The organism is Massilia endophytica, from assembly GCF_021165955.1.
GTDB lineage: Bacteria > Pseudomonadota > Gammaproteobacteria > Burkholderiales > Burkholderiaceae_D > Rugamonas > Rugamonas endophytica.
Map to the genome: position 1 here is coordinate 2,492,890 of NZ_CP088952.1, position 56,938 is coordinate 2,549,827.

Below are 56,938 nucleotides of genomic sequence, written 5' to 3' on the forward strand. Positions count from 1 at the left end.
TGCCAGCGCAGGGCCTGGCCGGCGGCGGTGCGGAAGGCCCAGTCGCCGATGGCCTGCAGCAGCCCCGCCGTGGCCGCCCCGCCCAGGAAGGCGCCGGGCGCCAGCAGGCCCCGCTCGGGATGGCGCCAGCGCAGCAGGGCTTCGGCCCGCGCCACCTCTCCCCCCGCCAGCTGCACGATGGGCTGGTAGTGCAGCTCGAACTCTCCCTGGGCCAGGGCGCGCCGCAGGGCGGCGGCCAGGCGGCCGCGCTGCTGGGCCTGCGCCTGCAGTTCGGCCGTGAAGTAGCGGTAGCGGCGCCCGCCCTCCTCCTTGGCCGCGTGCATGGCCTGTTCGGCATGGTGCAGCAGGTCCTCCGGCTCGGCCGCGTCGGAGGGATAGAGGGCGATGCCGATGCTGGCCGTGAGCTGGGCCTGGCCGCCTGCCAGGACGAAGGGCCGGGCCAGGGTGTCGAGGATCTGGGCCGCCGCGCGCTCGGCGCTGGCGGCCTCGTCCAGCCCGCCCACCACGACGGCGAACTCGTCGCCGCCCGTGCGCGCCAGGGTGTCCGCCAGGCGCAGCGCGCCGCCGATGCGTTCGGCCACCTGGGCCAGCAGGCTGTCGCCCTGCGCCCGGCCCAGCTGGGCGTTGATGCGCCGGAACTGGTCGAGGTCGATGGCCAGCAGGGCCAGGGACTGCTCTTCCCGGCGGCACTTCTTCATCTCCTGGCCCAGGCGGTCGTGCAGGATATGGCGGTTGGGCAGGCCGGTCAGGGCGTCGAAGCTGCTCTGCTGCCAGGCCACGCCCGCCGGGGCCAGTTGGCTGTCCAGTTCGCTGAGCAGGGCCAGGGCGCCCAGGTAGCGCCCCTGGTCGTCGAAGACGGGGCTGGCGGCCAGGCTGGCCCACAGCTCGCTGCCGTCCTTGCGCAGGAACTTGAACTCGTGGCGCTCGGCCAGGCCCTGCTGGCGGCGCGCGATATTGCGCTCCAGGATCGAGCGCCCTTCCCGGTCCATGAAGTGCACCAGGGGCTGGTCCAGCATCTCCTCGATGTCGTAGCCCAGCATCTCGGCCATGCGCGGATTGACGAAGCTGGTACGCGCCCGGGTATCGATCTCCCAGATGCCTTCGCGCGCCATGTGCACGATGCGGCGGAAGCGCTCTTCGCTGCGCTCCAGGGCGGGCAGGCGTCCCTCGGCCGTTTCCAGCACGATGCGCACCGCCTGGCCGCCCGCCACGGCGCAGCCCGTCAGGCTGACGGGCAGTTCGGGCACCCCGGGCCGGCCTTGCAGCTTGAGCTTGGTGTGCCGGGGCTCCTCGCTGTTGATGGCCTCGCGCAGGAAGCGGTCGAAATCGGCGCGGAAGCGGGGCAGCACGGCGTCGCGGAAATGGCGGCGCTCCGTGCCGCCGCGGCGCAGGCCCAGCAGGCTCGCACCCAGCACATTGCTTTGCAGGATGACGCTGTCCAGCGCCAGCAGGAAGTAGCCGACCGGGGCCAGCAGGTGAAGTTCGTGCACCAGGTCCTGCTCGCGCTCCTGGCGCAGGCGGCCCGGGCTCAGGGGCAGCTCGTCGGGGCGGGCCAGGCTGCGGCTGCCGCCCATGGCGGCCAGCATGGCCTCATGCGGCAGCAGGCCGGCGATGCCGGCCATGCCGGGCGCCAGTCCGTGCAGCAGTCCCGGCTGTTGCAGGTCCTTCTCCATACGCGCTCCGCAAGAGACTCACGGCGCGAGCCTACCATGCAGGCCCAATGCCGGGCGCACGGCTCTGGCGGCTTCAGCTGCCGCGGTGGGCCCGGTTCAGGTGCCGCTCCGCGCGCCGCTGCAAGGCCTCGAACAGCAGGCTCAGCACCCAGTAGATGGCGGCTGCGGCAATGTAGAGGGGCAGCGGGCGGAAGGTCACGGCGATCACTTCCTTGGTGGCCAGCATGAGTTCGGCCATGGTGATGACGGAGACCAGGGAGGTGTCCTTGATCAGGCTGATGAGGGTATTGCTCATCGACGGCACGGCTACCCGCAGGGCCTGGGGCAGGATGACCCAGCGCAGCGTCTGGCCGTAGCCCATGCCCAGGCTGTAGCTGGCCGACCACTGTCCCCTGGCGATGCTGGCGATGGCGCCGCGCAGGCTCTCGGAGAGGTAGGCGCCGGAATTGAGGCTGAGGGCCAGGATGCCCGCCGTAACGGGCGTAAACTCGATGCCCACGCTGGGCAGGCCGTAGTAGATGACGAAGAGCTGCACCAGCAGCGGCGTGCCGCGGAACAGGCTCACATAGAAGGCCGCAGGCAAGCGCGCCAGCTTCCAGGGCACGGTGCGCAGCACGGCAGTGGGAAAGCCGATGATCAGGCCGCCCACCATGGCGGCCACGGCGTACAGGAGGGTATAGCCCGCGCCCGCCAGCATGACGGGCGCCGCTTCGCGCAGCAGCTCGACCCAGTCCATCAGGGCGCCTTGCTGACGTCGGTGCCGAACCACTGCACGGCGATGGCGCTCAGGCTGCCATCCGCCGCCGCCTCGGCCAGCGCCTTGTTCAGGGCCGCCTTGAATTCAGGATTGCCCTTGCGCAGGGCAATGGCCACGCGCTCCACCTGGCCCACTTTCGCGCCGGGGCGGATCGGCAGCTTCGTCGTCTTCAGCAGGTAGGCGGCGATCAGGCTGTCGTTCAGGGCGGCGTCGATGCGGCCCGCGGCCAGGTCGGCCAGGTTTTCCGGCGCGGCCGGGTAGCTGCGCACATCGATGCCGCCGGCCGCCTTGGCCTGCTGCTCGAAGATGCTGCCCTGGCCCACGCCCACGCGCTTGCCCTTCAGCTCCGCCAGGCTCTTGTACTGGGCCGTGTCGTTCTGGCGCAGGATCAGCATGGGCGCCGAGTAGGTATAGGGGATGGTGAAATCGAAGGCCAGCTCGCGCTTGGGCTGGATGGTGACCTGGGAAACGATGACGTCGTACTTGTTGCTGGCCAGCCCGGCGAGGATGGCAGACCATTCCGTGGCCACGAACTCCGCCTTCACGCCCAGCTTCTTCGCCACCAGGTGGGCCACGTCCACGTCGTAGCCCGCCAGCTGGCCCGTCTTCTGGTCCTTGAAGTTGAACGGCGGGTAGGTGCCCTCCATGGCCACTTTCAGCGTGCCGCGCGCCTTGACGGTGGCCAGCAGGTCGGCGGCCGAGGCGGAAACGGTTGCGGCGGCCAGCACAAGGGTGGCTGCCAGGCTCAGGAGGGGTTTGCGCATGAGGGGGAATCCTTCCGGGTTCAGAAATGGCGGCGGCCGAAACGGTGGCCGACCACGAGGGTAGTGCTGGCGACCAGGCTCGACAGGCCCAGGATCAGCTGCACCAGCTTGTCGTCCGGCAGCGTCCAGAACGAGCCCCTGGGAGGCTCGGCCTGGGCCACGGCCGTGATCAGGGGCGACACCCATTCCGCATCGGGCGTAACATCGAGCAGGATGGCGCCGTCGGCCGTCTGCATGAAGATGTCGCCGCCATCGGCGAGGGTGAAGCAGACGCCGTAACCGGTCTCATGCTTGGCGACGTGTTCCTGCAGGGCCAGGTTATGTTCGGCGATCCACAGCTCGGCGTCGGCGGGCGTTTCCAGCGCCGTCCAGGGCACGGGGCGAAAACGCGGCGGGGCCGCATCGTCTTGGTCAGTAGGCTGCATAGCCCAGCAGTGTAACCGAAGAAGGAGGGAAGATGAAACTGAAGCGCTATGTCTCGGAATTCGAGGAATTTTTGGACCGCTACAAGCAGGATCACCCCGGCACGGAGGAAGACCAGTGGCGCGGCTGGAAGATCTGGTGGGACCACCGGCTCGACCTGGACGCGGTCGACCGCGCCCGCAAGGACAGCGTGCCCACCGAACCGTATTACTACGGCTGATCAGCCCTTCCAGCTGCGCTTGAGGCCCGTGTCCGCATGGATCCAGCCGCCGCGCGGCCCTTCCCGGTAATAGAAGCCCACCCCGCCCTGGCGGAAGCTCTTGACCAGCTCGCCCAGCACCTCGGCGTTCAGGTTGGCGATGCGGATGTCGGCCGCCTTCCCTTCCATATGCAGCGACTGGCGCGCGGCAGGCACGCCCTGCTCGATCAGGCGCTTGTTCGAGGCCGGCGTGCGGTAGCCGGACAGTATCTCGACCGGACTCTCGATGCCGTAGCGCTGCACGAAGGCCTGGGTGCCCCACAGGGTTTCCAGCAGCTTGGGATCGATGGGAGCCGTCTCCTTGCCGTTCACATCGCGCAGCAGGTAGCACAGCTCCTGGTAGGCTGCATCGATGATCTCCCCGTCCCGCCAGTACAGCAGGCGGGCCTTCTCGCCGCTCTGCGGACGGGTGACGCTGATGGTGCGCGGCTTGACCCAGAATTCCAGGTCCAGCATCTGCGCGTCGAACAGGTCGGGCGGCGGCGCCAGCTCCTGCGCCTTCGCCCTGGAAAAACCCAGCATGGGCGCCCCCACCAGGCCTGCCAGGCCCAGCGATTGACGGATAAATGCTCTGCGTGTTGCCATAAACCAATCCCGTGGTAGCGATATGGGTACTATAGCGTATAGCAGGGGGAGTTGAGAAAGCTCTTTAAGTTCGGCGCGCAAATTCCCCACATTTTCAGGCCGCGGCGGCCTCTTCGTGAGCAGGCAGGCGGGCCGCCGGCGCATCCAGCAGCTCGCCCTGGACCAGGGGCCAGACCCGCGCGGCCTGGGCGGCGCTGCTCAGGGCCAGCAAGGCCGCGCTGTCCTCGATACGGCGGAACAGGGTGCGTGCGCCCAGCTCCGCGCTCCGCAGCAGCAGCTCGGGCACGGCCTGCGCGTCGTCCAGCTTGCGGGTGTCGACGCGCAGCACGTCGGGCCGCACCCGGTCCAGCAAGGCCAGGCCTTCGCGCGCGCCGGACACGGCAACGCCGAAGCGGAACCCGTTGCGGCGGTAATTGTCCGCCACATAATTGAGCAGCCAGCTCTGCTGCGGCGTCGCCCGGGGCAGCTGCAGCACCACATGCTCCAGGGGCAGGCCGAGGGCATCGAGAATGCGGCGGAAGGCATAGCCGTGGTTGCTGCTCACCGCGCCCAGCAGGCGGGCGTGCACGTTCAGGTGCAGGTCCAGGCCCGCGCTCGCCTCCTGCCGGAAGAAGTTAATCGCGTGCAGCATGCGGCACAGGCGGTCCAGCTCCACGGACTCGTCGTCGCTGGCCGCATGGTCCAGCAGGCGCCAGAGGGACAGGCCTTCGTCGGCGGGCGCGGCGCTGCGCGCCAGGCCTTCGGCGCCCACGGGGCGGCCGCTGTCCAGTTCGCGTACGGTCTGGAACACGCTCGTCATGCTGCAATTGAAAAAGCGCCCGCGCGCCCTGCCCTGGCTGTCGAGCCACAGGCTGCTGTTGGCATTCTCGGCTGTGCCCAGCCGCGCCAGATACTGCTGAAGAACCGGATAGGCCATTGCCCCTCCCAGGAAAGCGAACACGGCGCCAGACTACGGCGCGCCGCGCCAACGCGGAAGGAATGCTTTCGCCCATCGATATGCGGCGACCGTATATGCCCTGCGCCACATATACATATTAAAAAAGATTAGTTCTGGTAATAAGGGCTCGGCGGTATCGTAGCGGCGTGATCAATCAGTGGTGACGCCCATGTGCCAGCTCCTCGCAGTCAACAGCAGCAAGCCAGCCGACCTCGGCCAGTACTTCGACGTCTTCGCCGAGCGCGGCGGCCGCACTGACGAGCACAAGGACGGCTGGGGCATCGCCTTCCACAGCGGCAAGCGCTGCCGGCTCTTCACCGACCACCGCGCCTGCGTGGAATCGCCGCTGGCCGCGCGCATCCGCCGCACGCCCCTGCGGGCGCGCAACATCCTGGCCCACATCCGCAAGGCCACGCAAGGGCGGATCGCGCTGGAAAACAGCCACCCCTTTGCGCGCAAGCTGTGGGGCCAGACCTGGTCCTTTGCCCACAATGGCGACCTGAAGGGCTTCCAACCCGCGCCGGGCAAATACCGTCCGCAAGGCGACACCGACAGCGAAGCCGCCTTCTGCCACCTGCTCTCCCGCCTGGCCGAGCGTTTCGACACGGCCCCGTCGGCCAGCGAACTGCACGCCGCCCTGGGCGAATTCGCGGCCGGCATTGCCGTGCACGGCACCTTCAACTTCATCCTCTCCAATGGCGAGACCCTGTACGCCCACTGCTCCACAAAGCTGCACTACCGGGTGGACGGCCGCCAGGCCCTGATCGCCACGGAACCCGTGGACAGCGAATCCGGCTGGATCCCCTTCGCCGCCGGCGACCTCAAGGCCTTCGGCTCCGGCCAGCGCATCGCCTGAGCCCCCCCAAGAAAAAAGTTGCTTAAATGGGGACAGACCCCTTTAGGAAATTGTTAAATTTCCTAAAGGGGTCTGTCCCCATTTAAGCAACTTTTTAGGGTGGCTAGTTGCCGCTGCAGTTGCAGAAGCGCTTGCGCTTGGCGTCCGGCGCGCAGCCTTCGGGGGTGAGGGATTTCCAGAAGAGGATGGTTTCCACGCCGTAGGGGGAGCGGACGTTGCCGTCGGCGGCGTAGCCGAGGCTGGCAAAGAAGGCTTCGGCGGTGGCGGTGCTGTGCAGGAAGAGGCTCTTCATGCCCTGGGCCTTGGCCAGCTCTTCCGCATGGGCCACCATGGCCTTGCCGCCGCCCTGCCCCCGCGCCTCCGGCAGGAGGTAGCACAGGGCCAGCTTGCCCGCGCTCGTCAGCAGGCCGACGCCTTCCACGGCGCCGCCGCGCACGGCCACGAAGGCGTGGTTGGTGGGGGAGTCGAACCAGCTGGCCACCATCTGCGGGGTCTTGTTGCCCAGCCAGGCGTCCAGGATGACCGGGTCGCCGCGGTGGTCCTGCACGCAGCATTCGGCAATGGAGCGGCGCAGCACCTGGCACGCGGCCCCGGCGTCTTCTGCTGCTGCCTTGCGAATTTCAAAACCCATCTGTGTCATCCAAATCTCGTCCAAGGCCGGACTATACACCAGAGCGCGCACGCTTGTGGGCCAGGGAACATCTAAGCATATTACGAAAGATTCTTGGCAATCCAGGTCAAAAGACCCGACTATGCGTTATGTGTTTTTAACCCAGGAACTGCCATGCCAAATAAGAAAATCGAATTTAGCGCCACCCGCCGCACCGCCGCCCGCTTCCTCGCCGCCTCCCTGGCCGCCGCCGCTTTCGCGCTGCCCGCCGCCGCCCGCGCCGAGGTGACGCTGCTGAACGTGTCCTATGACGTGGCCCGCGAGCTGTACAAGGACGTCAACCCGGCCTTCGAGGCGGCCTACAAGAAGCAGACCGGCCAGGAGATCAATGTGAAGCAGTCGCACGGCGGCTCGTCCAAGCAGGCGCGCGCCGTGGCCGACGGCCTGGAAGCGTCGGTGGTGACGATGAACCAGGCCAACGATATCGATATGCTGGCCGACCGGGGACTGGTGTCCCAGGACTGGGCCAAGAAGTTCCCCAATAATGCGGCGCCGATGTATTCGACCATGGTCTACCTGGTGCGCAAGGGCAATCCCAAGGGCATCAAGGACTGGGCGGACCTGGCCCGTCCCGACGTGAAAGTGGTGATACCGAACCCGAAAACCGCCGGCAACGGCCGCTACACCTATCTGGCGGCCTGGGGCTCGGTGCTGAACAAGGGCGGCACGGACGCCCAGGCCCGCGAGCTGGTGACCAAGATCTTCAAGAACGTGCCCGTGCTGGACGGCGGCGGCCGCGCCGCCACCACCACCTTCACCCAGCGCCAGATCGGCGACGCCCTGGTGACCTTCGAGAACGAAGTGCAGCTGGTGCGCGCGGAGTTCGGCGACAACTTCGATATCGTCTACCCCTCGATCTCCATCCTGGCCGAGTCGCCCGTGGCCGTGGTGGACAAGGTGGTGGACAAGAAGGGCATCCGCAAGGAAGCCACCGCCTACCTGAACTTCCTGTACACGGAACAGGGTCAGGAGATCATCGCCAAGCATTATCTGCGCCCCCGCTCGGAAGCCGTGTTCAAGAAGTATGCGGCCACCTTCCGCCCCATCAAGCTGTTCACGGTGGATGAGGTCTTCGGCGGCTGGCGCGCGGCCCAGAAGCGCCACTTCGACGATGGCGGCGAGTTCGACAAGATCTTCGCTTCCAAATAAGAGACAGGCCAAAAAAGAGACAGGCCCGGGAGCCTTGAGCCCCGGGCCTGTCCCTTTTCTTGGGTCATCTGTGGCACACGGCTGACATTGCCTAGCTGAGAAACCACTTTAATGTTATTCTCTAACCTTGGAAAAACTTGCCGTACAGATAGATTGTAAAACGGCACCCCCACCCTTTTTCCGGACTACCGAATACACATGCTCAAGAAAATCGCTGCCATCGCGCTGCTGTCGCTTTCCACTGCCGCCTTCGCCGACGTCCGCCTCGGCTCGCAATCGGTGCTGGTGGTGGAGGACGGCACGGGCAAGGTCCTGCTGGAGAAGAACGCCAACACGGTCGTGCCGATCGCCTCGCTCACCAAGCTCATGACCGCCATGGTGGTGCTGGACTCGAAACTCGACATGGACGAGCAGATCAGCATCGACCAGGTGGACGTCGACCGCCTCAAGCACAGCACCTCGCGCGTGCCCGTGGGCGCCACGCTCTCGCGCGGCGAGATCCTGCAGCTGACCCTCATGTCCTCGGATAACCGCGCCGCCGCCTCCCTGGCGCGCACCTATCCGGGCGGCCCCACCGCCTTCAAGGCGGCCATGAACGCCAAGATCAAGGCGCTGGGCATGAGCCAGACCCGCATCGACGAGCCTACCGGCCTGTCGCCGCAGAACACCTCGACCGCCGCCGACCTGGTGAAGATGGCCAGCGCCGCCGCCACCTATCCCGAGATCACGCGCCTGACCACGGACACGAAAGAGGTCATGAAGATCAAGGGCCGCGCGGTGGAGTACCACAACACCAACCGACTGGTGGGCGCCAAGGGCTGGGATATCGGCCTGTCCAAGACCGGCTATACCGAGGAAGCGGGCCGCTGCCTGATCATGCGCATTACGGCCGCGGGCAAGAACGCCACCATGGTGCTGCTGAACGCGAAGGCCAGCTCCGCGCGCCTGATGGATGCCATGAGCATCCGCCGCTTCATCACCGGCGGCGACGAACCGAAAGTGATGAAGGCCTCGAACGGCCGCAAGAAAGCCAAGCCGGGCAAGACGCGCCGCCGCCGCGCAGCGATGTAAGAAAAGGGGACGCTACGGCGTCCCTTCTTCATTGCGCGATCTGTCCGCGCAGGCCGCTGGCGCGATGCGTGCGTTCGGCAACCGCCTGCGCCAGCACGGCCGCATTCGGCGACACCAGCGTAAAGTACTCGCGCGCGCGCGTGATGCCGGTGTAGACCAGCTCCCGCGCCAGCACTGCCCCGCCCTCGCGCGGCAGCACCAGCACCGTGTGGCGGAACTCCGAGCCCTGGGATTTGTGCACCGTCATGGCGTAGGCCGTCTCCACATTGCGCAGGCGCGTGGCAAGCACGCTGCGCACCGTTTCGCCGTCCGAGAAGTAGACCCGCAGCGAGCCGGGACGGGCGGGATCGGGCAGCGTCAGGCCGATGTCGCCGTTGTAGACGCCCGTGGCGTAGTCGTTGCGCGTGACCATGACGGGCCTGCCCACATACCATTCGCCGCGCCGCCGTATCAGGCGCGCCGCTTCCAGGCGCTGTTCGATGGCCTCGTTCAGGCCCGCCACGCCCCACTCGCCTTCGCGCACGGCGCACAGCAGGCGGAAACGCTCGAAGGCCTCCAGCACACGGCCAACCCAGGCGTCGTAGTCCTGCTCGGGGCCGGGCATGGACTTGAGCATGGCGAGGTAGTCGCGGTAGCCGCCGCCCGCGCCGGGCCGCCCTTCCACCGCCAGGTGCAGCGCATCGGAAGGCTGGGCGCCGTCCAGCCATTGCAGCACGCCGCCGCTGTCCGCCTGCAGCACCTGGCGCGCGGCCTCGGCGTCGCCCCGGTTGACGGCGCCGGCCAGCTGGCCAATGGGGCCGCCGAAGCGGCGGCTCTGGCGCAGCATGACGATGCGCTGCGCCAGCGCGCCCGCGTCGCCTGCGAACGCAGGCGGAATCTCCTGGCCCGCCGCGCTGCGCACATAGGCCAGCGTTTCTTCGCTGTAGCCGCCCGCCTCCGCCTGGTAGCACAGGTCGCCCAGCACGGCGCCCGCTTCCACGGACGCCAGCTGGTCCTTGTCCCCCAGCAGGATCAGGCGCGCATGGTCCGGCAGGGCCGCCAGCAGCGACGCCATCATCTCCAGGTGGATCATCGACGCTTCGTCCACGATCAGCACGTCCACGTCCAGCGGATTGCCCGCGTGGTGGGCGAAGCTGCGCGTGTCCGGCCTTGCGCCCAGAAGGCTGTGCAGGGTACGCGCGGCGCCCATGCGGCCTGCCAGCTCGCGCAGCGGCAAGGCATCGCCCAGGCGCTCGCCCAGCTGCTCCAGCGCGCCGTCGATGGACTGCTTCAGCCGCGCCGCCGCCTTGCCCGTGGGCGCGGCGAGCGCGATGCGCAGGCCCGCCGCATCCGGGCCGGCCATCGCGAACAGGAGGGCCAGCAGGCGCGCCACGGTATAGGTCTTGCCGGTGCCGGGGCCGCCCGTGATCACGGCCAGGCCGCCGCGCAGGGCCACGGCGCAGGCGGTCTTCTGCCAGTCCGGCCCGCCCTCGCGGGTGGCGTGGTCGAACAGGCGGTCCAGCCAGCGCCGCACCTCGCCGGCATCCACAGCCTGCGTGGCTGCGGCGCGGCGGCGCACGGATGCCGCCACCGTGGTCTCGTCGCGCCAGTAGCGGCGCAGGTAAAGGCGTTCGCCGTCCAGCACCAAGGGCTGTTTGAAATCCAGGTCGCCAACGGGCCAGACCTGCTCGCAGCCCTGCAGCAGCGCGAGCCAGCCCTTGGCGTTGCGCGGCAGCGGCGCGGCGGCGGCGCGCAGGCCGCTCCATTCGCCCTCCGTCCAGCCCAGAAGGCCGGACGGGTCGCCCGCCAGATCGTCCAGCACCAGGCAGCTGTGGCCCCGCCCTTCCAGTTCGGAGAGCAGCAGGCTGGCCAGCATCAGTTGCGGCGAGGCCTGCCCCAGCGAGGCGATAAAGCGTGCGAAGGCGCCGCTCAGGCGCCGCAGCTTGCCCGCTTCGGTGAGCGCATCGATCTGGGCGAGCAGGGCCGGTGCCTCAGTCTTCATCGCTGTCCTCCCCTGGCGCGCCATGGCGCAGCAGTTCGTCCAGGCTGTCCAGCAGCGCCAGGTCGGGCGCCAGCAGGTAGCAGCCGCGCGTCGCGGGATTGGCCACGCCGCGCAGGAAGAAAAACACCGCGCCGCCCAGCTGCGCCGCCGGATCGTAGCCTTCGCCCAGACGGCTTTGCAGCAGCCGGTGCAGGGCCAGCATGTAGATGGCGCCCTGGATGTCGTAGCGGTGTTCCGCCATGCCGCGTGCCAGCGCCGCCTTGTGATAGGCCGCGTCGTTGCCGCCCAGGGCATTCGACTTGTAGTCCAGCACCCAATAACGGCCTTCGTGCTCGAACACCAGGTCGCTGAAGCCTTTCAGCATGCCGTGCAGCTGGCGCTCCGGCAACGCGGGACGCGAGATGCCGTCCAGCAGGTGCGTGCGGCACAGCCGGTCCAGGGCGCGCGAGGACAGGCGTTCGCTCGGGAACCAGAATTCCATCTCCGGCAGCACCGCGCCTATGCCGTCCAGCGCCACGCCCAGCGGGGGCAGCGGCGTGGTGGCGATGGCGCGAATCCAGGCCAGTGCGTCGTCCAGGCGGTTGCCCCAGCCCGCGCGCTCGATGCGGCGCGTGATGCGGTTCTCGAAATTCGGCTCGTGGACTGCTGCAAAACCTTCACCGCCCAGCCATTCCAGCTGTTCGTGCAGGAAGTTGCCCGGCATGGAGCCACGCGGGAAGCGGTGCCACGCCGCGTCGTCGATGCGCCCGATGGCGGGCGCGTCATCGTCCATCAGCTTCTCTTCCAATGCGCCGCGCGGTGCGGGCGCCACGGCGGCAGTGCGCTGCGCTTCCACGGGCGCGGCGCTGCGCCGCACCAGGGAAGTGAAGCTGCCGACCGACCAGTCCCTTTCGAAGTCCGCATCGAAAGGCTGGGCATCGACCAGGGGCGGCCGCTGCTCGACCCGTTCCAGCATGGTGGGGTGCCGCAGCTCCGGCAGGCTGCCGATGGCGATGGCGTCGCAGTCGGCGCGCAGGCGCTGCCAGCGCTCCTGCAGCTGGTCCGCCGGGAGAGCCTCCCCACCCGTAAGCAGGTAGCCGAGGGCGGATTCGTGCAGGGTATTCTCGCCGTCCTTGCGGCCGGGCAGCGCCGCAACGCCCAGCCACAGGAAATGGCGGGCGCGCGTCAGCGCAACATAGAGCAGGCGCAGGTCTTCCTCCAGCCGCGCCGCCTCCGCGGCCGCGTGGGCCTCGTCCGAGAGCGCCATGTCGATGCGCCGCACCCCATCCTCCGCCGTGTACTCGAAGAAGCTGCGGTTGCGCTTTTCCACCTTGCGCGCGGTGACGGCGAAGGGCAGATAGACCAGCGGGTACTCCAGGCCCTTGGACTTGTGTACCGTGACCACTTTCACCAGCTCCGCATCCGACTCAAGGCGTAACACGCGCTCGTCGCTGCTGTCGCCGCTGCCTTCGAGCTGCTCCGCCATCCAGCGGATCAGGGCCTGTTCGCCATCGAGCTGCCGGCTGGCCGATTGCAGCAGCTCCGCCAGGTGCAGCAGGTTGGTCAGGCGGCGCTCTCCTCCCGGCTGCGCCAGCAGCGCGGCGGGCAGGCCCAGTTCATGGATGAAGCGGCGCAGCATGGCCAGCACGCCCTGCCGCTGCCAGACGCCATGCAGGGCCTTGAGCTGGTCCACGCGCTGCTCCCACGCCAATTCGTCGGAAGAAAGGCGCGCCAGCTCCGCCAGCGGCAGGCCCGCCGTACGGGTGGCGAAGGCGGCGCGCGCCAGCGCACCGTCGAGCGGATTGGCCAGGGCGGACAGCCAGCGCAGCATGTCCTGCGCCTCCTCGCTTTCCAGCACCGAATCCTTGTCCGACAGGTAGACGCTCGGCACGCCGCGCCGCTGCAGGGCCTTGCGCACGGCTCCCGCCTCTCGCCGGTCGCGCACGAGAATGGCGATGTCGGCAGGCTGCAGGCGGCGGAAGCCGGAGGGCCCGTCGAAGCCCGACCGGGAGTCGTTCAGCAGGCAGACGATATGCTCCGCGCAGTGGTGGGCGAAGTACTCGCGGTAGGCGTCCTGCTTCAGGCCTTCGGCGCCGCAGGAAACCGTGAGCGCCTGCACCTGTCCGTCCACGCCGACCAGGCGTTCCGGCCTTCCTTTCGCGCCTACGGGCTCGAAGGGCAGCGGATTGATGGCGCCGTCGCGGAAGCGGAAAGCCCCGCGCACGAAGCCGCCCTCGCCGCCAATACCTTCAGCGTGCAGGAAGATCTGGTTCACGGCCTGCACCAGTTCCGCCGTGGAGCGGTAGTTGGTGCCCAGCTGGTAATGGCGGCCTTCCGTCGCCCGGCGCGCGGAAAGGTAGCTGTGGATGTCCGCGCCGCGGAAGCCGTAAATGGACTGTTTGGGGTCGCCGATCAGGAACAGGCCCAGTGCGGGATCGTTGTCCGCCACGCGGTACAGCAGGTCGAAGATGCGGTACTGGCTGGGCGCCGTATCCTGGAACTCGTCGACCAGGGCCACAGGGTACTGCTCCGTGATGCGCTTGCGCAGCGCCTCTCCGTTGGCGCCTTCCAGCGCTGCCTTCAGGCGCTCGAGCATGTCGGCGAAACCGAACTGGCGGTTGCGCCGCTTGAGTTCATCGATGCGGCGCGCGATCACGGCCGCAGCGTGCCGGTACAGTGCATGCTTCAGCGGCTCGATGGCGGCCAGCGCCTCCGCCAGCGGCGCAACGGCGTCGAAATCGGCCGGGATGGAGGGCGTGAAGTCCCTCGCGCAGGCGTCGGCAATGCCTTCGGGCGTCAGCCTGCGCCAGGCCGTGGCGTTCAGCGCCGGTTCCACGGCCTGCGGATCGGCGGCCCAGTCGCGCAGCGCGGCGAACCATTTTGCCACCGACTCCGGTTTCATCTTGACGCCATTGAAGCACTTGGGCATCGCCTCGCGCTGCTGGGCGATCCATGCTTCCATGCGGTCCGCCCGTTCCACCCAGCCTTCCTTCAGGCGGGCCAGCGCGGCCTGCTGCTCGCGCTGCACGCGGGCGATCAAGGCAGCCAGGCCTTCGCGCTGCGCCCTGGCCTCCACATCCAGGGAGGCGGCGCGCGGAACGAGTTCGCGCATGGTGCGCTTCAGAACCTCGACGTCGGACCAGCAGGACTGCAGCAGTGACAGGGCATGCGCGTTCAGGGGGTAAACCTGCTGGCGCCAGTAGTCATGCGCGGCGTCCTCGAACAGCGCCGCCTCGTCTCCCACCAGTTCTTCGTCGAACAGGCTGCCGCTGTCGAAGGCGTGTTCGCGCAGCATGCGCTGGCACCAGGCGTCGATGGTGAAGATCGCCGCCTCGTCCATGGTCTCCGCCGCCAGCATGAGGCGGTGCGCCGCCTGCTGGCGCACCGTCTCGTCGGGGCAGGATGCCATCAGCGCGTCCAGGTAGGCGTCATCGCCTCCTGACTCGCCACGGAAGCGCGCCGCCGCCTCCACCAGCCGTTCGCGGATGCGGTTGGAGAGTTCGCGGGTGGCGGCGCGTGTGAAGGTCATCACCAGGATATCCGGCGGCAGCAGCGGGCGCGGGTAGCCATCCGCGCCGCCATGGCCCAGCACCAGGCGCAGGTAGAGCGCCGCGATGGTCCATGTTTTGCCCGTGCCTGCGCTGGCCTCAATCAGGCGCGAACCGTGCAGGGGAAAGCTCAGGGGCTGGAGAAGCTGGCTCACTCGTCCTCCTCCGCGCCCTCGATCGCTTCGATCACGAGGGAGGTGTCGAGCCATTCGGCCAGCGGCCCATACAGCTCCAGGGTGCGTGCGGTGAAGCCTTCCTCGGCCGCCAGCGCCGCATACTCCGGCCACAGGCGCGCCAGGCACTGGTCCGCCACCTCGCCGTCCACTTCGAAGCCGCCATCGTAGACGGCGCGCGGATCGCCCTGGCGCACGAAGGCGAGACCGGTCTTGCAGGCCGTGGGCAGGGGCCGGTCCATGTTCGCGCGCCACAGCGCTGCCAGCGATTCGAGCGTGGCCAGCGATTCCGCCCGGTCCAGTGCGGGCATGCGGATCACGGCATCGCGTGCCACGAGGACGCCGCCCACCGGCATTCCCTGGGCCGCCGCCGCGAGCTGGCGCAGCCACATGGGAATGAGCTTGTCGCCGCGCGGCGCACCCGATTTGTCCAGCGCCTTGGACGACATCTGCAGAAGCCACACGGTTTCGCTGCCGTTGCTGCTCAGCTGGTCGATCCAGTCTTCGAGTACCAGTCCTGCCAGCGGCAGGCTGATCGCCAGCTTGGGCGCCGCCTGCTGATACTGGCGGCGCAGCTCCAGCCAGCGCTGGCGCACGGGCAGCAGGGTATCCACCAGCTCGTGCTGCATGCGCTCCCCGATCAGGCCGATGGGCAGCACACCCTCGCGCTTCAGCCGTTCGGCGCGCGCTGCCAGCCCTGCCCTCACGCCGTCCTCTTCGGGTTCTCCTTCGTCCTCCAGCATGGCGTCTTCCAGCACGTAGCGTTCGAGGGCGTTCAGCGCAAAGGGCTCTTCGTCCTCGCCTACCAGCGCGGCGTCGCCGAACATTACGCCCAGGCGCTGGCGGAAGAAATAGCGCACGGGCTGGCGGATAAAGGCGGACAGCGCGCCAAGCCGCAGCCGGAAACCGGGATCCGTCTCATATGGCGGCAGCTCCTGCTCCTGCATCCCGTCCTGGTCCGCCGTGTGCGCCGCCCGCCATTCGCCAGCATAGGTCAGCAGGCCGCCGCGTTCGAAGTAGCGGCGGCTGAAGGGCTGCAGGGCATGCTCCGTGCTGCGTTCGGCCAGGTCGAGCCGCCAGCCCGCCTTCAGGTAGTCGCACAGCTGGGACACCAGCACGGAGGGAGGCTGTTCGCTGTTGTCGCGCACATTGCGTCCGCACCAGCTGATATACAGCTTGTCGCGCGCGGCCAGCATGGCCTCCAGCATCAGGTAGCGGTCGTCGTCGCGCCGCGAGCGGTCGCCGGGACGCGCCATGCCGGGCAGCGCCAGCAGGTCGAAATCGGCCTTGCTGGCGCGGCGCGGGAAGTCGCCGTCGTTCATGCCCAGGAGGCAGACGGCGCGGAAAGGCACGGCGCGCATCGGCATCAGGGTGCAGAAGGTCACACCGCCGGACACGAACTGGTGTTCCAGCGAAGGCTCGTCCAGGGCGCCCAGCCAGGCTTCGCGCAGCACGGCGAGCGGCACCGCCTCGTCGAAACCCGCGCCTTCGCAGGTTTCCAGCCATTTGTTCAGGGTGTCGTCCAGCTGCTTGAGGGTGAGCTTGTCGTCCTGGTCGCCGCCATCGAAGAAAGCGGCCAGCAGCGTGCGCGCCTGTTCGCCCCAGTCGGCGGGCGTGCGCGGCTGCTCCAGGCGTTCGCGCCAGGCCAGCAGCTGCTCCACCAGCTGCGCCAGCGATCCGGCCAGCGCCGCATCCAGGCCTCCCACTTCAGGGTAGGGCTCGATATCGCCGAAGGCCGCTTCGCTGCCGCTCGCATAGCCGAGCAGCATGCGGCGCACGCCGAAGATCCAGGCATTCTGCTCGCCCGCCGGACCGAGACCCAGGCCCTCGCGGTGCTCCCGGTCCAGGCCCCAGCGCACGCCAGCGCCTTCGATCCAGCGGCCAAGCGTGGGCAGGTCTTCTTCGTCCAGCCCGAAACGGCGGGCCAGCGCAGGCACGTCCAGCAGGTCGCGCACTTCGCTCTGGCGGCAGCGCTGCTGCGGCAGCCGCAGCAGCCACTCCAGGGCGACCAGCAGCGGATTCATGCTGCGGTCGTTCACATCGCCGATCTCGAAGGGAATGTAGCGCGGGTCGCTGCGGCGATGCTGGCCGAAGACGGCGTGGATGGCCGCTGTGAAGACGTCGATATCCGGCACCATCACCACCACGTCGCGCGGGCGCAGCGAGGCGTCGGCAGCAAACATGGACAGCAGCTGGTCGTGCAGGACCTCCACTTCCCGCTGCACACTGTGGGCGATGTGGAATTCGATGGACCGGTCCTGCGCAGGCGGCACAGGCCAATGGTGCTCGCTGAGCGGAAGCAGTTCGCGCACGGCGGCCTGCAGCTGCGAAAGCAGCGTATCGCCGTCATCCTCGCTGAACAGGTCGATGCGCAGCTGGCCTTCCTCGCCCTGCGCGGCGGCAGCTTCGTCGAATTCGTCCAGCATGCGGATGTAATCGCGGCCCTGGCGCCCCCAGCTCGCCAGCAGCGGATGCGTGTGCGCGTGCAGCGCCTCCAGCGGAATCTGGCCCAGGTCCACGCCCTTGCGCAGCTTCTGGCGGCGGTGCGCGGCGCGCAGCAGGTCGCGGCCGTCGATGATGTCGCCCCAATAGTAGCGGCAGGGATTGGGCACGGCCAGAATCACCTGCGTATAGCCCGCCAGCGAGGCGAGCGCCTGCAAGGTCTGGTAAGGCAGCGCGGATACGCCAAAAAGCACCACGCGGCGCGGCAGGGGTTCGAGCGGCTGCGCGCCCTGCTCCGCCTTGCGCACGAATTCACTGTGCACGCTGGCCCGCCCCAGGCCGCGCTCCTGTTCCGGCACGCTCTCCATCACACTGCGCCACAAGGCGGCTTGCCAGCGCTGGTCCTCCGGCAGCGGCAGCGTCCCGCCGCGCGCGCTGCGCAGCACATCGCGGCCCGCCGACCAGTCCTCCAGCCAGTCGGCACGGTAGACCTGGTACTGGTCGAACAGGTCGGCCAGGCGTTCGGCAAGCTGCAGCCGCCGTTCCGGGTCGCCGTCGGCCAGGAAGTGCCGCAATGGGGAAAAAACCGGCTGCGCCAGCAGCGCAGGCAGGAGGCGCATCAGGCGCCAGGTCAATGGGCCCTTGTCGAAGGCGGACACGGAGGGCACGCGCTCGCGCCCCAGCATGCCGCGGTAGGCCTCCCACAGGAAGCGCGCAGGCAGGGCCACGCGCGTGGCGGCGCACACGCCGCTTTCCTCCGCCAGCGCGATCTTCAGCCATTCGGCCACACCGTTGGACTGCACCAGGATACGTTCGGTCTCCAGCGGACCGAGGGGATGCGCCGCCAGCCACTGGAACACGGCTGCGCGCAGCTGTTCCAGCTGGTTGCCGTGCAGGATGATCAGACCGGGTGCGATGGAACTTGCCATAGGAGGCTATTATCGCCTCTCCCGGCCGCTCATGGAAGTTGCTCCGACATTTCAGCGGGAATCTGCTGCTTCAGGCGCTCCAGCAGCGAGTGCATGCGCGCGACGATCTCCTGCGCCTGTCCCGGGTCGCCGTCCGCGGGCAGCTGCTCCAGCTCCAGGCAAAGGGCCGCGAAACTCATGGCGCCCACCGCCCGCGCGGCGGATTTGATGCGGTGTCCCAGTTCGGACAGGCGCACATTGTCGCCGCGCCGCAGCGCCTCATCCACCTCCCCCAGGCCGTCGCGCGCGGAATCGAGGAACATCAGCGCGTACTTGCGCATCTTTTCGGGCTTGCTGCCGAAGGTCTGGGCCAGGGCCGCCATGTCGAACAGGGGCGCGTCCGCCACGGGCGCAGGAGGCACTTCCGCGCGTACCGCGGCCGCATGCGCCGTTCCTCCTTCCGCCGCGCGCTGGCTCATCCAGCGCGCCAGCACGGAGAACAGCAGCCTGGGTTCGATCGGCTTGGTCACGAATTCGTCCATGCCGGCAGCCAGGCAGCGCGCCTGGTCCTCGCGGCCCGCATTGGCCGTCATGGCGATCACTAAAGTGCCCGAGAGGCGTGGATCGGAGCGGATCAGGCGCGTGGTCTCGTAGCCGTCCATCACCGGCATCTGAATATCCATCAGCACGCAGTCGAAGTGCTCCTTGAGCAGCAGGTCGATGGCCTCCTTGCCATTGTTAGCCACAACCACCGTGGCGCCGGCATCCTCCAGCAGCTCCTGGCCCACCTGCTGGCTGAAGACATTGTCCTCCACCAGCAGGATCGAGGCGCCTTCGATGGAGGCGCGCATGTCCGGCGCCAGCGGCGCGCCCGTGGCAGGCGTGAAGATCGCGGGACATTTCTGCAGGCGCGCCGTGAACCAGAAGGTGCTCCCCACGCCGGGCGTGCTCTCCACGCCCACCTCGCCGCCCATCAGCTCCGCCAGCTGCTTGCTGATGACAAGGCCCAGCCCCGTGCCGCCGTAGCGCCGCGTGGTAGAGGCGTCGGCCTGGTGGAATGACTGGAACAGGCCCGCCACCTGCTGCGCCGTCATGCCGATGCCCTGGTCCTGCACCTCGAAGCGCACCAGCACACTGTTGCCCCGGTCCTCCAACGCCCGCGCGCGAATGAAGACCTTGCCCTTTTCCGAGAACTTGATGGCGTTGCTGGTGAAGTTCAGGAGTACCTGCTCCAGGCGCAGTGGGTCGCCGCGCAGCTGGTTCTCCAGGCCCGGCCAGATCTCGAACACAAGCTCGAGGCCGCGCCGCGCCGCTTGCTCGCCCAGCTGGCCAGTGATATTGGAAAGCAGTGCGCCCAGCTCGAAGTCCAGCACTTCCAGATCGAGCTTGCCTGCCTCGATCTTCGAGAAGTCGAGGATGTCGTTGATGATGCCCAGCAGGTGCTGGCTCGAATGGTAGATCTTCTGCAGATAGTCGCGCTGCTTCGGATCGGCGACGGACTTGAGCGCCAGGTGCGCCATGCCGATAATGCTGTTCATCGGCGTGCGGATCTCGTGGCTCATATTGGACAGGAAATCGCTCTTGGCGCGGCTCGCGGCCTGCGCCTCCTCCTTCAGCCGGTTCAGTTCCGACACATCCGTAGACAGCGCCAGCACGGCCATCGCCTCGGCGCTCAGCTCCACCGGCGCCTTCACGGTCCACCAGTGCCGCAGCTTGCCGTCCACGTCGGGCGACTGCACATCACCGGCCAGCTTGAGGCCTTCCGCAAGGACGCGGCTTTCCTCGGCCCACGCCGCATCCGCCTCGGCGACGGGCATGAGCTCGCGGTCCAGGCGGCCGATGATCTCCTCCGGCGGCTTGCCCATGGCCTCGGCCATGCGCGCATTCACGTAGATATAGCGGCGGTCCTCGCCCTTCAGGTAGACGCGCGCATCCACGTTATTGAGCACGCTGTCCAGCAAGCGGCGCTGCTCCTGGGCGCTGCGCCGCTGCGAGGTCACGGTATATACGTAGCCGAAGAGCAGCAGGCTGCCCACGAAGCCGGTGACCATCGACACGAAAGGCAGCCACTGGTCGAAACCGCTGATCATGTCCGCCTTGCGCACCATGAACTGCGCCTTCCACAGCGAGCCGTTGAAGTCGATCGGCAGCACAGCGATGAAGTACTGGTCCGGGTCGGCCAGCGCGGGCGGCGCGTCGATGGAGCCGTTATCGTTGTACAGCAGGCGGTCGTCCGGGGTGATGGCCAGGGTGCGCTGCTCCGGGCTGTTACCGGCCGCGGCGTACAGCACAAGGCGCAGCTGCTGGTTGGCCATCTGGTGAATGGCCTCCTGCACCAGGCGCGCCACGGAAAAACCGATGCCCACCGATCCGAGGAAGGCGGCGCGGCGCTCCGCCACATTCCCGGCCGGCATGCCTGGGCGGTACACGGGCAGGCGCATGCCCAGGCCGATATGCGGCACGGGTCCCTTGACCACCACCGGCTGCCCGGAAGCGCTCATGCGGCCCGTGTCACGCGCCAGGCTGAGCGCCTTCTCGATCGCAGGGTTGGCGATGATATCGACGCCGAACTTCTCCTTCAGCGTTTCCATGGGTTCCAGCCAGGTCAGCGGCGCGTAGTGCGGCCGCCGTCCGGGCGGACGGATATCGAATTCCGGGTAGCCGTCGGCGCGCACGGCGGCCACGAAGGCGTCGCGCTCCGCATCGCTTACGTCCGGCGCATAGTTCACGGCCTGGATGGCCGGGAAGTACTGCGGCAGGTCCAGGGCTCTCACATAGCGCCCGAACTGCCCGCGGGTCAGGTTCTCGTTCGTCTGGAACAGGGCGACCAGGCCGCGCACCACGTCGGAATAGGACTTCACGCGCGAAGAAATACTGTATTGCGTGGCCCGCGTCAGGTTCTCGAAACGCGCCTGCGCCTCGTCATGCACCGAGTTGTGCACGACCACGAAGAGCGTTACGCCCACCGCGGACGCCAGGCTCAGCCCGAGCACCCACAGCAGCAGCCTGCTGCCGGCCAATCCTCGCTGTGCGGTGCGTGTCGCTCGCATGGGTCTCGCGGTGTCTTCTTGCATGGGGGCAGCATACTATCAAAGCCTGCGCTGAAACAAACTTGCTGCACGCAGCCAAGGAACTTGCGGTCACCCGCCCTGTCAAACCGGACAGGAGGCTCCCATGGCACGCGCACGCCCTATCTTAGCGGTAAGTGATGTTAACCGGCTGTTCAAATACGGTTGGGCAATGATCCTGGCTTTCCCGCTCTGTCTGCCTGCATTGGGCGCGCCGGGCGGGGACCACGACGAGCTGGAGGCATGGATCGAAGCGCCTTTCCGGCTCACGCAGGACGAGGCTTTTGTCCTGCATTTCCGCCACCCCGGCCGCCGTTCAGTGAACTGGCAATTACAACTGCTAGCTGGCAATGGTGCAGTTCTGCAACACTGGCGCGGCGAGGCCATGTTGCGCGGAGGCGAGGCGGAGCTGCGGCTTGGGCAGCGCATTGCGGCCGCTCCCGGCCTGTACAGCCTGCGGCTATCGGCGCGCACTGCCGGTTCGCGCGGCGAGCCCATCGTCCAGCAGCGGCAGGTAGCGCTCGGCGCGCTGCCCGCGCCCAGGCTGGCCCCGTCTCAGGCGGCCGTGCCCGAATTCGATATCGTCCTCGGCAACCTGCACAGCCAGACCGGCCACAGCGACGGCGGCGGTCCGCTGGGCGAATGCCGCGGCGCCCAGGAGCCGCAAAGCGCAGCGGCCGGTCCCGCCGAAGCCTATGCCTATGCCCAGGCACATGGGCTGCAATTCCTGCTGGCCTCCGAGCACAATCACATGTACGACGGTTCCGAGGGCAGCGATCCCGCTGCCGATCCGGCGAAGGCCCACGCCCTGTACCGCAAGGGCCTGGGCGAAGCCGCCGCCTATTCCGCCGCGCATCCGGGTTTTGCCGCCCTGTACGGCATGGAATGGGGCGTCATCAGCAATGGCGGCCACCTGAATATCCTGAACAGCCCCGAACTGCTGGCCTGGGAGCGCAGCGCGGACGGCGAGCTGATGGGCGACACCTTCGTCGCCAAGGGCGACTACGCGGCCCTGTACCGGCTGATGCGGGAAAAAGGCTGGATCGGCCAGTTCAACCACCCGGCCCAGAACCAGTTCCGGGTGCATGGCCAGCCCCTGGGCTTCAATGCCGACGGCGACGCCAGCATGGCGCTGTGCGAAGTGATGAACAGCGCCGCCTTCTCCAGCCGCGACGGGGAGGACGAGAAGCGCCACAGCTTCTACGAGCCCGCGTGCCAGCGCCTGCTCGAAGCGGGCTACCATCTTGCCTTCAGCAGCGACCAGGACAACCACTGCGCCAACTGGGGCGCGTCCTACGGCAACCGCACCGGCGTGCTTCTGCCGCGCGGCACACCGCTCAGCACGGCCAGTCTTCTGGAGGCGGTGCGCGCCCGCCGCGTCTTCGCCACCATGGACAAGACCTCCAGCCTCGTGCTGCGCGCAAACGGGCGCATGATGGGCGAGCGCTTCGAGAACAGCGGGCCGCTGCGCCTGCAGGTGGCGTACGCGCCCGGTCCGGGCCGCAGTGCGGCCGCCCTGGCCATCGTGCACGGCGTGCCGGGGCGGCGCGGCGAACCGGATACGCAGGCCCTCGAAGGCGACAGCCTGGACCTCACGCCGCCGCCTGGCGAGCATTACTACTACGCCCGGTTGACACAGGAGGACGGCCGCATCCTCTGGTCCGCCCCCATCTGGGTCAGCCAGCGGCCATAAGCTTCCCGGCTTGGTGTAGAGTGCGGTATCTCGCACACTACAGGAGAAGCAATGCGATCGTACCGGAAACTGGCTGGCGGCATGGTGCTGGGACTGGCCCTCGGGCAGGCCACAGCGCAACAGAAGACCGATCCCTATGAATGGCTCGAAGACGTGGGCGGGGAACAGCAGCTGGCCTGGGTACGGCAGCAGAACGAGGTGGCGCTGAAGGAACTGGAAGGACGGCCGCAATACCCGGCCATCCACGACCGCCTCAAGACCATCCTCAACTCCAGGGAGCGCATTCCCTACGTGCAGCAGCACGGCAGGCACGTCTACAACTTCTGGCGCGATGCAAGCCATGTGCGCGGCATCTGGCGGCGCACCACGCTCGACCAGTTCCGCCAGCCGCAGCCGGAATGGGAGACCGTACTCGACCTGGACCAGCTGGCCGCCGACGAGAAGGAGAACTGGGTGTGGCACGGCGTATCCTGCCTTTACCCGAAAGGCGAGCGCTGCCTGGTGTCGCTCTCGCGTGGCGGCGGCGACGCGGTAGTGGTGCGCGAGTTCGACACGGCCAGCCGCAGCTTCGTCAAGGACGGCTTCACCCTTTCCGAAGCCAAGAGCGATACGGGCTGGATCGACCAGGACACCCTCTTCGTCTCCACCGACTTCGGCCCCGGCTCCATGACCACGTCCGGCTATCCGCGCATCGTGAAGGAATGGAAGCGCGGCCGCCCGCTGGCTGAAGCCGCCACCTTGTACGAGGCGCAGACCGCGGACCTGGGCGTGGGCGCCTACAAGGACTTCACCCCCGGCCTCGAATTCCAGTTCGTGGTGCGCCAGATCGGCTTCTACAGCAGTGAACTCTTCCTGCGCGAAGGCAGCAAGCTGAGCAAGGTGCCCAAGCCGGACGACGCCAACGCCTACACGGTGCGCGACCAGCTCGTGATCGAGCTCCGTTCGGACTGGACGGTCGACGGCCAGACCTATCCGCAAGGCGCCCTGCTGGCCACCGACTTCCGCCGCTTCATGCAGGGCGAGCGCCGCTTCGAGCTGCTGTTTACGCCCACGCCCACCACTTCCCTGGACGGCGTGGCCGCCACCCGCTCCGCCCTGCTGCTCAATGTGCTCGACAACGTGAAGAACCGCCTCGTCGAGTTGAAACGCAGCGATAGCGGCTGGCAGCGCCGCGACGTGGACGCGCCCGCCTTCGGCACCCTGGAGGTGAGCGCGCTGGACCCCATCGCCTCCGACCAGTACTTCCTGACGGTGACCGATTTCCTCACTCCCACCACCCTCTACCTGGCCCAGGCGGGGGACGACAAGCGGGTGGCCCTGAAATCCCTGCCCAGCTTCTACGACGCGAAGCCGTACACGGTGAAGCAGTTCCAGGCTACCTCGAAGGACGGCACGAAAGTGCCCTACTTCGTCATCATGAACAAAAAGGCCAGGCTGAACGGCAAGAATCCCACCGTGCTCTACGGCTACGGCGGCTTCGAGGTGTCGATGAAGCCCAGCTACAGCGCGGTGGCGGGCTCGGCCTGGCTGAGCCAGGGCGGCGTGTATGTGCTGGCCAATATCCGCGGCGGCGGCGAATTCGGCCCGCGCTGGCACCAGGCGGCCCTGAAGCAGAACCGCCAGAAGGCCTTCGACGACTTCATCGCCGTGGCCCAGGACCTCATCAAGCGCAAGGTGACCAGCCCGCGCCACCTGGGCATCATGGGCGGCAGCAACGGCGGCCTGCTGGTGGGCGCCGTCATGACGCAGCGGCCCGACCTGTTCAATGCCGTGGTCTGCCAGGTGCCCCTGCTGGACATGCGGCGCTACAGCAAGCTGCTGGCGGGCGCCTCCTGGATGGGCGAATACGGCGATCCGGACGATCCCGAACAGTGGAAGTTCATCGGCAAGTACTCGCCCTACCAGAACGTGTTCCGCGACAAGCACTATCCCCGCGTGCTCTTCACGACTTCCACGCGCGACGACCGCGTCCATCCCGGCCATGCCCGCAAGATGGTGGCGAAGATGAAGGAACAGGGCCACGACGTGCTGTACTGGGAAAACACGGAAGGCGGCCACGCGGGCGCCGCCAACAACGACCAGCAGGCCCATATGTGGGCCCTGACCTACAGCTTCCTCTTGAATCAGCTGAAATAAGCATCAAATAACAACACCGCGCCCAATCGTGCGCGGTGTTCGCGCGGCCTCGCGTATTCTTACAAAACATTTCCTGATAGCATTACAATAATGACAAGTGAGCGACGTCGTCCAGGACGGACGGCTACGCTACTTTTCGCTTGACTCGGTCCGGCACAGGCGTATCGTGGCTGGGTTGGGCGAGATGACGAGACCACTGAAACTGGGCAAGCTTCCTGTGCAGACTCCAAAAGTCCTCCTGGTGAATGACGACCCGGCCGGCCTGTTCGCGCTGGAAAGCCTGTTGGCCGACGAGGCCGTGCGCCTGGGCTACCAGCTGGTCGCCGCCGGTTCCGGCGCCGAAGCCCTGCGCGAAGTGCTGAAGCAGGAGTTCGCCGTCATCGTCCTCGACATCAATATGCCCGACATGGACGGCTTTGCCGCCGCCGAGGCCATCCACTCGCACCCGCGCTCCTCCAACGTGCCCATCATCTTCGTGACGGCCCACCAGGCCGACGAAATCAACCGCCTCAGGGCCTACCAGGCGGGCGCGGCGGACTATCTCTTCACGCCCATCATTCCGCAGATCCTGCAGACCAAGGTGGCCGTCTTCGTGGAGATCATGAAGCAGAACATGCTGCTGCGCGAGCAGGCGGCCGAGCTGCGCAAGCTGAACCAGGACCTGCGCGTGCAGCGCCTGCAGGACCTGGAGCGCGCCAACCGCGAACTGCAGCTGGAGATCGCCGAGCGCAAGCTGGCCGAGCAGCGCGCCAACGCCCTGTCCACGCGCGATCCGCTCACCGGCCTGGTGAACCGGCGCTCCCTGATCCAGCAGCTGGAGCACGCCGTGGCCACGGCCGAACGCCACCATACCCACTTCGCCCTCCTCTTCCTTGACCTGGACAAGTTCAAGCAGATCAACGACAGCTTTGGCCACGAGGTGGGCGACGAGCTGCTGCGCCAGGTGGCCGCCCGCATCACATCTTCGGTACGCATGGCCGACGTGGTGGCCCGTTTGGGCGGCGACGAATTCGTGGTCCTCATCGAAGGCAAGACGCCCGCCGCCAATGCGGCCCGGGTGGCGCGCAAGATAGCCCAGGCGCATGCCCGCCCCTTCGACATCGGCGGGCGCGGCATCTACACGTCCACCAGCATCGGCATCGCCCTCTATCCCCAGGACGGCGGCAATGCCCGCCTGATGATGAAGAACGCCGACCTTGCCATGTACCACGCCAAGCAGGAACGCGATGTGGCAGGCGGCGGCGTGCGCTTCTTCCACGAGGAACTGAACCGGCGCGAGAAGGAGCACGAGCAGTGGACGACAGAGCTGCGCCACGCCCTCATCGGCAACCAGCTGGAACTGCTGTACCAGCCGCAGACCGGGCTGGCCGGGGGCAGGCTGTGCGCCGTCGAGGCCCAGCTGGTGTGGAACCATCCCCGCCTGGGCCGGGTGGAAGCCGAGCGTTTCCTGCCATGCATCTATGACCGCTCCCTGCTCGAACGCCTGGACGCCTGGACCATCGTCACCGCCTGCGCCCAGGCCGCCGCTTGGCGCAGCGCCCCGTGCGGCCTGGAAGAGGCCAGCGTGGCCATCAACCTGTGCAGCCCGCAGCTGTGCACCGAAACGCCCGCCAAGCTGGTGGCCGAAGTGCGCCGCCACCGCCTGCCGCCCGGCGCCATGACGCTGGAACTGAACGAGGCCCTGCTCTCGGCCCACCACAACACCCTGGAGCCCCTGCTGCGCCAGCTGCAGGCCGCGGGCGTGGCGCTTGCGCTGGACTCCTTCGGCCACGCGCGCAGCTCACTGGCTGCCTGCAAGAAGCTGGGCCTGGACCAGATGAAGATCGACCGCGCCTTCGTGCGCAATATCGGCGACGACGATGGCGGCACCGACATGGTGGCCGCCATCATCCACCTCGCGCGCGCCCTGCAGATGCGCGTGGTGGCGCTCGGCGTGGACAGCCAGCTGCAGCTGGCCGTACTGAATACCCTGGGCTGCGACAGCTGCCAGGGCGAATTTTTCTGTCCGCCGCTCGCGGCGGCGGAACTGATGCAAAGGCTGGAAGAGCCAGCCCTTACTACCTAGTGAATGAGGATCTCGTCGATGAATGACATGACCGAACTGCCCGAAGAACTGGACCTGAAGCTGATTCTCCAGACCTTGATGGCATTGAAAAAAGGCGATTTCTCGGCACGCATGCCGTCCGACTGGACGGGCGTATCCGGCAAGATCGCCGATACCCTGAACGAAATCATCGAGACCAACGAAAAGCTGGTGCGCGCGGTTACGGAAGTCAGCCGCGTGGTGGGCCGCGAAGGCCGCCTGACGCAGCGCGCCTCGGTGAACAACGTCACGGGCGGCTGGTCCACCATCATCAGCGCGGTCAACACGCTGATCGACGACCTGGTGCGCCCCACTACCGAAATGGCGCGCGTGATCGGCGCCGTGGCAAAGGGCGACCTGTCGCAGACCATGGCGCTGGAGGTGGACGGTCATCCGCTTAAAGGCCAGTACCTGCGGGCGGCGACTACCGCCAACACCATGGTGGAACAGCTTTCCTCCTTCTCCTCCGAAGTGACGCGCGTGGCGCGGGAGGTGGGTACGGAGGGCAAGCTTGGCGGCCAGGCGCAGGTGAAGGGCGTGGCGGGCACGTGGAAGGACTTGACCGACTCCGTGAACTCCATGGCGGGTAACCTGACTTCGCAGGTGCGTAACATCGCGGAGGTGACCACCGCCGTGGCAAACGGCGACTTGTCCAAGAAGATCACGGTGGACGTGCGCGGCGAGATCCTGCAGCTGAAGGACACCATCAACGTGATGGTGGACCAGCTGCGTTCCTTCGCATCCGAGGTGACCCGCGTGGCGCGTGAGGTGGGTACGGAAGGCAAGCTCGGCGGCCAGGCCTACGTGCCTGGCGTGGGCGGCACGTGGAAGGACTTGACCGACAACGTGAACTTCATGGCGTCCAACCTGACGGGCCAGGTGCGTAACATCGCGGCGGTGACCACCGCCGTGGCGAACGGCGACTTGTCCAAGAAAATCACGGTGGACGTGAAGGGCGAGATTCTCGAACTGAAGAACACCATCAACGTGATGGTGGACCAGCTGTCCTCCTTTGCATCGGAAGTGACCCGCGTGGCGCGTGAGGTGGGTACGGAGGGCAAGCTGGGCGGCCAGGCGCAGGTGAAGGGCGTGGCAGGCACGTGGAAGGACTTGACCGACTCCGTGAACTCCATGGCAGGTAACCTGACGGGCCAGGTGCGTAACATCGCGGACGTGACCACCGCCGTGGCAAACGGCGACTTGTCCAAGAAGATTACGGTGGACGTGAAGGGCGAGATTCTCGAACTGAAGAACACCATCAACGTGATGGTGGACCAGCTGAACTCCTTCGCATCCGAAGTGACGCGCGTGGCGCGCGAGGTGGGCACGGAAGGCAAGCTGGGCGGCCAGGCAAACGTGCCGGGTGTGGCGGGCACGTGGAAGGACTTGACGGAAAACGTGAACCAGCTGGCAGGTAACCTCACGGGCCAGGTGCGTAACATCGCGGAGGTGACCACCGCCGTGGCAAACGGCGACCTCTCGAAGAAGATTACCGTGGACGTGAAGGGCGAGATCCTGGAACTGAAGAACACCATCAACGTGATGGTGGACCAGCTGTCATCCTTCGCATCGGAAGTGACCCGTGTGGCGCGCGAGGTGGGTACGGAAGGTAAGCTGGGCGGCCAGGCATATGTGCCGGGCGTGGGCGGTACGTGGAAAGACCTTACCGACAACGTGAACTTCATGGCGTCCAACCTCACGGGCCAGGTGCGTAATATTGCGGCGGTGACCACCGCCGTGGCGCGCGGCGACTTGTCCAAGAAGATTACCGTGGACGTGAAGGGCGAGATCCTGGAACTGAAGGACACCATCAACGTGATGGTGGACCAGCTGTCCTCCTTCGCATCGGAAGTGACCCGTGTGGCGCGCGAGGTGGGTACGGAAGGCAAGCTGGGCGGCCAGGCTAACGTGCCTGGCGTTGCAGGTACCTGGAAAGACCTGACCGAGAACGTGAACCAGCTGGCGGCAAACCTGACCAACCAGATGCGCGCGATCGGCGAGGTGGCAACGGCCGTGACGCGGGGCGACTTGTCCCGTTCCATCCAGGTGGAGGCGCGCGGCGAGGTGTCCTACCTGAAGGACAACATCAACGAGATGATCCGAAACCTGAAGGAGACCACGCAGAAGAACGCGCAGCAGGACTGGCTGAAAACCAACCTGGCGCGCTTCACCCGCCTGCTGCAAGGCCAGCGCGACCTGCAGGCCGTGACGAAGCTGATCCTGTCCGAGCTGGCGCCGCTGGTGTCCGCCCACCACGGCGTGTTCTACATGATGGACTCGCAGCTGGACGACGCCCGCCTGCGCATGATCGCCAGCTACGGCTACCGCTCCAGCCGCAAGCTGCCCACCTCCTTCCTGCCGGGTGAAGGCCTCGTGGGCCAGTGCGCGCTGGAGAAGGTGCGTATCTGGCTGACGGATGTGCCGCGCGACTACATCGTCGTGTCTTCAGGCCTGGGCGCGGCGCCGCCGACCAATATCGTGGTGCTGCCTATCCTGTTCGAACAGCAGGTGAAGGCGGTGATCGAGATCGCGTCGCTGGACCGCTTCACGGAAACCCACCTTTCCTTCCTGGACCAGCTGATGGAATCCATCGGCGTGGTGCTGAACACCATCGAGGCGAACAGCCGTACCGAGTCGCTGCTGACCCAGTCCCAGTCCCTGGCGCAGGAGCTGCAGCAGACCAACCAGGAGCTGGCGGAGAAAGCCCGCCTGCTGTCCGAGCAGAACATCGAGGTGGAACGGAAGAACCGCGAGGTGGAACAGGCGAAGCTGGCGCTGGAAGAAAAGGCGACCCAGCTGGCCCTGTCCTCCAAGTACAAGTCCGAGTTCCTCGCGAACATGTCGCACGAGCTGCGCACGCCGCTGAACTCCCTGCTGATCCTGGCGCAGCAGCTGGGCGATAACCCCGAAGGCAACCTCTCGTCCAAGCAGGTTGAATTCGCGAAGACCATCCACGGCTCGGGTTCCGACCTGCTGACGCTGATTAACGACATTCTGGACCTGTCGAAGATCGAGTCCGGTACGGTGACGCTGGACGTGTCCGAGTACCGCTTCGCCAACCTGCGCAACTACGTGGACCGCACCTTCCGCCACATGGCGGAAGCCAAGCACCTGGGCTTCAGCGTGGAACTGTCGGACAACCTGCCGACCGCGCTCATGACCGACACCACGCGCCTGCAGCAGGTGTTGAAAAACCTGCTGTCCAATGCCTTCAAGTTCACCTCCCACGGCCAGGTTTCGCTGGAGATCGGACTGGCCAAGGGCGGCTGGAGTCCGGACAACCCGAACCTGGCCAACGCCGACGCGGTGCTGGCCTTCTCCGTCACCGACACCGGCGTTGGTATCGCCTCCGACAAGCTGCAGCTGATCTTCGAAGCGTTCCAGCAGGCCGACGGCTCCACGGCGCGTAAATACGGCGGCACGGGCCTGGGCCTGTCGATCTCGCGCGAACTGGCCCGCCTGCTGGGCGGCGAGATCCGCGTGGAATCCACGGTGGGCGCGGGCTCCACCTTCACCCTCTTCCTGCCATACAACCGCGCAGGCTTCGTGAACTACGACCTGAGCCGCCAGCCTGTCCAGCGCAGCGCTCCCCAGGTGCCGAAGGTGGTCTATTCCGCGCAGGCGCCGGAGCAGGAGCAGGAACACCAGATGACGGTGATCGACGCCGATTCGGAAGTGGAGGCCTACGGCGGCACCACCATCGACGACCGTGGCCTGACCTCGCCGGGCGACCCCTCGGTGCTCATCATTGAGGATGACGAGCGCTTCGCCAAGATCGTGCTGGACTTCGCCCGCGAGAAGAACTTCAAGGGCATCGTGACGCACCAGGGCGACTCGGCGCTGAGCCTTTCGCGCGACTACCTGCCGTCCGCCATCCTGCTCGACCTGGACCTGCCGGACATCGACGGCTTCACGGTGCTGGAACGCCTGAAGCGCGACCCGAGCACGCGCCACATTCCGGTGCACGTGATGTCCGCCTCGCGCGAGCGCGAACGCGCCCTGCGTTCCGGGGCCATCTCCTACCTGAACAAGCCGGTGAGCAAGGAATCGCTGACCGAGGAGTTCAGCCGCATCCAGAAGTTCCTCATGGGCGGCAAGCGCAGCCTGCTGGTGGTGGACGACGAGGAAGCGCAGCGCGACGCGATCAAGACCCTGATCGGCGAAACCGACGTGGATATCCAGACCGTGGGCACGGGCGAGGAAGCCCTGGCCGCACTGCGCGCCACCCACTTCGACTGCATGGTGCTGGACCTGACCCTGCCCGACATCAGCGGCTTCGACCTGCTCGACATCATCGGCAAGGACCTGAAGCTGCGCGACCTGCCGGTGGTGATCAACACGGCCAAAGAGCTGAACCGCAAGGAAGTGGCCAAGCTCAAACGCTATGCCAAGACCATCGTCATCAAGGACGCCCGCTCACCGGAACGCCTGCTCGACGAAACGGCACTTTTCCTGCACCGCGCCCAGGCCAGCCTGCCGGAAGCCCAGCGCCGCATGCTGGAGCAGGTGCACGCCGCCGATTCCGGCCTGGCGGGACGCAAGGTGCTGATCGTCGACGACGACCTGCGCAACATCTTCGCCCTGTCCTCCCTGCTGGAACGCCAGCAGATGCAGGTGTCCTTCGCCGAGAACGGCCGCGACGGCATCGAGGTGCTGGAACGCGACCCGAGCATCGAGATTGTGCTGATGGACATCATGATGCCGGAGATGGACGGCTACGACACCATGCGCGCCATCCGCCGCATTCCGAAGTTCCGCTCCCTGCCCATCATCACCCTGACGGCGAAGGCGATGAAGGGCGACCGCGACAAGTGTATTGCCGCGGGCGCGTCCGACTACATTACCAAGCCGGTGGACGTGGCGCAGCTGCTGTCGCTCATGCGCGTGTGGCTGCACTGAGATGAAAAGCGAGTCCGACCAGATGGCGCAGATGGCCGACCTCCGGCGCGATTCGTCGCCGGAGGTGGAAGCCCTGGAGCTGGAGCTGCTGCTGGAAGCGGTGGTGCAGCGCTTCGGCTTCGACTTCCGCTCCCATGAGCGGCTGATCATCAAGCGCAAGCTCTTCGCGCTCATGCAGCGGCGCGGCCTGCGCACGCTGTCGCAGCTGCAGGACCGGGTGCTGCACGACCTGAACACCTGCAGCGCCCTGCTGCGCGCGCTGAGCGTGCCGCCGGCGGCGATGTTCGACGATCCGCAGGAAGCCTCGCAGCTGCGCGACGTGGCGGCGCACTGCCTGCCCGGCGCGGCCCTGCCGCGGGTGTGGCTGGCCGACTGCGCGGGCGCGGAACAGGCATGGACGACGGCCGTCATCCTCGCCGAACAGCAGCTGCTGTGGCGCACGGAGATCTATGCCACGGTATCGAGCGACGACCTGCTGGAGGAAGCGGCGCAGGCCGTGATTCCGGCCGAAAAGCTGCCGCAATGCCAGCGCAATTACGAGATGGCAGGCGGCACGGGGAACCTGGCCGACTACTTCCAGATCGAAGGAAAGGACGCGGTGCTGCTGCCCAAGCTGCGCAACCGCATCACCTGGGCGCAATACAACCTGGTGACGGATGCCTCGTTCAACGAATTCCAGCTGATCGTGTGCCGCCGCGCGCTGCCCGATTTCGGCCCGCTGCTGCGCCAGCGCGTGCTGCACCTGTTCCACGAAAGCCTGGCGGTGCTGGGCGTGCTGGGCGTCGACCGCCTGCTGGACAGCGCCGAACTCCCCACCGGCTACCAGCCCGCCCTCCCCCAGCACCCCTGGTACAAACGCGTCGCCTGAACGCAGGGGACAGACCCCGTACGGGGTCTGTCCCCGGTGTCCCAGTCAGCAACCGACCACAGTCGGCTATAGGGTAGCCTTCGCACTCTCCCTCTCCCCAATCCGATCCCTCCAAGCCTGCAGATTGGCAAACCCCTCCTGCCCCGGCCTGAACTTGATCAGCCCCTTTGCAAACTCCAGCGCGCAGAAGGCCGTAATATCCGCAATGGTAAACCGCTCCCCCGCCATATAAGGCTGCTTGCCGAGCACCCCATCCAGCCAGCCCGCAGCCTCGCGCAGCCGTTCCGCCTGCGCCGCGGCAAACTCCGCGATCTGCGGCTTCTCGAACACCGCCAGCACAGGATGCGTATGCCGCGCAGCGTGAACGATGGGCAGATGCAGGTGGAACTCCACGCGCCGGTCCCACATCTCGATAAAGGCGCGCTCCTCGAAGTCCCGTCCCATCAGGTTCGGTTCCGGCTGCAAGCCCTCCAGGTAAGTGCAGATGGCGCGCGTTTCGCACAGCACCCTGCCGTCATCCAGCTCCAGCGCAGGCACGCGGCCCAGCGGATTCTTCGCCAGATACGCCTCGCTGCGGTGCTGGCCGTTCAGGATGTCGATTTCCTCCTGCTGGATCTGCAGTCCCTTTTCCGCGGCAAACATGGTTACCCGGCGCGGATTCGGCGCCCGCGCGCTCACATACAGCTTCATCCCTGGTCTCCTTATTGTTTGGATTGTCCCGTCTCCAGCATATTGCGCGCCTCGGCCGCGAACTGCTCCGCCTTGTCCGCATCGTCGGCGCGGTCGAGCACATTGGACGGTGGAAGCATGATACCGCGCTGCACGGCCGGGCGGGCACGAATCTGCTCCAGCCAGCGCTGCAGGTGCGGCAGGCCCTCGGTGGACACGCCGGACCATTTATGGGTGCGCACCCAGGCCCAGTTGGCGATATCGGCAATCGAGTAACCGCCAGCAAGGTACTCGTTGTCCTTGAGCCGCTCGTCGAGCACCGTGAACAGGCGGCGGCTTTCACCCTGATAGCGGTCGATGGCGCCCTGCAGCTTCTCGGGGAAGTAGCGGTAGAACACATTGGCCTGTCCCATCATGGGTCCGACGCCGCCCATCTGGAACATCAGCCACTGCAGCACCACCGAGCGCCCGTTCGGGTCGGAAGGCATGAGCTGGCCCGTCTTCTCGGCCAGGTAGATCAGGATGGCGCCCGATTCGAAGACGGCGAAATTGTCGTTGGCGCGGTCCACGATGGCGGGAATGCGGCCGTTGGGATTAATCGCGAGGAACCAGGGTTCCTTCTGCTCCTTGGCGGAGAGGTCCAGCTGGTGCAGGGTGTATTGAAGGCCCAGCTCTTCGAGCGCGATTGAGATTTTGTGCCCATTGGGCGTAGGTGCGGTGTACAGTTCGATCATGCCAATCCCCTCGCTATCAGATGAATAGGAAATCATAGCGAAAAAAAAGACCGGCCGCTTTTGGAGGAAAGTGCCGGTCGAAACGCTTATTGGAGAAAGCGCGGGGATGTTCAAGGAAACCGTGCCGGATTGAGGAATCCGGCAACCTGCCGCGCACTTGCGCGCACGGTATGGGTGCTACTTTGCCACCGATCGCGCAATGCAGGCTTAGGACTTCATTAAGTCCGGCCGGGAATAAAAAAAACCCGCACATCGGTGCGGGTGAAGGGATTCAAATCGGGAGAGATTTGAAAGAGCAGAAGCATCGTCCCACGTCCATATGACGCAGTCATGACACCCCATCAAGCTCTACGATAGTACAAAGATAGCGGTAACATACTCTCCAAAAGTCACGGTATGAAAAAAATTTACGGCTGCATCCTCGTCCCGGTACTGCTGGCTGCCTGCAGCCAGCCCGCGCCAGGGCCGGCCGCCTTGCACGTCCAGGCTGCCCCTGCGTCCCCGGCAGCCGCCTTGCCGCGGCTGCACGGGGAGGTCCTGCGCATCGACCCGGCCGCTTCGCTCATCACCATCGTGGTCCGGCGCGGCGGACGCTTCGCGCTGCTGGGCCATGACCATGTGCTGGCGGCCCGCGCCATCGAAGGCGAGATCATGCCCGGCAGCGGACGCGCCGCCCTGCGCTTCCGCCTCGACCAGCTGACGGTGGACGAAGCGGCGCTGCGCAGCGCCGCAGGCCTGGCCAGCCAGCCCTCGGCCGACGCCGTTGCCGGCACGCGCGACAACATGCTGAGGAAGGTGGTGGAAGCGGAGCGCTATCCATGGGTCGCCGTGGCCGTGGAAGCGGCAGCACCGGGCATGGTGAACGCCGATATCAGCCTGCACGGCCAGACGCGGCGCTATGCGGTGCCCGCCGCCATCGGCGCCGGCAGCGGCGGGATGGCAGTGAGCGGCGCCTTCGTGCTGAAACAGAGCGACTTCGGTATCGTCCCCTTCTCCGTGCTGGGCGGCGCCCTCCAGGTGCAGGACGCCATGGAGCTGCGCTTCGACTTGCGGGCGCGCTAGCGCGAGAGCAGCATGCGCAGGCCGAGGCCGACGAAGATGGCGCCTGCAATCCGGTCCAGCCAGAGCCCGGCGCTGGGTTTGCGGTTGATCCAGGCGCCCACCGAACCGGAAAAATAGCCGAGCAGGCCGAACAGCAGGCAGCCCTGTGCCGTGAAGAGCAGGCCCAGCTGCGCCGTCTGCCAGGCCACATCGCCCCGCGCCGCCACCACGAACTGGGGCAGGAAGGACAGGAAGAAGAGAATGACCTTGGGATTGATGGCGTTCGCCAGCAGGCCTTTGGCAAACAGGCGGCCCAGCGATTCGTCCGGCAGCGCCGCGCTGCCCACGCGCGCGCCTCCGCGGCTGCGCAGGGCGCCGAAACCGAGCCAGACGAGATAGAGGCCGCCCGCCACCTTCAAGGCCGTGAAGGCCGGCGGAGAGGCCGCTATGAGCGCGCCCACGCCCAGCGCGGCCAGCAAGGTATGGCTCAGGCAGCCCAGCGCACAGCCCAGGCCGAAGGCCATGCCCTGCTTGCGCCCGCGCGACATGCCCACGCTCAGCACCATGAGATTGTCCGGCCCCGGCGAGGCGGTGACGGCAACAGCGACGGCGAGAAAACCAAGGCATTGTTCGGGCGAGATCAGCACGGGCGGCTCCACAATTGTTCAGCCCGTAATCATACCGTCCTCCCGGACAAGGTAGGATAGCGGCCATGAACACGACTACCCGCGCCTGGGTGCGCATGCCGTCCGGCAAACGGCTCGATCTGCTGGACCCCACCCCTTTCGACTGGGAAGATGCCGACCTTGCCCTCGGCCTGGCCCGCACCTACCGCTGGGGCGGACACTCCGCCTGGCCGCTGCCGCTCTCCGTGGCCCAGCACTCCATCACGGTCATGCAGCTGCGCCGCATGTGGTCCACCGAACGCCTCGATCCCGTGATCGAGCTGCGCGAACTGCTGCACGACGCCGAGGAAGGCCTGCTGGGCTTCGACTGCATCTCGGTGCTGAAGCCCTTCCTCGGCGAACGGTTCCGCGAGCTGAGCAAGCGCCTGGAACAGGCCGTGTTCCGCCGCTACGGCCTGCCCGCCTGGACCACGCGCGAACACCGCATCCACAAGCGCGCCGACCGCCTGGCCGCCGCCAGCGAGGCCGTGCATGTGGTGGGCTGGTCGCGCGAGGAGGTGCGCAAGACGCTGAAGATCATGGCCGAGCCCCTGCCGGACGATCCCCTCAAGCCGCTTTATGGCGAGAAGGCCTGGGAACCGTGGCCGCCCGGCCTCGCCTGCGAGCGCTTCCTGAAAGAGCTGGAGCGCCTGAAGCAGGCCATCCAGACCCCGCCGCCGATGCAAGGTGATTTCTGATGTAAACGCGCTAAACTGGCGTTTACTAAGCCCATTTTTTACTTATCCACTTCTGCTGTGGATAAGGATGTGGAAAACAGGGGCTTGACAGCCCGCAAAGCCAGTATCGGTGCGGCTTCCAATAAAATGCCCATTCAAAAGGCAAAAATTAATCCCATAAAAATCAATGACTTGGCGGGGCGATTTGTGCGGCAGTTAACATAGCGACCACGCCTGTAAAATTTTTTCCGCATGTGTGGGGCCTGTGCACAGCTGCGCGGAAGTCTTTGACAAAAGTTCCGCTGAGGAATAGTGTCATCACAAGCGCGCAGCATTCTATGGAGCGGCCTACAGATGGACGTAAAAGTTCCTGATGACGAGTCCAGCGACACCTGGATGATTGACGACGATGCAACCGCTTCCGCCGCCGAGCAGCCTGCTGCCAACGGCCCCGCCCCCTGGCGCGTCCTGATCGTCGACGATGACGTGGACGTGCATGTCGTCACCAAATTCTCTCTCAGCAACGCTGTATTCATGGGCCGCAGGCTCAGCTTCCTGCACGCCTACAGCGGCGCCGAGGCGCTCAACATCCTGCGCACCGAGGAAGACATCGCCCTCGTGCTGCTGGATGTGATCATGGAAACCACGGACGCGGGCCTGAAGGTGGCCAAGCGCATCCGCGACGAACTGAAGAACGACCTCGTGCGCATCGTCCTGCGCACCGGCCAGCCGGGCCAGGCGCTGGAGCACAGCATCATCCTCGACTACGACATCAACGATTTCTGGTGCAAGACCGACCTCACCACGCGCAAGCTCTTCACCACCGTCATCGCTTCCCTGCGCGGCTACCAGAGCCTGCTCGAATCCCACCGCAAGCTGGAAGCCCTGCAGAAGGAACTGGACGAAACGAAAGCCCAGCTCGCAGCCGCCCAGGCCTGAATACTGTATGCACGTACAGCACTTAAGCTGCTGCCAACTGACCGCAAGTTCCATTATCAAGCGCGCTTCGCCCTCCGCGGGCGTCTGCTAGACTAGCTAAGTCGCGGATTTCAAACCACTTTTTGCGATATCCACACAGCTTGTGGATATCTTTGTTGATAAGGGCACCTTGACAGGCCAAACAGCCCATAACGACGCCATTTCGAACAAACTGCCCGTTCCGCAGGCAAAACCAAATCCCAATAAAATCAAGCACTTAAATTCTCACGAATTGTCACAGCCACATATTTACAAAAATTTAGTCCTTGTTTCGTATTTGCAATTTTTGTGCATAAGTAGCCGGAGCGAATCATGAATGAACAGAAGCCATCCCCGCCCCTGAGTCCGGGCGATGAAGCCGCCCCCGGCACACCCGGCAGCGGCGACGACACCTGCCCTGTGTGCAACGGCAGCGGCAAGACGCCGGACGGCAAGGACTGCAGCTATTGCGGCGGCACCGGCATCATTACCGAAGGCATCGGTGGCGGCTAAGTCTACGTGGTTTGCCGCATGGACACGTCCGGCGGCGAGGCGGATAATGGCAGAATGAATCCCGCGCCTGACCGTCCCCGCCCGCAGTCCCTGACCGATCTCTTCGTATCCTTCACCATCCTGGCCCTGCAAGGCTTTGGCGGCGTGCTGCCCGTGGTGCAGCGCGAGGTCGTCGAGCGCAAGCGCTGGATGACGCCGGAAGAATTCGTGGAGGAATGGGCCGTGGCGCAGACCATGCCGGGACCGAACGTCGTCAACCTGGCCCTCGTCATCGGCAACCGCTACTTCGGCCTGCCGGGCGCCCTGAGCGCGCTTCTGGGCATGCTTCTCCTGCCCATGCTGGTGGTGATCGGCCTGGCCTCCGTCTACCATCACTTTTCGAACCTGGACGCCGTGGCGGGCGCCTTGCGCGGCATGGCCGCCGTGGCGGCGGGCATGATCGCCGCCACCGGCATCAAGCTCGCCGTCACCCTGAACCGGCATCCCCTGCCCTTGCCGCTTACGCTGGGCATCACCGTGGTGTCGGTGATCTGCATCGCCGGATTGCGCATGCCCATGCTGACGGTGCTCGCCATTCTCGGCACCCTGGGCTGCGTGCTCACATACCGGGCCCTGAAACCATGAGCGCCTACATTGTCCTCAGCTGGCACGACTGGCTCGATCTCTTCGTCCACTACATGCTGCTGTCCTTCATGTCCGTGGGCGGCGCCATCTCCACCACGCCCGAGATGCACCGCTACCTGGTGGAGCAGCATGGCTGGCTGACCCAGACCCAGTTCAACGACGCCATCGCCATTGCGCAGGCGGCGCCCGGTCCGAACGTGCTCTTTTCCGCCTTGATGGGATGGGCCGTGGGGCTGAACACGGGCAGCTATGCCGCCGCCATTCTCGGCGCGGTCATCACCATGGTCGGCATCATGCTGCCCAGCAGTGTGCTGGTTCTGGTCACCACCGCCTGGAGCCACCGCAACCGCGAGCTGCGCGGCGTGCGGGCCTTCAAGCAGGGCATGGCGCCGCTGGTGATCGGCATGCTCGTTTCGACCGGCATCATCCTCGGCAGCGCGAACCGAAATCCCGCCACGGACTGGCCGCTGTGGGCCCTGTCCGTGGCGAGCTGCCTGCTGATCTGGCGCACCCGCATCCATATCCTGTGGGTGCTGGCCGCAGGCGCCATTGCGGGCGCGCTGGGCCTCGTTTGAACGCGCTTACTTGTTCTGGTAGCCGCCGTAGTACTTCACGGGGCTCCATTCAGGCAGCACTGGCGGCAGGGGCTGGGCGTACTGGCCGAACTGCGCGCCCGCGTACACCACCTTGCCGTTCACGATGGTGAGCGCGCTTTCCAGCTTGCGGATCTCTTCGACCGGCATGGTGAAGTAGTCCTTCGGCAGGATCACGAGATCGGCGTACTGGCCTTTTGCGATCACGCCTTTCAGCTTCTCTTCCCCGCTCATCCAGGCGCTGCCCTGGGTCATGAGCTTGAGCGCTTCGTAGCGGGTCAGCACATCCCTCGGCTGCCAGATCTGCAGGCCGCCTGCCGTCTTGCCGCTCACCGCCCAGTAGATCGAAGGCCAGGGGCCGTAGCTGCTGACGCGGGTGCCGTCCGTGCCCAGGCCCACGGGGATCTTCATCTCCAGCATCTTGCGGATCGGCGGCATCTGGCGCGTCTGCTCGCCGTAGCGCTTCCAGTAGGCCTCGCCCTGGAAGTACATGCGGTTCTGCACAGCCACCCCGCCGCCCAGCTTCTTCACGCGGGCCAGCTGGCCGTCGGTGATGGTCTCGGCGTGGTCGAAGAACCAGCGCAGGCCGTTCAGCGGCACCTCCTTGTTCACCTTCTCGATCACGGCCAGGTCGCGGTCGATGGATTCGCCGTAGGTGGCGTGGATGCGGAAGGGCCAGCGATTCTTCACCAGCAGGCGCAGCACGGCTTCCAGCTCGCCTTCCATCTCGTGCGGCAGGTCCGGACGCGGCTCCAGGAAGTTCTCGAAGTCCGCCGCGCTCCACACCAGGTTCTCGCCGCCGCCTTCCGTGTTGTAGCCGTTGGCGTAGAACAGGTGGTCGTTCCGGTCGGGCTTGGTGAGCGTGAGCCAGCGCTGATAGTCTTCCAGCTCCTTGCCCGGCTTCTGCGCGAAGAGATAGTAGGAGGTGCGCACCGTCAGCTTGCCGTTCTTCGCCAGCTCCAGGCTCACGGCGTAGTCGTCCGGGTAGGCCTGGCCGCCGCCGCCCGCATCGATGGCGCTGGTCACGCCAAGGCGGTTCAGTTCACGGTAGTAGTGCTCCGTGGAGTTAAGCTGCTGCTCGCGGGTGAGCGCGCCGGTCTTGCCCAGGGTCGTGTACAGGATCATGGCATTCGGCTTCGCCACGAGCAGGCCGGTTGGCTTGCCGTTCGCATCCAGCTCCACCACGCCGTCCTTGTACTTCGTGTTCGCATCGTAGTTCAGCACCTCCAGGCCCTTCTTGTTCAGGAAGCCCAGGCCGTACAGGTAGAGCAGGAACACGGGCTTGTCCGGCACGGCTTCGTTGATCTCGGCCAGGGTGGGCAGGCGCTTTTCCTCGAACTGGTATTCGTTCCAGCCGCCCACCACCTTGATCCACGCGCCTTCCGGCGTGCGCGCGGCCTGCTCCTTCAGCATGGCCAGCGCCTGCTTCAGCGAGGTCACGCCATCCCAGCGCAGCTCCGCGTTGTAGTTCAGGCCTTCGCGGATGATGTGCAGGTGCGAGTCGTTCAGGCCCGGAATCACGGTGCGGCCGCCCGCATCGATCACCTGGGTTCCGGCAGTCTTCTGCTTGAGCACCTGGGCATTGCTGCCCACCGCCGTGATCTTGCCATCCTTGATGGCGACTGCCTGGGCGAATGCGCCCTCCTTCGTCATGGTGGCGACCTTGCCGTTGGTGACGATCAGGTCGGTCGCCTGGGCCGCCGAGAGCCCCGCCGCGAGCAAGGTGGCCGATAACATCATCCGTTTCATGGCGATTACTCCTTGACGGCTTCGATGGCGAAGGTCAGCGTGACCTCATCGCCCACATAGGGCGCGTACTTGCCCGCGTTGAATTCGGTGCGCTTGATCTTCGCGATGGCGTCCGCGCCGCAGGCTTCCTTCTTCAGCATCGGGTGTTCCATGCACTGGAACGAGGTCACTTCCAGCGTCACGGGTTTGGTGATGCCCTTGATGGTCAGGTTGCCTTCCACCGAGGCCAGCTTGTCGCCCTTGAAGTTGAACTTCGTGGACTTGTAGCTGATGGCCGGGAACTTCGCGGTATCGAAGAAGTCCTCGCCCTGCAGGTGGTTGTTGAAGGTGGGGTAGCCGGTGTTGACCGACTTGGTGTCGATGGTCACGTCCACGGAACCGGTCTTTGCGGCGCGGTCCAGCACGATCTTGCCGCTGGTGGCGTCGAACCGGCTGGACTGGGTGGAGTAGCCGAAGTGGCTGTAGGAGAAGCGCGAGAAGGTGTGCGTGCTGTCGATGACGAAGGTTTCCGGCGCCGCGTAAGCGGACAGGGAAATGCCTGCGGCGAGTGCGATTGCGATCAGTTTTTTCATCATTTGCTCCAATGGGTTGTCGATGGAGCGAATTATGCGCGGCGCCTCCAATATTAAAAAACGGAAAATTTACCGCTCTATGATCGAAATTCTCGATGACCCAGAATCTGGCCCAGCAGGCGCTGTTCGAGCGCCGCGAAACCGGAGCTGCCGCGCAGCCGGGGGCGCGGCAGCTCGATAGGGATATCGAGGGCGATGCGCCCGTCCTCGATCACCAGCACCCTGTCCGCCAGCGCCAGGGCTTCCTGCACGTCGTGCGTCACCAGCACGGCGGTGAAACCGAGCGACCGCCATAGGGATTCGATCAACTCCTGCATTTCGATGCGGGTCAGCGCATCGAGGGCGCCGAGCGGCTCGTCGAGCAGCAGAAGCTGCGGCTCATGAACCAGAGCGCGCGCCAGGGCAACGCGCTGGCGCTGTCCGCCGGAGAGCTGCGCCGGCCAGGCCTCCGCGCGCTCGGCCAAGCCCACGGCGGCCAGCGCCCGCGAGGCCGCGTGCAGGCCGTGCGGCAGTCCCAGGGCGACGTTCTCCAGCACCGTTTTCCAGGGCAGCAGGTGGGCGTCCTGGAACATGAGGCGGGTGTCCGCATCGATGTCGCCGCTGCCGATGCGGATGGCGCCTTCGGCGTCCTCCAGCCCTGCAATGGCGCGCAGCAGCGTGCTCTTGCCGCATCCGCTGCGGCCGATCACGGCTACGAACTCGCCCGCCTTCAGTTCGAGCCCGATCTGGTCCAGCACGCGCCGCTCCCCATACGCCTTGCTCAGCTGCTGCAGGCTGACGCTCATCCCTTGCCGCCGCAGCGGGCGGCCGCGCGCAGGCGGATCGGAAACAAACGCAAACAGTTCGGTATCGACGGGAATTGAGGCTGGATACATGCTTTCTCCTTATCGGTAGGCGGGATTCCAGGCGAGGAGCCAGGTTTCGAGTCCGCGCGCCAGCAGGTCCGCGAGTTTGCCCAGCAGGGCGTAGAGCAGGATGCCGACAAGGACAACGTCGGTCTGCAGGAACTCCCGTGCGTTCATCGTCATATAGCCGATGCCTGCCTGCGCGGAAATCGTTTCGGCCACGATCAGCAGCACCCACACCAGGCCCATTGCGAATCGCACGCCGACAAGAATGGAGGGCAGCGCGCCTGGCAGGATCACTTCGCGATAGAGCGCCCAGCCCTTCAGGCCATAGCTGCGCGCCATCTCGACCAGGCCCGCATCGACCGTACGGATGCCGTGGAAAGTGTTGAGGTAGACGGGAAAGAACACGCCCACCGCCAGCAGGAAAAGCTTGGCCGTTTCGTCGATGCCGAACCAAAGGATCACGAGCGGAATCAGGGCCAGCGCCGGTATATTGCGGATCATCTGCAACGTGGTGTCGAGCAGGGTTTCCGCGCTGCGGAAGCTGCCGGTGAGAAGGCCCAGCACCAGCCCTGCCCCGCCGCCGATGGCAAAGCCGCTGATGGCGCGCCACAGGCTGGTCTTGAGATGGGCCCACAGTTCCCCGGATCCCGCCAGCGTGAGGAACGCCTGCGCCACCGCAAACGGCTCCGGCAGGATGCGGCTGGACAGCCAGCCGATGCGCGCTGCGAGTTCCCACCCCAGCAGCAGCGCAATGGGCAGCAGCCATGGCGCAAGCGTCCTTTTCACTCCTCGCAGGCCCATGTCACGCAGCCTTCTTCGGAACGATATCGGTGGCCATCACTTCGCCGAAGGGCCCGGTCAGCGACTGCTCGCCGGGCTGGCGCCCCTTGCCCAGCAGGGGAAAGACCAGTTCCGCAAAGCGGTAGGATTCCTCCAGGTGCGGATAGCCGGAGAAGATGAAGGTCTCGATGCCCAGCTCCTGGTATTCGCGGATGCGCGCCGCCACGGTCTCCGGATCGCCCACCAGCGCCGTTCCCGCCCCGCCGCGCACCAGGCCCACGCCTGCCCACAGATTGGGGGACACCTCCAGCTTGTCGCGCCGCCCGCCGTGCAGGGCCGCCATGCGGCGCTGGCCTTCGGAGTCCATCTTGCCGAACGCCGCCTGTGCCTTGGCGATGACGTCGTCGTCCAGATGGCTGATCAGCTTTTCCGCCGCGCGCCAGGCTTCTTCATTGGTTTCGCGCACAATCACGTGCAGGCGGATGCCGAACTTGAGGCTGCGGCCACGCTGCGCGGCGCGGGCGCGGATGTCCGCCAGCTTCTCCGCCACCGCGGCAGGCGGCTCGCCCCAGGTGAGGTAGACGTCCATCTGTTCCGCCGCCAGCTCGTGCGCCGCTTCCGAGGAGCCGCCGAAGTAGAGAGGCGGGTATGGCTGCTGAACCGGCGGATACAGGGTCTTCGCCCCCTTCACCTGGATATGCTTGCCCTCGAAGTCGAAGCCTTCGGCCCCGCCCTCGCCCGACAGCGCACCGCGCCAGACGCGGATGAATTCATCCGATATCTCATAGCGTTTCGCGTGATCCGCAAACAGGCCGTCCGCTTCCAGCTCCTGCTGGTCGCCGCCTGTGACCACATTGATCAGGAGCCGGCCGTTGGAGAGGCGGTCGAAGGTGGAAGCCATGCGCACCGCCAGGCCCGGCGTGGAAAGCCCCGGGCGCACGGCCACCAGGAACTTCAGCTGCTTCGTGGCGTTGATGAGCGATGATGCGACAACCCAGGCGTCCTCGCAGGAGCGGCCTGTCGGCAGCAGCACGCCGTCGTAGCCCAGCGTGTCGGCGGCCACGGCCACCTGTTTCAGGTAGTCGGCATCCACGGCGCGGGCGCCTTGCGAGGTGCCGAGGTAGCGGCTGTCGCCGTGCGTGGGAATGAACCAGAAAATGTTGGGGGCCATGGCTGCTCCTAGAGCTTGTACGGCAGCACGGCGTCCTTCACCGCAATCGGCTTGGGAATCAGCTTCAGGCCCGCGAACGCATCGGCCAGTTTCTGCTGTTCCTGGATCACACCGGGCGACACAGGCTGTACGCCATAGGCGTAGCGCGCCGCCGCCAGTTCCACCACGCCGGTATCGAGCCCGGTCTGCGCCGAGAGGATGGCCGCCACCTCCTTCTGGTTCTTCAGCCCCCATTCGTCCACCTTGGCCAGCTCCTCGATCACGATGCGCACCAGGTCCGGATTCTTCTCCGCATAAGGACGCGAAGCCAGGTAGAACTGGTGGTTCGCGACCAGGCCTTTGCCATCCGCCAGCACGCGAGCCCCCAGCTGCTTCTCGGCGGCCGCAAGGAAGGGATCCCAGATGACCCAGGCATCCACCGCGCCGCGCTCGAAGGCTGCGCGTGCATCGGCGGGCGGCAGGAACACCGCCTGCACGTCCTTGTAAGCCACGCCAGCCTTTTCCAGCGCCTTCAGCAGGAGATAGTGGACATTCGAGCCCTTGTTCAGCGCGACCTTGCGCCCTTTCAGGTCGGCGACGCTGCGCAGCTTCGAATCCTTATGCACCAGGATCGCTTCGCTGGCAGGCGACGGCGGCTCATGCGCCACATACACAAGGTTGGCGCCCGCCGCCTGCGCGAAAACGGGCGGCGCCTCGCCCACAGTGCCGAAGTCGATGCTGCCCACATTCAGGCCTTCCAGCAGCACGGGCCCGGCGGGGAACTCCGTCCACTGCACCGTTACATTCTTTTCCGCCAGCCGCTTCTCCAGCGTGCCGCGCCCCTTCAGCAAAGTGAGGGTGCCGTATTTCTGGTAGCCGATGCGGATGACGGACTTTGCCTGCGCCTGGGCGCCTGCGGGCAGTGCGCCAGCCACGGCGCCGGCAAACAGAAGGCCCAGTGTGCGGCGGCGTGCCGCACGGCGATCGAAATGCGTTGTCATTGATTTTTCCTTATGCAGCGATGTTGTTGTAGCGATGATCCTGAAGGGCTTCCGACAGATGCGCGACGCCAGCCGCCACACGCGCCGCGAGCGGCGGCGCGATGGTGAGGCCATGGTCCTCGTTCCATTGCAGCTGGTGGGTGGTGGCGAAGATGCTCGGCAATACCTGGCGCGCATCCAGGGCATGGAGCACGGGCCGCAGTGCGTAGTCGAGTGCCAGCAAATGAGATTGGCTGCCGCCGGTGGCGATCGGCAGGACAACCTTCCCCGACAAGCCGTTTTGCGGCAACAGGTCGAGGAAAGCCTTCAAGACGCCAGCGTAAGCCGCCTTGTAGACCGGCGTTGCGATGATGACCGCATGGGCCGTCGCCACTGCTGCAAGCGCACGCTGGATCGCCGCATCGTCAACATCCGCCAGCATCAGTGCCTGGGCGGGCAGCTCGCGCACCCGGAGACTGGAGGTGCGGTGGCCGTGCGCCGCGAGGCGGTCGCCGATGTGTTGCAGCAGCCGGCCCGAGCTTGAGGGGGTAGCCGGACTGCCGCCGAGGAGGAGAATGCTCATGATGTGTGCGTCCTGTTTTTGCCTGCAATGGATACAGGCTAAGGCCGCACACGAAAAATCAGAACGAATTGTTTCGCACAACCATATCCGGATTCGTTCGAATGATTTTTCCGAATAAGTTAAGAGCTTATTTGCAGTCGTTGTGGATCTGCGCCTGTGTCACGTTGGAGCAGGGAGGCACGCTCTGCGTGAGCCATACGTTGCCGCCGATGGTGGAACCGGCGCCGATGGTGATGCGGCCCAGGATGGTGGCGCCCGCATAGATCACCACGTCGTCTTCCACGATGGGGTGGCGCGGCGTGCCCTTGATCAGCGCGCCCGACGCGTCGGCCGGGAAGCGCTTGGCGCCCAGCGTGACCTGCTGGTACAGGCGCACGCGCTCGCCGATGATGGCCGTTTCGCCGATCACCACGCCGGTGCCGTGGTCGATGAAGAAGCTGCCGCCGATCTGCGCCGCCGGGTGGATGTCGATGCCCGTCAGCGAATGGCTGATGTCGCAGATCATGCGCGCAATGAAGGGGGAGCCCAGCTGGTGCAGGCGGTGCGCAAGGCGGTAGTAGAGAATGGCGATGGTGCCCGGATAGCAGAGCATGATCTCCGCGATGGACGTCGCCGCCGGGTCGCCCGAATACGCTGCCTGCACGTCGGATACCAGCAGCGCGCGGATCTCCGGCAGGCTGGCCGCGAAGGACCGGGTGATGTCGTGGGCGCGCTGGGTGAGCATGGCCTCGTCCATGCCCTCTTCGCTGTCCGCGAACTGCAGGCCGCGCCGCACCTGTTCCGTGAGCCGGTTCAGGGTGGTGTTCAGCGTATCGCCGACGAAGTAGTCGATGCTCTCGTCAGTGAGGTTGGGCCGTCCGTAATGCGTGGGGAACAGCACGGCGGACAGGCCGTTGACGATGGTCGTCAGCGCTTCGCGCGACGGCAGCTCGCGGATGCGGCGCTGGTGGCGGATATTGTGCGTGGCCTCGCGCGAAACGCGCAGCTGGCGCACGACCTGGTCCAGATCCCAGTGCGCGGGCTTCACGCTGGTGCCGTCAAAGGTGTCGATGGTCATGGCGGTAATGAAAAGTGCAATAGTCCAGATTACTGAAACGGCCCTCCGAAACGAAGGACATTTTTCGTGCTTGGATATACGTTTTATGCATATTGAAAGCTTGACGTACAATACCGGGCCGCACAACGATACTCCATCCATGAATATTCTGCTGACCGTGCTCCTGGCCGGCCTGACGATGGTCGGGCCCCTGGCGATCGACACCTACCTGCCCTCCTTCCCCGCGATCGCGCAAACCTTCGATGCGAGCCCCCTGGCCATCCAGCAGACGCTGAGCCTTTTCCTCTTCACCTTCGCCTTCATGATGCTGTTCTACGGCACCCTGTCGGACACTTTCGGGCGCCGTCCCGTCATCCTGTGGTCGCTGGTGCTGTATGTGATCGCCTCGGTGGGCGGCGCGCTGGCCGGTTCGCTGGGCATGCTGATCGTCTGCCGCGTGCTGCAAGGCCTGGCCTCGGGCGCGGGCTCCGTGGTGGGCCGTGCCATCGTGCAGGACCGCTTCAGCGGCGCCGAGGCGCAGAAGATCCTCGCGCATATCATGATGGTGTTCGGCCTGGCGCCCGCCATTGCGCCCATCCTGGGCGGCTGGCTGCAGGTGTCCTTCGGCTGGCGCTCCATCTTCTGGTTCCTGACCCTGTTCGCCGTGGTGATGTTTGTGGCCGTCTACCGCTGGCTGCCCGAAAGCCTGCCGGTGGAGAACCGCCATCCCTTCCACTTCAAGACCATCGCGGGCAACTACCTGCGCGTGCTGCGCCACAAGCAGTTCCTGCTGCTCGCCGCCGCGCTGGGCATGGCCTTCGGCGGCTTCGCGCTGTATATCGGCTCGGCGGCCTACTTCATCATGAACATCCTGCACCTGCCGGAAACGGCTTTCGGCTGGCTGTTCATTCCGCTGGTCTCGGGCATGGTGGTGGGTTCGGCGATGTCCGGCAAGCTGGCGCACCGGTTCTCGCAGGTGCAGCTGGTGTGGATCAGCTATGCGGGCATGGCGCTGGCCGCAGGCGTGAATGTGGCCTATACCTGGATCTTCCCGGCGGAGGTGCCCTGGGCTGTGCTGACGCTGTTCTTCTATTCCCTGTCGCTCGCCATCGCCATGCCGCCGCTCACGCTGATCGCGATGAACCTGTTCCCGAACCACAGCGGCCTCGCGGCCTCGCTGCAGTCCTTCATCCAGATGACGTTATTCGCGCTGGTATCCGGCCTGGTGGCGCCCCTGCTCTTCGACAGCGCCTTCAAGCTGGCCTGCGGCGTGGCGGGCTGCCTGCTGGGGAGCCTGCTGGCCTGGATGCTCGCGCAGCCGAAAAACTGATCAGGGCCAGGGCGCGGGCGTCACGTCCAGATACTGGGGACCGCCCTGCTCCGGCTCGGGCGCCGGTTCCGGCTCCTGCCGCAGCTTCTGCGAGGGCGGCAGGCCGAGGCCGAGGATCTCCTTGCGGCCTTCGACGAAATCGGATGTGGTGAGGGGATGTTCCTTGTCCGGCCAGTTGGCAATGGCCCAGTTCTGCACTTCCTCGAAGCGGCGCCATACCTCGGCCACGAACTGGCGGCGGTCCTCATCGTTTGCCATACGTCCTCCCTTGCTGTTTTTGCTACTTTAACACCAGCTTTCAGACGGGTACGATCCGATAGGCACAGCGGCGGGCGCCGGAGAGGAGATGCTCGGTGCGCTCGACCTTGCAGCCGGGTCCCAGCACGCGCTGGAAAACGTCGAGCTCCGAGCGGCAGAACTTCTGGCACTCGCGGGCGGCAGCGCAGATGGGGCAATGGTTCTCCACCAGCAGCAGGCTGCCGTCGGGCTGCGCCTCCACCTCGGCCATATAGCCTTCCACCTCGCGCGCCATGGCCAGCGCTTCGACCTTGCCCGCCAGCGGCGCGCTGTCGCCCACGCTCTTGCGGTAGAACTCCTCGCTGGCCTGCTCGCGGGCGAGGATCAACTTCTCCATGCCTTCTTCGCCGAACAGGCTGCGTACCTGCGTGATCAGTTGCAGCGTGAGGTCGGCGTGGCGGTCCGGGAAGCGGGCATGGCCCGCGTCGGTCAGCAGCCAGCGCCGCGAGGGGCGGCCGACTTTCTCGGCCACGTCCTCGTAGCGCACCAGCCCTTTTTCTTCGGCCGCTTCGAGATGGCGGCGTGCGCCCATCGACGTGAGCTCCAGCATGTCCGCCAGCTGCTGCGCCGTTTTCGGGCCTCGCGTTTTCAGCAGGAAGAGAACCTGGTCGGCGGTATTCACGATGTCGCTCCTTTTGCGGAAAGGCATGCCAGCTCGCCGCGCCAGGCGGCAATGCGCCAGCCGGACCATGCGCACAATACAGCGCCCAGGCCCAGCACCAGGCGCGTGTCGGCCAGCGAGAGCAGCGCACCGGCCAAGGAAGTGAGGATGCTGGCGAGGCAGAAGGTGGTGGAGAGCAGGCCCATGACAGCGCCCTGCCCGTGCGCACTGAAGCGCTCCGCGGCCCAGCCCTGGACGATGGCATTGAAGAAGGCGTTGGGAATGCCGAAGAGCGCAATGGCAACGAGGCCGAACCACAGGTTCCCAAGCGCGACGCCTGCAACGGCGGCCGCCACGCCCCAGGCAAACCATGCGGCGCGCCGCAGCGGCTCATGCTCGCTGGGCCGGCCCGCGATCAGCGAGCTGCCCGTCATGATGCCGCACATGACCATATTGGCTGCCGCAATCGAAGGGGTATCGAAGCTGCCTACTTCCACCAGCCAGAGCGGATAATAGGAATAGAAGGCCGTCACCCCGCAGGAGACCGCGAGCTGCACGATGAAGAGCATGCGCAGCTCCGGGAAGCGCAGCAGGTTCAGGGCATGGCGCTGACGCGCCACCTGCCACAGCGAACTCGTATCGCTCGATGGCGCCTGTGGCGGCAGCGCCGCCATCACCAGCAGCGCGGCGAGCACCAGGGCCGCCACGGCCACCATGAAAGGCACGGTGATACCGAAGCCCAGCGTGGCGCCCGCGAGCAGCGGACCGGCCAGCCAGCCCGCATAGAAGGCGCCGTTCAGCCAGGAGAGCGCGCGCACCCGCAGCGGGCCTTCCAGCTTGTCCGCCAGCAGTGCGCGGGCCACCGAGCCGTTCCCTTCCATCAGACCCGTGCCGAATCGGGCGAGAATGAACAGCGGGTAGGAATGCATCACGAGCGCCACCGCCGTCAGGGCATGTCCCGCCGCGCCGCCGAAGGCCGTCGTCAGCAGCACTGGACGGCGGCCGTAACGGTCCGAGAGCGGCCCCAGCAAGGTCGCACCGATCAGCAGGCCAATGGGGTTGATGGTCAAGGCGATGCCGAACAGCAGCTTGGGCGGCAGGCCCAGGAAATTGTTCAGGCTGTTCGCGGCCTCGGCAGCGAACAGCGGCGGCAGGATCGGATACGGCAAGGAGGCGCCGACCGTGGAGAGCAGCGCCATGAGGCAAGCTGCGGCAATGAGCAGACTGTTTTTCATGTCTGCCACTATACTGCTGCCCCGACAATAAGTAAATATTTTTATTTACTTATCTATGCAAGCTCAGTCCGGCAGGAAGCGTTTGACGGTGGCCGCCCCTGCCTTGCGGGCCTGGTCCGAGCTTTCGGCAAGCAAGGCGCGGGCTGCCGCGCCCAGACCAGGGCCGCCAGCATGCCCGCGCAGGCGCTGCACCAGCCAGTATTCCGCGTGGGAGTGCGGCGCCTTGCGGCCAGCCTGCGCCGTCTGCGAAAAATGCTCGAACAGGGTTTGCGGATTCGGGGAGAGGACCAGCTCCGTGAGCTTGGCGCGGTATTCCAGCTCCGGCTGTTCAAGGGCAGGATAGTCCTCGTTGTCGGCAAAATGCTGGCCTTCGTGCGCCAGATAGCTGATGCGGAACTTGTCGCTGGCCGTATCGTAGCGTTCGGCGAGCGCATACAAGGTGCCGTTTGCCGTCCACCCGCCTGCGCCGAAGCGTTCGCAGCTCGCGTAGCTGAGCCAGCCCCGCGAGATGAAGCCATCCATCATCACCACCTTCACCTGCGCGGCGCGCTCGGGCAACTGCACGGCATATTCCTGCGAGGTATTGGAGCGCCACACCATGAGCTCATAGTAGGGATGCGTCACACCAGCCAGCGCGTGCAGACCCTGGCGCTCCAGCGTGGCCCGCGCCGCTTCGCTCGCCGCATCGAGGTCCTTCCATTCGCCCGGCACCAGCCTGCGCAGGTCGCCAAGCAGTGCCGCTTCCGCCTCGGTTTTCCCGGCCTGCCCCAGCAGCAGACTGTGCCAATAGCGGCGGTAAGCATTCAGGATGGGGCCTTCCGGTCCTGCGGTCTGTTCGGGGGGCTGGGCGAAACGCGCCTTCATGCATTGCGCGGCCACGGCGTCCTTGCCTTCGACGGGAGCTTGCAGGGCCGCCTTCACGTTGCCCTGGATCAGCTCGCGGCGGAAGGCGGCGCCGTCCGCATGGGCCAGCAATGGAAGCGATAAGAGGAGAGCGGTGAGGATTTTCATGCCGCCAGACTAGCACGGCATTTCTTCCCGTTATTGAACTTGCCGCGCTTTTTTGAATGCGCGTGGCGTGAGCCCGGTGGCCTGGCGCACGGCGCGCGTGAAGTGTGCCTGATCGGAGAAGCCGTGCCTTGCCGCGATCTCGGCGAGGGGCGCGTGGCCGATCTCTTCGAGCGCCGCTTCGATGCGCTGGCGGCGCGCATATTCGCCGATGCTTTGTCCCGTCCACTGGCGGAAGGCCTTCGCCAGATGGGAAGGATGCACTCCGGCTTCGCCCGCCAGCGCCGTCAACCCGTGGGCCGCAGAAGGCGCGGCATCGATGCCTTCGCGTACGCGCCGCAGCCAGGCCGGCACCGGTCCCTGGCGGCAGCGGTCGGCGTCGCCGGCCATGAGCTCGAAGAGTGCGGCGGCGATGCTGAAGGGATGCGGATTGGCCATGAGCTCGCGCTTCAGCCGCATCATGGCCGCGGGACCGGCGCTGCCCGGCGCGGCCGCGCGGTCCTGCAGCCAGTCGGACCAGGCTGCATTGTCGCGCCATGCGCCTTGCGGCGTGATGTTGAGGCAGCGTCCGCCGTCCGCGCCGAAGCTGTTGGCATGCTGTTCGCCTTCGGGATGGCCCAGCACGGCGCCCTCCTTCAGCTGCAATGTGCGGCTGCGGCTGATTTCAGAGTATGCGCCCGCGGTCACGATGCACATATAGGGCTGCTCGTGGCGGTGCAGCCCGATCTGCTCATGCGGCGCGTGCAGGTGTTCGCTGACCACCAGGTCGCCCAGCGAAAGTGTGAGCAGCGGCCTGCCGAAGTTCGAAGGCATGGCGCTCAGCGGCTGTTCTGCTGCACCCAGCCGAGGATGCTGTTGGTATCCATGGCGCCCGGCTGACGCGCGATCTCGCGGCCGTTGCGGAACAGGGCCAGGGTGGGGATGCTGCGGATGGCGTAGCGGGCGCCGATGTCCTGCGCCTCTTCGGTGTTGACCTTCACGACGCGGTAGCGCGGCTCCAGGCGCTGCGTGGCCTGCTCGTAGAAAGGCGCCATTGTGCGGCAGGGGCCGCACCACGGGGCCCAGAAGTCCACCAGCACGGGCAGGTCGCTGCGTTCGATATGCTTCAGGAAGCGCGCGCTCGACAGATCGGCGGGATGGCCGGTGAACAGCTGCCGCTTGCAGGCGCCGCAATTGGGGTCTTCGTCCAGCCTGGGCGCGGGCACGCGGTTGACGGCGTCGCAGTGCGGGCAGACGATGTGGAGGGATTCGCTCATGGTGTGTCCGTGTCCGTTTTTTCGTTCTTCACGATGCCGCGGATATTGGTCGCGGCAAGGCAGCAGTTTAATACGATCAGCGCCCAGGCGTCGTCCTGCCAGCCCCACACCACCCACAACACATTACTGATAAGAAAAACGACAAAGCCCGCGAGGCGCCGGTGCGCACTGCGCGAGCCTACCAGCCAGGCCGCCAGCAAGGAGGCAGCCATGGCTGGCCATTCCAGAAAACCGATGAACTCTTCCATGCGCTCCCCCGATTGACCTGCCGTCCAGTCTAGCAAGGCCAATCGTGCGGCAGCGCATGGCTCGCGGGGTCAGCCGGGCTGGTGCTGCTCCTTGCGCGGCGGCTGTTTGGACGCCGCACTCTGCGCCGCCTGAACGGACTGCTGGGCCATATCGGAAGCCTCGCCCATGGCCGCGCGGGCGTGGCGGGCCGCACTGTCCATAATGCTCTCGAGCGGATTGGCCATTTGGCGGATGGCGTCCTGCTGCTGGCGCAGCGTGCGTTCGGTTTCTTCGGAGGTGATGCGCGTGACCTCGTCCGTAAGTTCGCGCGCCGTGCGCGTCGTTTCCTCGGCATGGTCGCCCGTGACCTTGATGATACCGTTCTGGCTGTCCGCCGTGATGCGCGATAGCTGCTGCTGGTAAGCCCGCAGCCGCATGGCCACCGGCTGCGCCTGGGCGGCCGTGATGCTGAACAGTTCAGTGGGCCGGCTGACGCTCATCAGCGCCTGCCCGGTGGCGGAGCTGTCCTCGAACATGGTGTGGACGAACTGCAGCTGCAGCTCGCCATACTGCTGCGCCGTCTGCATCAGCGAGCGGGAAAGATCGTTGAAGAACGCCATTTGCGCCTGTAAGTGGTTTTTTGCGGCTGGCGTAACCGATTGAGGGAATGGGAACATGGAAGCCTCTGTTGTGTTTTGACTCCGCCGCGGGGATCGCGACGGAAACACAAGGCTAAGGGCTGCACGGCCCCGCACCATGATCTCGCTCAAACGTGCGGGTATGGACAATGCACCCGCCGCTGTCCGATTTGGCGGACGGGAAGAAGAGCTGCTGCCCGACGGGCTTGAAGGCGGCGATCTTCGCCTGGCCCTCGGGCGACGTGATCCACACGATCAGCTGCTTCGCGCCCTTGTAGTTCACGCCGGGATGCCGGGCCGGGTTCACGGCAATGATGCCGTAGGGGTTGAACATCTTCGGGTCCCCTTCCACCGCCACCACCAGGCCCGTCTTGGCCTGGTAGGCGCCGTACGTGGCGCGGTCGGTCAGCGTGTAGGCCTGCAGCTCGGCGGCCATGTTCAGCACCTCGCCCATGCCCAGGCCCGCCGACACGTAACGCGCCCCGGCGGGCTGCGTGCCCGCCTGCTTCCAGTAGCTCTTTTCCATGATGTCCGTACCTGAATTGTCGCCGCGCGATACGAACTTCGAGGTGCTGCCCGCGAGCTTGCGGAAGGCGGCGAGCACGTCGCGGCTGCCGCGGATCTCCGCCTGGTCGCCGGAGGGGCCGACAACGATGAAGTCGTTGTACATCACATCGCGACGGTCCACGCCCCAGCCTTCGGCCACGAACTTGTCCTCGGCGGCGCGGGCGTGCACCAGGGTCACGTCCACATCGCCGTTCTTCGCCAGCTCCAGCGCCTTGCCGGTGCCCACGGAGATCACCTGCACCTTGGCATTGGCTTTCGCCTCGAAGGCGGGCAGCAGATACGCCAGCAGGCCGGAGTTCTCGGTGCTGGTGGTGGTCGAGAGGCGGATGACCTGCTGGGCATAGGCGCTTCCCTGCAGGACCAGCAAGGCTGCCATCATCAGAACGTAACGCCGCATGTGCTGCTCCTTTCGCTCAACGGAACTCCAACCGTCCATCGCGCAGCTTCATGCGGCGCACGTCGGGGAGGTTGATGAGGTCCCGGTCATGGCAGGCCATGATGATGCTGCTGCCTGCCTTGACCAGGTCCGGAATGAGTGCGATGACCTGCTCGCGCGCCTCGCCGTCGAGGTTTGCGGTAGGTTCGTCCAGCAGCAGCAGGCGCGCCTGCAGAACGCGCGCCCGCGCCAGCGCCACGCGCTGCTTCTCGCCGCCGGACAAATGGGCCGGCTTGTGGCCGCGCAGGTGCCCTACCCCGGCCCACTCGACGGCTTCCCCGACCGCTTCGCGCACCGCTGCCTGCGGCATGCCGCGCGCCTTGAGGCCGTAGGCGATATTGTCCTCCACGCTCGTCGAGAACATGATGGGATGCTGGTGCACGTAGACGATGGCGTCGCGCATGGCGCGCGGGTAGGGCTTGAGCTGCATGTCCTCGCCCATGAAGCGCAGGCCTTCCGCTTCGGCCTGCGCCAGCCCGGCCAGGGCGCGCAGCAGCGTGCTCTTGCCCGCGCCGTTCACGCCGGTGAGCACATAGGCGGTGGCGGCATCGATGGAAAAGTCCTCCAGCGAGAACAGGAGCTGGCCGCCGTAGCGCTTGGCGAGATGGCGGAATGCGAGGAGCGTCATGTCCGCCCCTTCGCCGCGTGGGCGTCGCCCTGAAGCAGCATCATGGCGCCATTCATCGCCAGCGCGAGCGCGACCAGCACAATGCCGAGCGCGATGCCCTGGGCGAACTCGCCCTTGCTGGTCTCCAGCGCAATTGCCGTGGTGATGGTGCGCGTGTAGCCTGCGATATTCCCGCCTACCATCATGGCGCAGCCCACTTCCGAGATCACGCGGCCAAAGCCGCTGATGATGGCGGCCATGACGCCGAAGCGCACTTCGTACAGCAGCGTGGCCATGACGCGCAGCGGCGAGGCGCCGTGTGCGATGGCCGTTTCCGCGTAGCGCGGGTCCGCCGCCTGCACGGCCGCCAGCGTGAACGCCATCAGCACCGGCAGCGCGATGATCACCTGTCCCGCAACGATGCCGGACTGCGTGAACAGCCATTGCAGTCCGCCCATCGGTCCATGGCGCGACAGCAGGAGATAAAGCAGGAGTCCAATCAGGACGGTGGGCAGGGAGAGCGCAGCCTGCGCCAGCCAGATCACGAGGCGGCGGCCGGGGAACTGGTGCATGGCGATGGCGTAGCCGCCCGCCACGGCAAAGGGCGTGGCAATCAGCAGGCCGGCGATGCTGGTACTGAGAGAAATCCAGACGATATTCCAGAGCACGGGGTCTCCCGTGAACAGCAGGCGGAAAGCGGTGGCCACCGCGTCCATCAAGGACATCAGTGGGCCTCCTTCGGGGATATCGGCCTGCCTGTCAGTGGAAACACCCTGCCTCCGGTCTCAGTACTGTCGAGCGCCATCTTACCTTCAAATGGGCTGCAGCAGTTGTCCTCCACCGTAGCTGCCCTGCTCCGCGACCTCGCCGCCAGGCGTGACGCGCACCGCGCAGTACTTGAACTCGGGGATCTTGCCGAAGGGGTCGAGCGCCGGGTTGGTCAGCTTGTTCACGGCCGCCTCGTAATAGCAGAACGGCACGAAGACGGCGCCCGGCGGGGAGCTGTCGTCCGCCCTCGCATACAAGGCAACCTCTCCACGGCGCGAAGCGATGGTGATCACGCCGCCCGCCGCCACGCCGAGCTTGTCGAGGTCCAGCGGGTGCACCAGCGCGACCGGATCGGGCTCGATGGCGTCCAGCACGGCGGCGCGGCGGGTCATGCTGCCGGTGTGCCAATGCTCCAGCTGGCGCCCGGTGATCAGCACCATCGGGTATTCGGCATCCGGCCGTTCGTCGGCCGGAATGATATCGGCCGGTACAAAGCGCGCCTTGCCGGACTCGCGCGGGAAGGTCTCGGTGAACACGACCGGCGTTCCGGGCTGGTCCTCCGCCGGGCAGGGATACGTCACTGCGTGCTTGTGTTCCAGGCGCTGCCAGCTGATGCCCGCAATGCTCGGCATGAGCTGGCGCATCTCCTCGAACACCTCGGATACATGACCGTACCGCCAGTCCAGCCCCACGCGCTGGGCGATCTGCTGGATGATCCACAGGTCCTGCCGCGCATCGCCGGGCGGGTCGAGGGCCTGGCGGCCGATCTGCACCGTGCGGTCGGTATTGGTGAAGCTGCCGGTCTTTTCAGGGAAGGCGCTGGCTGGCAGCACCACGTCCGCCAGATAGGCGGTCTCGGTGAGGAAGATGT

At 66.2% G+C, this 56,938-nt stretch carries 50 protein-coding genes (2 of these 50 running past the window's edge); 16 read left to right on the forward strand and 34 right to left on the reverse strand.

The features are described from left to right. The 4 genes from LSQ66_RS11145 to LSQ66_RS11160 all read right to left on the reverse strand — a co-directional run. On the reverse strand, window positions 1-1,673 hold the 5' portion of the coding sequence (locus tag LSQ66_RS11145) for a putative bifunctional diguanylate cyclase/phosphodiesterase (RefSeq protein WP_269449170.1). 538 nt of this gene lie to the left of the window's left edge; the window shows 1,673 of its 2,211 coding nt (coding positions 1-1,673); the start codon lies at window positions 1,671-1,673; its stop codon lies beyond the left edge, outside the window. A 73-nt stretch (window positions 1,674-1,746) separates the two neighbouring features. Next, on the reverse strand, window positions 1,747-2,409 hold the full coding sequence (locus tag LSQ66_RS11150) for an amino acid ABC transporter permease (RefSeq protein WP_231769846.1): 663 nt from the start codon (window positions 2,407-2,409) through the stop codon (window positions 1,747-1,749). Then, window positions 2,409-3,194: a transporter substrate-binding domain-containing protein gene (locus LSQ66_RS11155; RefSeq protein WP_231769847.1), complete on the reverse strand. Its 786-nt coding sequence runs from the start codon at window positions 3,192-3,194 to the stop codon at window positions 2,409-2,411. The genes LSQ66_RS11150 and LSQ66_RS11155 overlap by 1 nt, the downstream gene beginning before the upstream one ends. Window positions 3,195-3,214: 20 nt before the next feature. Then, entirely contained in the window at window positions 3,215-3,619 is a 405-nt protein-coding gene (locus LSQ66_RS11160) for a hypothetical protein (RefSeq protein WP_231769848.1), read from the reverse strand. A gap of 32 nt (window positions 3,620-3,651) precedes the next feature. Between LSQ66_RS11160 and LSQ66_RS11165 the strand changes: the two genes are divergently transcribed. Then, the gene (locus tag LSQ66_RS11165; protein ID WP_231769849.1) at window positions 3,652-3,837 is read left to right on the forward strand and encodes a DUF3460 family protein; all 186 of its coding nucleotides are present in this window, start codon (window positions 3,652-3,654) and stop codon (window positions 3,835-3,837) included. On the opposite strand, the gene LSQ66_RS11170 is transcribed toward LSQ66_RS11165, so the two are convergent. Both LSQ66_RS11170 and LSQ66_RS11175 read right to left on the reverse strand, forming a co-directional pair. After that, on the reverse strand, window positions 3,838-4,461 hold the full coding sequence (locus LSQ66_RS11170) for a YcbK family protein (protein ID WP_231769850.1): 624 nt from the start codon (window positions 4,459-4,461) through the stop codon (window positions 3,838-3,840). It abuts the gene before it with no gap. Window positions 4,462-4,555: 94 nt separating this feature from the next. Further along, window positions 4,556-5,377 carry an EAL domain-containing protein gene (locus LSQ66_RS11175; protein WP_231769851.1) on the reverse strand — a complete coding sequence of 274 codons (822 nt, stop codon included), beginning with the start codon at window positions 5,375-5,377 and terminating at the stop codon, window positions 4,556-4,558. A gap of 190 nt (window positions 5,378-5,567) precedes the next feature. Between LSQ66_RS11175 and LSQ66_RS11180 the strand changes: the two genes are divergently transcribed. Then, window positions 5,568-6,254, forward strand: coding sequence for a class II glutamine amidotransferase (locus LSQ66_RS11180; protein ID WP_231769852.1), 687 nt, complete (start codon window positions 5,568-5,570; stop codon window positions 6,252-6,254). 103 nt (window positions 6,255-6,357) lie between these two features. Here LSQ66_RS11180 and LSQ66_RS11185 read toward each other — a convergent pair whose 3' ends face one another. Then, window positions 6,358-6,885, reverse strand: a complete 528-nt coding sequence (locus LSQ66_RS11185) for a GNAT family N-acetyltransferase (protein WP_231769853.1) — start codon at window positions 6,883-6,885, stop codon at window positions 6,358-6,360. Between the two features lie 153 nt (window positions 6,886-7,038). On the opposite strand from LSQ66_RS11185, the gene LSQ66_RS11190 reads away from it, so the two are divergent. Further along, window positions 7,039-8,073: a sulfate ABC transporter substrate-binding protein gene (locus LSQ66_RS11190; protein WP_231769854.1), complete on the forward strand. Its 1,035-nt coding sequence runs from the start codon at window positions 7,039-7,041 to the stop codon at window positions 8,071-8,073. Between the two features lie 198 nt (window positions 8,074-8,271). After that, window positions 8,272-9,144, forward strand: a complete 873-nt coding sequence (locus tag LSQ66_RS11195; protein WP_231769855.1) for a serine hydrolase — start codon at window positions 8,272-8,274, stop codon at window positions 9,142-9,144. Between the two features lie 28 nt (window positions 9,145-9,172). Here LSQ66_RS11195 and recD read toward each other — a convergent pair whose 3' ends face one another. From recD to LSQ66_RS11215, 4 genes are read right to left on the reverse strand one after another with little or no spacing between them, the layout of a single operon-like run. Continuing rightward, complete coding sequence (recD, locus tag LSQ66_RS11200; protein ID WP_231769856.1) at window positions 9,173-11,125, reverse strand: exodeoxyribonuclease V subunit alpha; 1,953 nt, start codon at window positions 11,123-11,125, stop codon at window positions 9,173-9,175. Beyond that, a complete protein-coding gene (gene recB, locus LSQ66_RS11205) occupies window positions 11,115-14,807 on the reverse strand; it encodes an exodeoxyribonuclease V subunit beta (RefSeq protein ID WP_231769857.1) in 3,693 nt (1,230 codons plus the stop codon). Before recB ends, recD begins: the two co-directional genes overlap by 11 nt. Then, the gene (gene recC, locus LSQ66_RS11210; protein WP_231769858.1) at window positions 14,804-18,196 is read right to left on the reverse strand and encodes an exodeoxyribonuclease V subunit gamma; all 3,393 of its coding nucleotides are present in this window, start codon (window positions 18,194-18,196) and stop codon (window positions 14,804-14,806) included. The genes recB and recC overlap by 4 nt, the downstream gene beginning before the upstream one ends. A 29-nt stretch (window positions 18,197-18,225) precedes the next feature. Then, window positions 18,226-21,225 (reverse strand): CHASE domain-containing protein, encoded by a 3,000-nt coding sequence (locus tag LSQ66_RS11215; RefSeq protein WP_231769859.1) that lies wholly within the window; start codon window positions 21,223-21,225, stop codon window positions 18,226-18,228. Window positions 21,226-21,415: 190 nt separating this feature from the next. Between LSQ66_RS11215 and LSQ66_RS11220 the strand changes: the two genes are divergently transcribed. From LSQ66_RS11220 to LSQ66_RS11240, 5 genes are all read left to right on the forward strand, one after another. Beyond that, window positions 21,416-22,936: a CehA/McbA family metallohydrolase gene (locus tag LSQ66_RS11220; protein WP_231769860.1), complete on the forward strand. Its 1,521-nt coding sequence runs from the start codon at window positions 21,416-21,418 to the stop codon at window positions 22,934-22,936. Between the two features lie 51 nt (window positions 22,937-22,987). Beyond that, a complete protein-coding gene (locus tag LSQ66_RS11225; RefSeq protein WP_231769861.1) occupies window positions 22,988-25,072 on the forward strand; it encodes a prolyl oligopeptidase family serine peptidase in 2,085 nt (694 codons plus the stop codon). Window positions 25,073-25,256: 184 nt separating this feature from the next. Continuing rightward, window positions 25,257-27,137 (forward strand): putative bifunctional diguanylate cyclase/phosphodiesterase, encoded by a 1,881-nt coding sequence (locus LSQ66_RS11230; RefSeq protein ID WP_231769862.1) that lies wholly within the window; start codon window positions 25,257-25,259, stop codon window positions 27,135-27,137. 18 nt (window positions 27,138-27,155) lie between these two features. After that, on the forward strand, window positions 27,156-32,054 hold the full coding sequence (locus LSQ66_RS11235; protein ID WP_231769863.1) for a response regulator: 4,899 nt from the start codon (window positions 27,156-27,158) through the stop codon (window positions 32,052-32,054). Between the two features lies 1 nt (window position 32,055). Next, window positions 32,056-32,922 (forward strand): CheR family methyltransferase, encoded by an 867-nt coding sequence (locus tag LSQ66_RS11240; RefSeq protein WP_231769864.1) that lies wholly within the window; start codon window positions 32,056-32,058, stop codon window positions 32,920-32,922. A 66-nt stretch (window positions 32,923-32,988) separates the two neighbouring features. On the opposite strand, the gene LSQ66_RS11245 is transcribed toward LSQ66_RS11240, so the two are convergent. After that, window positions 32,989-33,612 (reverse strand): glutathione S-transferase family protein, encoded by a 624-nt coding sequence (locus tag LSQ66_RS11245; protein ID WP_231769865.1) that lies wholly within the window; start codon window positions 33,610-33,612, stop codon window positions 32,989-32,991. Window positions 33,613-33,623: 11 nt separating this feature from the next. Continuing rightward, window positions 33,624-34,325, reverse strand: coding sequence for a glutathione S-transferase family protein (locus LSQ66_RS11250; RefSeq protein ID WP_231769866.1), 702 nt, complete (start codon window positions 34,323-34,325; stop codon window positions 33,624-33,626). Window positions 34,326-34,721: 396 nt separating this feature from the next. Between LSQ66_RS11250 and LSQ66_RS11255 the strand changes: the two genes are divergently transcribed. After that, window positions 34,722-35,387, forward strand: a complete 666-nt coding sequence (locus tag LSQ66_RS11255; RefSeq protein ID WP_231769867.1) for a YceI family protein — start codon at window positions 34,722-34,724, stop codon at window positions 35,385-35,387. Here LSQ66_RS11255 and LSQ66_RS11260 read toward each other — a convergent pair. Then, window positions 35,384-36,013, reverse strand: coding sequence for a LysE family translocator (locus tag LSQ66_RS11260; RefSeq protein WP_269449171.1), 630 nt, complete (start codon window positions 36,011-36,013; stop codon window positions 35,384-35,386). The genes LSQ66_RS11255 and LSQ66_RS11260 overlap by 4 nt on opposite strands. Before the next feature lie 65 nt (window positions 36,014-36,078). Here LSQ66_RS11260 and LSQ66_RS11265 point away from each other — a divergent pair, with 65 nt between their 5' ends. From LSQ66_RS11265 to LSQ66_RS11285, 5 genes are all read left to right on the forward strand, one after another. Further along, window positions 36,079-36,729, forward strand: coding sequence for a phosphohydrolase (locus LSQ66_RS11265; protein ID WP_231769868.1), 651 nt, complete (start codon window positions 36,079-36,081; stop codon window positions 36,727-36,729). Window positions 36,730-37,062: 333 nt separating this feature from the next. Continuing rightward, a complete protein-coding gene (locus LSQ66_RS11270; protein WP_231769869.1) occupies window positions 37,063-37,647 on the forward strand; it encodes a response regulator in 585 nt (194 codons plus the stop codon). 351 nt (window positions 37,648-37,998) lie between these two features. Next, a complete protein-coding gene (locus LSQ66_RS11275) occupies window positions 37,999-38,178 on the forward strand; it encodes a hypothetical protein (protein WP_231769870.1) in 180 nt (59 codons plus the stop codon). A 54-nt stretch (window positions 38,179-38,232) separates the two neighbouring features. Further along, window positions 38,233-38,802, forward strand: a complete 570-nt coding sequence (locus tag LSQ66_RS11280; protein WP_231769871.1) for a chromate transporter — start codon at window positions 38,233-38,235, stop codon at window positions 38,800-38,802. Continuing rightward, window positions 38,799-39,377, forward strand: a complete 579-nt coding sequence (locus LSQ66_RS11285; RefSeq protein ID WP_231769872.1) for a chromate transporter — start codon at window positions 38,799-38,801, stop codon at window positions 39,375-39,377. Before LSQ66_RS11280 ends, LSQ66_RS11285 begins: the two co-directional genes overlap by 4 nt. Before the next feature lie 6 nt (window positions 39,378-39,383). Here the strand turns inward: LSQ66_RS11285 and LSQ66_RS11290 are convergent, their stop codons facing one another. The 8 genes from LSQ66_RS11290 to epsC all read right to left on the reverse strand — a co-directional run bounded on the left by LSQ66_RS11290 (window position 39,384) and on the right by epsC (window position 47,117). Then, the gene (locus tag LSQ66_RS11290) at window positions 39,384-41,144 is read right to left on the reverse strand and encodes an amidohydrolase (RefSeq protein ID WP_231769873.1); all 1,761 of its coding nucleotides are present in this window, start codon (window positions 41,142-41,144) and stop codon (window positions 39,384-39,386) included. A gap of 5 nt (window positions 41,145-41,149) precedes the next feature. Beyond that, a complete protein-coding gene (locus LSQ66_RS11295; protein ID WP_231770096.1) occupies window positions 41,150-41,716 on the reverse strand; it encodes a YceI family protein in 567 nt (188 codons plus the stop codon). Between the two features lie 77 nt (window positions 41,717-41,793). After that, the gene (locus tag LSQ66_RS11300; protein ID WP_307730257.1) at window positions 41,794-42,591 is read right to left on the reverse strand and encodes an ATP-binding cassette domain-containing protein; all 798 of its coding nucleotides are present in this window, start codon (window positions 42,589-42,591) and stop codon (window positions 41,794-41,796) included. 9 nt (window positions 42,592-42,600) lie between these two features. Beyond that, complete coding sequence (gene ssuC, locus LSQ66_RS11305; protein ID WP_231769874.1) at window positions 42,601-43,368, reverse strand: aliphatic sulfonate ABC transporter permease SsuC; 768 nt, start codon at window positions 43,366-43,368, stop codon at window positions 42,601-42,603. A gap of 1 nt (window position 43,369) precedes the next feature. Next, complete coding sequence (gene ssuD, locus LSQ66_RS11310; RefSeq protein ID WP_231769875.1) at window positions 43,370-44,518, reverse strand: FMNH2-dependent alkanesulfonate monooxygenase; 1,149 nt, start codon at window positions 44,516-44,518, stop codon at window positions 43,370-43,372. 8 nt (window positions 44,519-44,526) lie between these two features. Beyond that, window positions 44,527-45,498, reverse strand: coding sequence for a sulfonate ABC transporter substrate-binding protein (locus LSQ66_RS11315; protein WP_231769876.1), 972 nt, complete (start codon window positions 45,496-45,498; stop codon window positions 44,527-44,529). Between the two features lie 10 nt (window positions 45,499-45,508). Further along, window positions 45,509-46,060: an NADPH-dependent FMN reductase gene (gene ssuE / locus LSQ66_RS11320; protein ID WP_231769877.1), complete on the reverse strand. Its 552-nt coding sequence runs from the start codon at window positions 46,058-46,060 to the stop codon at window positions 45,509-45,511. 127 nt (window positions 46,061-46,187) lie between these two features. Beyond that, window positions 46,188-47,117: a serine O-acetyltransferase EpsC gene (gene epsC / locus LSQ66_RS11325; protein WP_231769878.1), complete on the reverse strand. Its 930-nt coding sequence runs from the start codon at window positions 47,115-47,117 to the stop codon at window positions 46,188-46,190. A 139-nt stretch (window positions 47,118-47,256) separates the two neighbouring features. Between epsC and LSQ66_RS11330 the strand changes: the two genes are divergently transcribed. Next, entirely contained in the window at window positions 47,257-48,426 is a 1,170-nt protein-coding gene (locus tag LSQ66_RS11330) for a multidrug effflux MFS transporter (protein ID WP_231769879.1), read from the forward strand. Here the strand turns inward: LSQ66_RS11330 and LSQ66_RS11335 are convergent, their stop codons facing one another. The 12 genes from LSQ66_RS11335 to fdhF all read right to left on the reverse strand — a co-directional run. Then, window positions 48,427-48,684 carry a hypothetical protein gene (locus LSQ66_RS11335; protein WP_231769880.1) on the reverse strand — a complete coding sequence of 86 codons (258 nt, stop codon included), beginning with the start codon at window positions 48,682-48,684 and terminating at the stop codon, window positions 48,427-48,429. A 40-nt stretch (window positions 48,685-48,724) separates the two neighbouring features. Next, window positions 48,725-49,345 (reverse strand): helix-turn-helix transcriptional regulator, encoded by a 621-nt coding sequence (locus LSQ66_RS11340; protein WP_231769881.1) that lies wholly within the window; start codon window positions 49,343-49,345, stop codon window positions 48,725-48,727. Next, on the reverse strand, window positions 49,342-50,559 hold the full coding sequence (locus tag LSQ66_RS11345) for an MFS transporter (protein WP_231769882.1): 1,218 nt from the start codon (window positions 50,557-50,559) through the stop codon (window positions 49,342-49,344). The genes LSQ66_RS11340 and LSQ66_RS11345 overlap by 4 nt, the downstream gene beginning before the upstream one ends. A 63-nt stretch (window positions 50,560-50,622) precedes the next feature. Further along, window positions 50,623-51,570: a hypothetical protein gene (locus LSQ66_RS11350; RefSeq protein ID WP_231769883.1), complete on the reverse strand. Its 948-nt coding sequence runs from the start codon at window positions 51,568-51,570 to the stop codon at window positions 50,623-50,625. 30 nt (window positions 51,571-51,600) lie between these two features. Continuing rightward, window positions 51,601-52,380, reverse strand: coding sequence for a helix-turn-helix transcriptional regulator (locus tag LSQ66_RS11355; protein ID WP_231769884.1), 780 nt, complete (start codon window positions 52,378-52,380; stop codon window positions 51,601-51,603). 5 nt (window positions 52,381-52,385) lie between these two features. Beyond that, window positions 52,386-52,823, reverse strand: coding sequence for a thioredoxin TrxC (trxC, locus tag LSQ66_RS11360; protein WP_231769885.1), 438 nt, complete (start codon window positions 52,821-52,823; stop codon window positions 52,386-52,388). Further along, entirely contained in the window at window positions 52,820-53,071 is a 252-nt protein-coding gene (locus LSQ66_RS11365; protein ID WP_231769886.1) for a hypothetical protein, read from the reverse strand. The genes trxC and LSQ66_RS11365 overlap by 4 nt, the downstream gene beginning before the upstream one ends. Before the next feature lie 69 nt (window positions 53,072-53,140). Further along, window positions 53,141-53,671 (reverse strand): phasin family protein, encoded by a 531-nt coding sequence (locus tag LSQ66_RS11370; RefSeq protein WP_231769887.1) that lies wholly within the window; start codon window positions 53,669-53,671, stop codon window positions 53,141-53,143. A 112-nt stretch (window positions 53,672-53,783) separates the two neighbouring features. Further along, entirely contained in the window at window positions 53,784-54,653 is an 870-nt protein-coding gene (locus LSQ66_RS11375) for a substrate-binding domain-containing protein (RefSeq protein ID WP_231769888.1), read from the reverse strand. 16 nt (window positions 54,654-54,669) lie between these two features. Then, the gene (locus tag LSQ66_RS11380; protein WP_231769889.1) at window positions 54,670-55,320 is read right to left on the reverse strand and encodes an energy-coupling factor ABC transporter ATP-binding protein; all 651 of its coding nucleotides are present in this window, start codon (window positions 55,318-55,320) and stop codon (window positions 54,670-54,672) included. Next, window positions 55,317-56,024, reverse strand: coding sequence for an ABC transporter permease (locus LSQ66_RS11385; protein WP_231769890.1), 708 nt, complete (start codon window positions 56,022-56,024; stop codon window positions 55,317-55,319). The genes LSQ66_RS11380 and LSQ66_RS11385 overlap by 4 nt, the downstream gene beginning before the upstream one ends. 87 nt (window positions 56,025-56,111) lie before the next feature. Next, window positions 56,112-56,938, reverse strand: partial view of a formate dehydrogenase subunit alpha gene (gene fdhF / locus LSQ66_RS11390; RefSeq protein ID WP_231769891.1) — the 3' portion only. 1,951 nt of this gene lie beyond the right edge of the window; the window shows 827 of its 2,778 coding nt (coding positions 1,952-2,778); the start codon falls outside the window, past its right edge; its stop codon occupies window positions 56,112-56,114.

Bases quoted from the DNA above. Each gene is read 5' to 3' on its own strand.
- LSQ66_RS11255 (WP_231769867.1), top strand. From the start codon at position 34,722: ATGAAAAAAATTTACGGCTGCATCCTCGTCCCGGTACTGCTGGCTGCC.
- LSQ66_RS11265 (WP_231769868.1), top strand. From the start codon at position 36,079: ATGAACACGACTACCCGCGCCTGGGTGCGCATGCCGTCCGGCAAACGG.
- epsC (WP_231769878.1), bottom strand. From the start codon at position 47,117: ATGACCATCGACACCTTTGACGGCACCAGCGTGAAGCCCGCGCACTGG.
- LSQ66_RS11160 (WP_231769848.1), bottom strand. From the start codon at position 3,619: ATGCAGCCTACTGACCAAGACGATGCGGCCCCGCCGCGTTTTCGCCCC.
- LSQ66_RS11165 (WP_231769849.1), top strand. From the start codon at position 3,652: ATGAAACTGAAGCGCTATGTCTCGGAATTCGAGGAATTTTTGGACCGC.
- LSQ66_RS11195 (WP_231769855.1), top strand. From the start codon at position 8,272: ATGCTCAAGAAAATCGCTGCCATCGCGCTGCTGTCGCTTTCCACTGCC.
- LSQ66_RS11150 (WP_231769846.1), bottom strand. From the start codon at position 2,409: ATGGACTGGGTCGAGCTGCTGCGCGAAGCGGCGCCCGTCATGCTGGCG.
- LSQ66_RS11350 (WP_231769883.1), bottom strand. From the start codon at position 51,570: ATGAAAATCCTCACCGCTCTCCTCTTATCGCTTCCATTGCTGGCCCAT.
- LSQ66_RS11355 (WP_231769884.1), bottom strand. From the start codon at position 52,380: ATGCCTTCGAACTTCGGCAGGCCGCTGCTCACACTTTCGCTGGGCGAC.
- recD (WP_231769856.1), bottom strand. From the start codon at position 11,125: ATGAAGACTGAGGCACCGGCCCTGCTCGCCCAGATCGATGCGCTCACC.
- LSQ66_RS11290 (WP_231769873.1), bottom strand. From the start codon at position 41,144: ATGAAACGGATGATGTTATCGGCCACCTTGCTCGCGGCGGGGCTCTCG.
- LSQ66_RS11180 (WP_231769852.1), top strand. From the start codon at position 5,568: ATGTGCCAGCTCCTCGCAGTCAACAGCAGCAAGCCAGCCGACCTCGGC.
- LSQ66_RS11175 (WP_231769851.1), bottom strand. From the start codon at position 5,377: ATGGCCTATCCGGTTCTTCAGCAGTATCTGGCGCGGCTGGGCACAGCC.
- LSQ66_RS11245 (WP_231769865.1), bottom strand. From the start codon at position 33,612: ATGAAGCTGTATGTGAGCGCGCGGGCGCCGAATCCGCGCCGGGTAACC.
- LSQ66_RS11215 (WP_231769859.1), bottom strand. From the start codon at position 21,225: ATGCGAGCGACACGCACCGCACAGCGAGGATTGGCCGGCAGCAGGCTG.
- ssuC (WP_231769874.1), bottom strand. From the start codon at position 43,368: ATGGGCCTGCGAGGAGTGAAAAGGACGCTTGCGCCATGGCTGCTGCCC.
- LSQ66_RS11315 (WP_231769876.1), bottom strand. From the start codon at position 45,498: ATGACAACGCATTTCGATCGCCGTGCGGCACGCCGCCGCACACTGGGC.
- ssuE (WP_231769877.1), bottom strand. From the start codon at position 46,060: ATGAGCATTCTCCTCCTCGGCGGCAGTCCGGCTACCCCCTCAAGCTCG.
- LSQ66_RS11230 (WP_231769862.1), top strand. From the start codon at position 25,257: ATGACGAGACCACTGAAACTGGGCAAGCTTCCTGTGCAGACTCCAAAA.
- LSQ66_RS11295 (WP_231770096.1), bottom strand. From the start codon at position 41,716: ATGAAAAAACTGATCGCAATCGCACTCGCCGCAGGCATTTCCCTGTCC.
- LSQ66_RS11250 (WP_231769866.1), bottom strand. From the start codon at position 34,325: ATGATCGAACTGTACACCGCACCTACGCCCAATGGGCACAAAATCTCA.
- ssuD (WP_231769875.1), bottom strand. From the start codon at position 44,518: ATGGCCCCCAACATTTTCTGGTTCATTCCCACGCACGGCGACAGCCGC.
- LSQ66_RS11375 (WP_231769888.1), bottom strand. From the start codon at position 54,653: ATGCGGCGTTACGTTCTGATGATGGCAGCCTTGCTGGTCCTGCAGGGA.
- LSQ66_RS11285 (WP_231769872.1), top strand. From the start codon at position 38,799: ATGAGCGCCTACATTGTCCTCAGCTGGCACGACTGGCTCGATCTCTTC.
- LSQ66_RS11370 (WP_231769887.1), bottom strand. From the start codon at position 53,671: ATGGCGTTCTTCAACGATCTTTCCCGCTCGCTGATGCAGACGGCGCAG.
- LSQ66_RS11225 (WP_231769861.1), top strand. From the start codon at position 22,988: ATGCGATCGTACCGGAAACTGGCTGGCGGCATGGTGCTGGGACTGGCC.
- LSQ66_RS11365 (WP_231769886.1), bottom strand. From the start codon at position 53,071: ATGGAAGAGTTCATCGGTTTTCTGGAATGGCCAGCCATGGCTGCCTCC.
- LSQ66_RS11335 (WP_231769880.1), bottom strand. From the start codon at position 48,684: ATGGCAAACGATGAGGACCGCCGCCAGTTCGTGGCCGAGGTATGGCGC.
- LSQ66_RS11275 (WP_231769870.1), top strand. From the start codon at position 37,999: ATGAATGAACAGAAGCCATCCCCGCCCCTGAGTCCGGGCGATGAAGCC.
- LSQ66_RS11235 (WP_231769863.1), top strand. From the start codon at position 27,156: ATGAATGACATGACCGAACTGCCCGAAGAACTGGACCTGAAGCTGATT.
- LSQ66_RS11280 (WP_231769871.1), top strand. From the start codon at position 38,233: ATGAATCCCGCGCCTGACCGTCCCCGCCCGCAGTCCCTGACCGATCTC.
- LSQ66_RS11170 (WP_231769850.1), bottom strand. From the start codon at position 4,461: ATGGCAACACGCAGAGCATTTATCCGTCAATCGCTGGGCCTGGCAGGC.
- LSQ66_RS11185 (WP_231769853.1), bottom strand. From the start codon at position 6,885: ATGGGTTTTGAAATTCGCAAGGCAGCAGCAGAAGACGCCGGGGCCGCG.
- LSQ66_RS11385 (WP_231769890.1), bottom strand. From the start codon at position 56,024: ATGTCCTTGATGGACGCGGTGGCCACCGCTTTCCGCCTGCTGTTCACG.
- LSQ66_RS11330 (WP_231769879.1), top strand. From the start codon at position 47,257: ATGAATATTCTGCTGACCGTGCTCCTGGCCGGCCTGACGATGGTCGGG.
- LSQ66_RS11270 (WP_231769869.1), top strand. From the start codon at position 37,063: ATGGACGTAAAAGTTCCTGATGACGAGTCCAGCGACACCTGGATGATT.
- LSQ66_RS11300 (WP_307730257.1), bottom strand. From the start codon at position 42,591: ATGTATCCAGCCTCAATTCCCGTCGATACCGAACTGTTTGCGTTTGTT.
- recC (WP_231769858.1), bottom strand. From the start codon at position 18,196: ATGGCAAGTTCCATCGCACCCGGTCTGATCATCCTGCACGGCAACCAG.
- trxC (WP_231769885.1), bottom strand. From the start codon at position 52,823: ATGAGCGAATCCCTCCACATCGTCTGCCCGCACTGCGACGCCGTCAAC.
- LSQ66_RS11190 (WP_231769854.1), top strand. From the start codon at position 7,039: ATGCCAAATAAGAAAATCGAATTTAGCGCCACCCGCCGCACCGCCGCC.
- LSQ66_RS11240 (WP_231769864.1), top strand. From the start codon at position 32,056: ATGAAAAGCGAGTCCGACCAGATGGCGCAGATGGCCGACCTCCGGCGC.
- LSQ66_RS11220 (WP_231769860.1), top strand. From the start codon at position 21,416: ATGATCCTGGCTTTCCCGCTCTGTCTGCCTGCATTGGGCGCGCCGGGC.
- LSQ66_RS11155 (WP_231769847.1), bottom strand. From the start codon at position 3,194: ATGCGCAAACCCCTCCTGAGCCTGGCAGCCACCCTTGTGCTGGCCGCC.
- LSQ66_RS11380 (WP_231769889.1), bottom strand. From the start codon at position 55,320: ATGACGCTCCTCGCATTCCGCCATCTCGCCAAGCGCTACGGCGGCCAG.
- LSQ66_RS11345 (WP_231769882.1), bottom strand. From the start codon at position 50,559: ATGAAAAACAGTCTGCTCATTGCCGCAGCTTGCCTCATGGCGCTGCTC.